Consider the following 57671-nt stretch of genomic DNA (forward strand, 5'->3'; position numbering starts at 1 on the left):
CGGCCCCGGTCATTTTCCCGGGGCCGTTTTTACACCACTTCCTGGGACTTTATCTCGGCTGCACGGATTTTTCGATCCGAAAACCGGAACATTTCCCGTTCCCCCCACTCTCGATGATGTCCGGTGGTTCGAGGAGACGGGCGTCATCCTCGCGAAAGAAGCCGGTTTCTGGCGGATCCGTGTTCCCGGCGGAAAGGAACGCAGTTCCCTTGCGTTCAAAGATGTCGGAACGATCAGCGAAAACCGTTGCTGGGTCAAGGCCCTCGACAATCGGTACGGTTTCATCGACCAGGCGGGGAACGTCGTCGTCCCACCAGCCGATGATGAGGCGTACGGGTTCCACCGCGATCGCGCCGCCGTCCGGAAAGGGCAGAAATGGGGCTTCATCAACTCGCGGGGGGAAGAGATCATTCCGCTCGAGTTCGACTCAGTCACCTCGTTCTCCGAGACCGACGAGGAGGCAACCGAGGCCGTACAGAAAGGCGTCAAAGGCCTTCTGGACCGGATGGGAACCTTTCACACGCTCGAAGCGCCCGTCAGTGCCGGTTCGCTCCGCAAAGAGTTCCCCCACCCGAAGATCCTCGGCAGCCTTTCAAACAGGCCCCATAAGAGAATCGGCGACATCTCCCACCACCTTTTCAGCGCACATCAGGCCGGGATATTCTGGCTGCCTTCATAAATCCACGCCGGGTTGCCGATAAGAAACAGTGAACCTGCACCATACAGAAGGTGCAAGCCGTTCTTCCTGTAAGGAGGCGTTCTCATGAAGCGTGCCCAGCGGGGCGAAATTCGATATTTCGCGTTTCTGACGGCGTTCGTCTGCTCGATGTTCTTCACCGGCTGCGGAAGCAGCAGTGACGGCGGGGGGAATCCCGCCGGCCTTCTTCCCCCCGACACGATCCGGGGCGGCGTCGAGGGCTATGTAAGCAGATCCAGTCTTCCGGCGAACATCAAGGCCCGCGTCGGGGCTTCCCTGACGTGTCCGTTTGCCGACACGACGGTCACGCTTTCGACTTTCGACGGGAAAAGCGGCAACGAAGTGATTCTCGGCCAGAGCCAGACGGACGATCGCGGCTACTACCAGATTTCCTATGCCTTCACCGACCACCCCACCCGAAATCTCATCATCCGCGCGATCAAGGGTGCAGAAACGTGCGAAAGCGTTCTGCCGATGCTGAAGCCCGGCATCATCGTGCGCGCGGAGACCTTGACTCCCGGAAGAAGTTTCGAAGCGCAGCTGGTCCACGAACTCCGGAAGCTCGGCAAATCTCAGGATATCAACATCGGGGAACTGACCTCGATGCTGTCCGGGGAATCTCTTTCGCTTCTCGGGCAAGGAATCACGTCGATCGCAAACGCTCTGGCCGCTCGCGATGAAGCCCGGCGTCTGAAGTTTGGAGACCGGTTCGATGCTCTCGTCATGGCCGCGTTCGAGATCGAGCTGGACGTTGCCGAAGCCGTCGAAAACGGCGAAATGAGCTCCGAAGACGGGCGTGGGGTCTTTATCCGCAGACTCGAAGAACGGGCCCGCCTGCTCGGCTTCACGAGCGAAGAACTGAGCGCCCTCGACGATTACGACGATGCGTTCATCTTCCGGCCGCTGAAGAAGATGATCCCCGGCGCAAGCGACGGGGGCGAGATCGAAGACGGAATTGAGACGGCGCGGCTTCGGGAAAACAAGCGCAACTCCCTTTCCCTGATCGCCGATGCCGTCACGATCCTCGTCGGAGAAAAGTCGCGGACCGAGTTTGCCGGGCTCTACCAGCTGATCGAAAAAATGCGCGAGCAGCTCGACGCGGTTTCGAGCCCCGCCGACATCCGCGCCCTGTTTTCCCCGGATTCAACCCGGATGGTGGAACTGTCGAACCTATTGAACAGTGTCCTCAACTCACTCAGGTTCACCCCCGATCTGATCGCTGAGGTATTCACCATGGAACCTCCGAGCCTCATCGAGTCAGCCGCTGCGAACGGGCTGACGAAGATCGCCTCGCCAGGCAGAGCCGAAAGCATGGATCCAGCCGGTCTCGTCCGCCAACAGGATCGCATCATGACCGACCTGACGGAAGCCGTGCGGCACGTCGCCGAAAAGGCGTCGCTGGCGCTTCCCGACGACAAGCTCAAAGCAATCGCCCTTCTGCTCTGGGCCACCTCTCACGACAAGCTCGACATCAAGGTCCAACTACCAGACACCTCGGGAAATACTGCAGAAGGGGAGTCCGCCCCTGGCGATGCGGGGAGAATGAGTTCAGCGGAAAGGGGGGATTGATTCATTCATGACAGCAACCTTCTTCGCCTTTCCGTTGGTGGTGAGGGCGTAAAAACACGGGTTCTTTCGCCCTACGACAAGCTCAGAGCGAAGGGGAGGTATGAAGTCATCAGAATTCAATAGCGCCTGTCAAAGATTCTCTTTCCGGGGCTGCGACGTCACGATCGCGGCCCCGTTCGTTTTTCGTCACATGTTCGTTGGCGGATATCACGTATCGTGGTACAATGCCGGGCAAACGAACCGGAGAATCCCGGCCGACTGAACATGAAAGGTGAGAAGAAGACCCGATGAAACAAGTTGATGTTCTGTTCACCAACGCCCATATCCTGACCATGGATCAGGAGTTCACGCAGTATGAGAAAGGCGCGATCGCGGTCAACGGCGAGACGATCGTCGCGATCGGGCCCGATGGCGATATCAGGCAGGAGTATTCCGGCAAGGAGACGGTCGACTGCGCCGGCAAGGTGCTGATGCCCGGCCTGATCAACGCCCACACGCACGCGCCGATGACGCTTCTGCGAGGTCTGGCCGACGATCTGCGGCTCGACGTCTGGCTGATGGGATACATGATGCCCGTCGAGCGCGAGTTCGTGACGCCGGAGTTCGTGTATCTCGGCACCAAGATCGCCTGCGCCGAGATGATCCGCAGCGGCACGACCTGTTTCGCCGACATGTATTACTTCGAGGACGAGGTTGCCAAGGCGGCAGCCGAGTCCGGAATGCGCGCCGTGTGCGGCGAGTCGGTTCTCAAGTTCCCGGCGCCCGATGCGCCGTCGTATGACGACGCTCTCAGTTACACCCGTACCTTCATCCAGAAATGGAAGGGGCATCCGCTGATCATACCCGCGATCGCGCCCCACGCGCCGTATACCACGACGCCCGAGCTGCTGAAAGCTTGCGCCGCGATCGCGATGGAATACGACGTTCCTCTGCACACGCATCTTTCGGAAACCTCGCAGGAGGTCGAAGGGCTTCGCACGCAGTATGGCATGCCCGGCATCCCCTACTTCCGCAAGCAAAACCTGCTCGACACCAAGACCATCGCCGCCCACTGCGTCTACATCGACGAGGGCGAGATGCGCGAGATGGCGAAACACCGCGTCAGCGCGATTCACAATCCGTCCTCGAACATGAAGCTGGCTTCCGGCGCGGCGCCGACCAAGCGCATGCTCGAGCTCGGCGTCTCGGTCGGTCTCGGCACCGACGGCCCCGCCTCGAATAACGACCTCGACATGTTCGAGGAGATGCGGCTCGCCAGCTTCCTCGCGAAGCTCTCGACGCTCGATCCAACCGCCCTTCCCGCCCGCAGCGTCGTATTGATGGCAACCCGTCTCGGCGCCCGCGCGCTGCACATCGACTCGATCACGGGCTCGCTCATCCCCGGCAAGCGCGCCGATATTATAACCATTGATATTCATCCGCTCCACAACCAGCCGCGGTTCAAGCGCGACGAGACATGCATCTATTCTCAGATTGTCTACGCGACGAAGTCGACGGACGTCACCGACTCGATGGTGAACGGCAAGTGGCTGATGCGCGACCGCAAGGTGCTGACACTCGACGAATCCGGCCTGGTCAAAGACGCTGCCGCGTATGCCGGCCGCATTGATTCGTTCCTCGCCAAACGCGAGCAGTCGGTGCTGTCGAAGCTGGTCGCGATCGGTGGCGCCATGGAGGAGGAGAGCTTCGAGGTCCAGGTCAAGGTGAAGATCGACGAGACCGCCCCGATCGTCGCCAAGCTCGAGAAGGGCGATATCGAGATCGAGCGCAAGCGTCACTACCGCCAGTTCGACACGTATTTCGACTTCGAGGACACGACCCAGGGCCGCCTGCGATACCGCGAAGACGAGTTCGTCGATGAGAAGGGCCAAGTCACCCAGGTCCGTGCACGGCTCACGCTTCTCGGCCAGGACCGCGAGAACAAGTATCCGTCGGCCGTCCTGCTCTCCCGCAGCCGCTATCTTGCCCCGGCAAACAACTCGCTCCGGTTCTACCGCGAGTATTTCCAGCCGAAGGACGAAACCGAGGTCCAGAAGGACCGGCTGCGGTATCTCGTCCACTTCAAGGAGACCGAGTTCTTCATCAATATCGACACCATGAAGAAACCGGCCATCGGCAACTTCATCGAGATCAAGAGCCGCACCTGGAGCCGTCAGGATGCCGAAAGCAAAGCGAAGATCATCGCCGAGCTCCTCGAGTTCCTCGGCGCAAAAGACCGGCCGACCGTCACGACGGATTACATCGATCTGGCCGTGAAAAAGTAAACGTTTCGTTATATAATAACGCGGGCGGTTCCATCAGGAATCGCCCGCGTTCTTTTGTATCACCATCTCTAGCACAGAATCGAAGAGAACAAGATGACGGGGTTCATCATCAGGGCGATCAGGGCGGATCGCGATCCGCCCCTACGCCGTGGAGGCTGATGTCACAGGGATCGCAAGGGGATGTTACGGCTTTGGTTTTTGGAGGGCGGCGTAGGCGCGGAGGCCGTTGGCGAGGGCGGCGAGGATCTCGTCGGGAGACGGGGGGCAGCCGGGGATGCTGATCGCGACGCTGACGACCTCGCGGGCGCCGTCGAACACGGCGTAACTGCCGGCGAAGACGCCGCCCGTGCAGGCGCAGTTTCCGACGGCGATGACGAGTCGCGGCAGGGGGGCGCAGGTATATGTTTCGTAGACGGCTGCGAGAGAGTTACGGCTGACGGGACCGGTCAGCATGAGGACGTCCGCGTGGCGGGGGGAGGCTACGCAGTCGATGCCGAGGCGCTGCATGTCGTAATGGGGGCCGCCAAGGGCGATCAGCTCGTTGTCGCAGGCGTTGCACGAACCGACGTCGAGATGTCTGAAGTGGAGGGAACCGAGCATGGCCCGGAGCGCCTCGGGATCAGCCGGTTCGGGCGGCAGAGGGAAGTCGATTTTTTCGAGGTGGACCGTCATATCATTTTCCCTCCCGCGTTTCGATCGTGCGCCACTCGTCGGCGGCGCCCGTCGTCCAGGTTTCCGCTCCGTGAAGGAAGGCGATGGCGTTCGGGCGACAGGCTTCGATGCAACGGGCACAGCCGATGCAGCGACCCGCCGATATTTCCAGCGTTCGCCCGCTTCCGCCGGACGCCTCTTCCCCGACGATGCGCAGGGCCGATGCCGGGCATGCCTTGACGCAATCGGCGCAGGCGGTGCAGCGCCCCGCCGTCAGAAAAGGTTTTCCGGTCATGTTCATCCGCGCGGAGGGGAGCGTGTCGGGAGTTCCGACGACGCCGCGTTTCGTCAGCGCAATCCAGAGTTGTTTCAGCATATTCGGGCCTCAGCGATCGACATCGGCATAACAGAGTTCGAAACTCTTGTTGATGAGAGGAAAATCGGGAACGATATTTCCTCGAATAGTTGTCGGTATACATGGCCAGAGGCAATACGACGCGGTCCTCACGGCATATCTGTCGACGAGGCCGTTCTGGCCGAACCGAAGGAGAATCATATTCTCGCCGCGGGCCGATTCGGTTGCGCCGATCGCCCATGCGCCCGCCGCCGGCCGGCTGACGGCCTCGAGAACGGGGCCGGCCGGGAGTGATGTCGCGGCGTTCTTCAACAGCTCGACCGACTGGTCGAGTTCGGCGATACGCTGGCGGAAGCGGGCCATGACGTCGCCTTCGAGGCGCGTTGGAATCTTCCAGGTTCCCAACTCCGCGTATCCGTCATACGGATGATCGAGACGGGTATCGGCAGCGACGTTCGAGGCTCGCGCCGCCGGGCCGACGGCGTGGAGAGACAAGGCGTTCTGCGTCGTCAGGTATCCCGTCGTTTCGAGGCGGTCGAGGAAGATGCTGTGGTCGAGAGCAATCTTGACGGGCTTTTTCAGTTCGTTCCAGAGCCCCTCGAACTCTTCGGCGATCCGTTGCACCGCCGCGTCGTCGAAGTTCTGACGCATTCCGCCCGGCACAAGCACGTTCCGGATGAAGCGATGGCCGCACAGGGCCCGGAGCCGGCGCTGCATCTCCTCCTTCACCCGAAGTCCCTGATTGCCGAGGAAGGCGAAGCCGACACCGCCCGGGATGGCCGCGATGTCGTTCACGTGGTTGTAGATGCGCTCGAGCTCGGCGACCACGAGCCGCAGGGCGCGGGCTCTCGCGGGCACCGTGACGCGAGCGGCGCGTTCAACGGCCTGACAGAAGGACAGGGCGTTGCTGACGGAGCAGGTTCCGCACTGGCGCTCAGCGAGAAGCAGGGCCGAGGAGGTGTCGCGGCCTTCGGCCATCTTCTCGATGCCTCGATGGCAGAAGAACAGCTGTGCATCGAGGGCCAGCATCGTGTCGCCGACGGCCTGGAACCGGAAGTGGCCGGGCTCGATGATGCCGGCATGGATCGGCCCGACCGGCACCTCGTACACCCCCTCGCCTTCCACCTGCGTCACCGGGAAGAGGGCCCGCTCGACGGGATAGGCGCGATCGAGCTTCACGTCCTTTCGGAGGGGCGCCAGGTCGCGGGGCCAACCGCCTTTCCAGACGAAGGGGCGCGGATCGGGGTGTCCGAGCGGAATCAGGCCGAACATGTCCCTGATCTCGCGTTCCGGCCAGTTGGCGTTGGCGAAGAGAGCGGTCAGCGTCGGGAACTCAGGCTTGTCGGCGCTCACGGGGGCGCGAAGCACGAGATACCGCTTTTCGCCCGGCACGTGGAGGACCACGACGAGACGGAAGCGGGGCGACTCGGGCAGGAGGTCGAGGGCGGTCATCATCGCGAGCGACGCCGCGTGGTCGCGTCGGGCGGCGGCGGCCACCTCATGCAGCCGGTCGATTTCTATATCGGCAACGATTGTATCAACCGGCGAATCCTTCGCCGGCGACAGGCGCCAAGCTGTCAGGAATTCTTCGAGACGGTTCATAGTCCACCTCCCGGGATGACGGCCGCGACCGCCCGAATCGTTTCGGCGGCCGGGGAGAGCAGCAGCAGGGGCGTCGCGATGACCATGAGGGCGAGGACGGCCATGGAAAGGTCGCGCCAGATCAGGCCGGATTCCCGCTTCGTCACGACGGTTTCGGGAATTGCGGGTTCCGCCTGGTAGCCGCGGCCCTCTCTGTAATGGTGATGGTGATGATGCGGATCGTCACCATACACGACTCGGATCGTGTGGTACAGCAGGCCGGTGAAGGCGATCGCGAGGAGCAGCAGCAGGCTCATCGCCAGCCAGAGGCGACCGGCCCCGATCGCCGCCCAGACGAGCAGCAGTTCGGTCGCGAAGATCGGCCACGGGGGAAGACCGGCGAGACCGGTCATGGCGAGGGTGAAGCCGGTGGCGGCGGCCGGTCGGCGGCGCAGCATGCCGAGCATCCGGTTCATGTCGTGAGAGTGGGCCGTCCGGACCATCTCGCCGGCGGAAAGGAATGCGAGGGATTTGGCGAGCGAATGGGTGACGGTATGGATCAGGGCGGCGAAGATGGACAGCGGGGTTCCGATGCCGATTCCCAGGGAGATCAGGCCGATGTGCTCGATGCTGGAGTAGGCCAGCATGCGCTTGAGATCGTGCTGGACGAGGAGGAACAGGGCCGCGAAAAGAACCGAGACGAAGCCGAACAGCAGCATTCCCGAGCGGACATCGGCGCCGAGGCCGGCGGCGCTCATGACTCCGGCGGTACGTATGATCGCGTAGACGGAGCAGTTGAGGAGGACGGCCGAGAGCAGGGCGCTGGTCGGCGCAGGCGCCTGGGAGTGGGCATCGGGAAGCCACGAATGAAGGGGCGCGAAGCCCGCCTTGGTGCCGAAGCCGACGAGAATGAGCAGGAACGCGAGTTTCAGAAGGGCCGGCGGAAGCTGGGGGGCGAGGAACGCAAGGCCGACCGGATCGAGCGTCGGGACGGCGCCGGAAATCTCGGCGGCGTAGACCAGCAGGATGAGACCAAGCAGCGAGAAGGAGAGACCGACCGTGCAAAGGATGATGTATTTCCAGGCGGCCTCGAGAGCGGCGCGCTGGTGCTCGAAGCCGATCAGCAGGGCCGAGATCATCGTCGTGCATTCGACGCAGACCCAGATCAGGCCGAGATTGCGTGAACTCAGGCCGAGAATCATGGCAAGCAGGAACAACAGGGTCAGGCCGAGGGAAACCGTCAACGGCACCTCCCCCGCCCTTTTCGGAGAACCGGAGGCATCATGCCCGGCATCCGAGGCGGCGGCTGTCCTGAGCTGCCCTGCGACATTCAGTAGAACGGCGCCGCCGACCAGAACGAGAACGCCGAGGAAAAAGCCGCCGAGGCGATCCAGGTAGAAGATGCCCCAGGCGCTCTGCATCCGGCCGTCGACGAGAACCGACCAGACCAGGCTGCCGCCGACGCCCCAGAGGGTGAGACTCGCGAGCATCGCGATCGCGGTCGAGAAGACGACCGGGGCCGGCAGAAAGGCGACGCCGGAGAAGATGGCCAACGCGGTGATGAGTGTCGACAGCATATGCGCCTCCTCAGCCGTGCAGCGTCGACAGCCGGGCCGTGTCGGTCGTGTCGAACTGTTCCTGGATGCGGTAGACGAGAATGCCCATCGCGAGAATGCCGATCAGCACGTCGAGCATGATGCCGAGTTCGATGACCATCGGCAGGCCTTTGGCGAGCTGGAGGGCGGCCAGGGTGAGCGCGTTCTCGATGAAGAGAATACCCATCATCTGGGTCACGGCCTCGCGCCGGGTCATCATCTGAAAGAGTCCGATCAGCACGAGCGCCAGCACTTCCGTCAGAGCCTCGGGCGATGCCCTGAGGCCGTACAGGGCACGCGATGCGACGACGTGCGAAAGCAGGAGCAAGCCCGCGGCGCTGAACAGGTAAAAGGCCACGCCGACCGTGAGACGCGCTTCCGTTCGCGTGCTGATGCGCTTGAGCACGTGGCGGATCCAGGACGGGATCAAGATGGCCTTCACGAGAAGCGTCGCGTAGGCGATCATCTCGAGATGCCCGTTTCCCGTCATGCGTCCGGCCGTCCAGGTCGCGATCGCGAGTGCGAGGGACTGGATCCGGTAGCAAGCGAGAATATTCCAGAACCGGCGAAACAAGACCGTGAGGAATCCCGAGACGAGGATGATCGTGCCCATCCAGGTGACCACGTTATTATAACATTGCATATTATATTTCCTCAGCTTCCGGTCGCCACGAAGAGAAGCGCCGTGATCGACAGGACCAGGGACAGCCCCATCAGGTCCATCATCTGGAACAGCCGAAGCTTGGCGAGCAGCGTTTCGGTAAGCGCCAGCGCGATTGCGGCCATGGCGAGCTTGGCGAGGAGCCAGCCCACGGCAACGAGGCCGGCCGCGGCATCGATGGCGAAGACAAGGCCGAACGGGGCAAAGACGTTCATCAGCAGCAGCACGAGCGTCACCTGTTTGATCCAGTAGGTCAGGTGAATCAGGGCGAGCTGGGGCCCGGAATATTCAAGCACCATGCCCTCGTGGATCATCGTCAATTCCAGGTGGGTGTCGGGGTTGTCGACCGGGATGCGGCCGAGCTCGGCGACGACGACGACAAAGAACGCAACGCCCGCGAGAAGGCCGGCGGGGGTGAAGATCGGCACGGCGTCGGAGCCCCCGATGAGGTTCTGGAGGTTCAGCGACCGCGCAGGCAGAGCGAGAGTCAGGAGCGCCAGGAGCAGGGCCGGTTCGGCGAGGGCGGAGACGGCCATCTCGCGAGAACTGGACATGCCGCCGAACGAGCCGGAGGCGTCGAGGCCGGCGAGCGCCATCATGAACCTCGGGATGGCGAGCAGGTAGACGAAGAGGAGCAGATCGGACATGTAATTCCACGGCGTCGGGTCGATCCAGGGCACCATGAGCGAGGCGGTCAGCACGGCCGCGAAGGCGACGATGGGGGCGATTCCGAACACCCACGAGGTTTCCCGGCTGATGACGCGTCGTTTTGCAAGCAGTTTTTTCACGTCGCGGAAGGGCTGGAACACGCCCGGGCCCTGGCGGCCCTGGATCGTTCCCTTCAGTCGCTTGATCATTCCCTGGAGGATCGGGGCCAGGAGCAGAAGCCCCGTCAGTTTCACGAACAGGAGCACGAGCGTGTTCATCGGATGCCTCCCATGATCAGCAGGCCGACGATGACGGCGAACAACAGGGCCAGGTAGGCGTTCAGCGAGCCGGCCTGGAGTTTCTGGACGCCGTGCGACAAGGCCAGGATGCCGCGGAGGAGCGGCTTATAGAGATAATCGACGAAGAGGTGCACCGTCTCGAGCCTGTAGGTCATGCGCGAGGGCAGCAACGGCGCGAGCGGGCCGTGATCGCGCAGGTCGCGCCGGAGCTGGAGCAGCCAGGCGAAATTCACCTTTACGGGCTCGGCGAAGGCGGACGCCGTGTAAGCCATCCGGGGCGTGAGGGGGGTGCCGCAATTCCAGGTCTCGACGACCGCGGCGGCCGGGGCGCGACCACGCCGTCCGAGGATCCACCAGGCCATCAGTATACCGGCGGCGAGGCAGGAGAGCACCAGCAGCGGCTGGACGCCCTCATCAGGCCGGCCCGGCCAGGACAGGGCATACGGTCCGTATGGGAGCCCGCGCGAGGCCTCGAACATCGTGGTCAGCGGTTTGATGACGATTTCGGGGAAGACGCCGAAGACGACGCAGGCGACGGCGGGAAGCATCATCCCGGCGATCATACGTTTCATTCCGGGAGCAGCCTGGTGTCCGGCGGCATGGGAGCGGGGTTTTCCGAGGAAGATCGTGCCGAAGGCCTTCACGAAACAGCCGGCGGCGAGAGCGCCGGCGAGGGCGAGCCCGGCCGCCATCAGGGGCAGGACGATCTTGCTCGCAAGGCCGGGCAGTGCAAATCCGCTGAGAACGCTGCGGTAGACGAGCCATTCCCCGGCGAAGCCGTTCAGCGGCGGCAGACAGGAGATCGCCAGGGCACCGACGAAGAACAGCATCGAGGCGGCCGGAATCGTGCGGGCCATTCCACCCAGTTCGTCCATGTTGCCGTCGTGCGACGTCGCCTGGACGGCGCCGGCGGACATGAACAGCAGTCCTTTGAAAAATGCATGGTTGAAGGCATGGAAGAGGCCCGCGGAGAACGCCAGCGCCGCATCCGCCTCGTGGCCCCAGGTTCTCAGGAGAATCCCCATGCCGAGGGCAAGCAGGACGATGCCGACATTTTCGATGCTCGAATAGGCGAGCAGCGTTTTGAGATGGTGCTCGTTGCAGGCGTAGAGCACGCCCAGCAGCATCGACACGAAGCCGATTCCCAGAAGCACCCAGCCCAGTTCGGCGTGCAGAACGACGCCGGAACCGGTCAGAAAACGAAACAGGCCGTAGATACCGGTTTTCACCATCACGCCCGACATGAGGGCCGACACGTGGGAAGGCGCCTGCGGATGCGCGCGGGGAAGCCAGACGTGGAAGGGCATCATGCCGGCTTTCGTGCCGAAGCCGATCAGCAAACAGGCAATGACGACGATGCGCTCCCAGCCGCCGAAACCGGCGAGACCGGAGACCCAGTCCGTGATGGCCCACCCGGAGCCGCTTCTGGCACAGGGCCAAAGCAGGGCGAGCGTGAGGAAAGCGGTTCCGACGTGCGTCATCGCGAGGTAGATGAAGCCGGTCCGTCTGCGGCTCTCGGTGAGCGAGTCGAGCATGACGAGGCCGAACGAGCTGAGCGCCATCAGTTCCCAGAAGAAAAGGAAGGTGGGAATCGTCCCGGCAACGAAGACGCCCGCCATCGAGCCGAGAAAGAGCGCCTGGCAGATCGGCATCCAGTGAAAGTTCCAGCGTTTCTCGAGATGCTCGAGGTAGCCTTCGGAAAATATCGAGGCCGCCACCCCAACCCCGCCGAGCATCGTGAGAAACAGGCCGGAAAGCCTGTCGAGCACGAACGTGCTCGGCCCGAGAACGGCCGGGATATCCCAGGCAAACCGCCATTCGGCGCCGGCCAGTCCGGTGACGCCCAGCGCCAGAATGAAGGCCGAGCCTGTCGCTGCCATACGGCATCCGAAGCGCCGCCAGCCTACCGCCGTGTCATGACCGAACGCGCCGGTCACAAAACTGATGAAAAAGAACAACCACCCAAGAGCAAGCAATGTCATCGCTACAATTCGCCCTTTACTGGCCGACGGCTGTCAGTCCGTCTGTAAATGCGGGATGTTATACGCCCTTCGGGCGTGGACGTCAAGCATTCGCATTCCGAATTTCACGACATACGGCACGGGCCCATGCCAGGCCGCCACCCCGAGCGAAACAACGAGGATAATAATATTGATATATATATCTTACGCCACGTTGCCCGGAGAACCCCTCATCGCATAGTATGAACCCGAGAGGCTCCATGGTGACAAACAGAACAACGCCCCATTCCCATTCCGGCTGGCTGGCCGCCCTGCTTCCGCTTCTCGTCGGCATCATCCCGCTGGTCATCCTCCATGCCGAGGCGGGCGGCCTGACCTCCCTGGCTCGTGAAAACGCCGTGCAGAAATGGCTCGGCACGGTCCGCCCTCTCGCGGAGCGTTACCGGGAGCGAGCCACCCCCGAATTCTGGCTGGAAGAGAGTCTCCGACAGGTGACAGCTCATCTGCACCGCGCCCCGCCATCGGCATCCGTCGCGCGGGTCCTCTCGTCATCCGTTTCATCCCTCCAGCAACGGGGCTTTCCGGGCCTTCAGGCCTGGGCCGCCGAGAAAGATCCGGCGAATCCTTCCGGTCCGTTCGCGCTTCTCGAGGGAGCGAACCTGAGGAGCGATTTCCGCGTTTTCTTTCGCGGCCTCCTCAGGGAACTGGCGCACGAAGCCGACGGAACAGTGCGGGCAGGCGACGAATCCTGGACGTCGCGATTGAAAGCGACGTTCGGGGACGGCGTTCCAACCGAGCTGTTCACGGGCGCATGGCGCGGGCGGGCCTTCTTCATCACCTTCCGGCACAGGTTCGGCCTCGCCGCCTGGGACGTTCTGCGTGGTCCCACCGGGGCAACGACCGGCGCGGTGTTCCTGTTCTGGCCTCTCGACCTGGACTTCGCCCGGCGGGGCGTCGAGTTGGCCATCCGACGCTGGAAAACGATCTCGCCTTCGCCCGCGTTCCTCCCAGCCGCCATCGACCTTCCCGCACCAGGCACCCGGCACAGGCGCCGCATCCTCCTTCCCTCGCTTCTTGCCGACGACCTTCATGCGCGTCAGGGACTGCGAAGCCTCGGTCGCCGCCTGAAGGCGACGCCTATTCCGGCAGCAACCTTCGAAACCCTTCAGACGCCAAAAATCGGCGGAATAGATCTCAAGGCTCTCGACACACCGGTCACCGACGGCCCGGTCTGGCTGTATCCCCTCCCCCTGCCCCCCCTTTCCGGACACGCGGGAATCATCGTCTCTCCAGCTCCCGGAATCCCTCTTCCAGCCGTCGCCCTTATCCGGAATCTCGGCGCAGCCGTTCTCACGGCGGCGTTCCTCTTGCTTGCGGCAATGATCGCCACCGGCCGCTCCCTCCCATCGCTCTCCGTCCGTTCCACTCTCCTTCTCTGGCTCCTCATGCTGGCTGCGATTCCGGCCGCCCTTCTCCTCGCAGCGCAGGAGCGTCTCGCCGCCGATCGGGCATCGAACAGGCGCACCGAACTCCGTTCGACCCTGTATCGTCATCTCGAGCGCATCGATTCCGGCAGTTCCTCCATCACCCAGGGCTTCCTCCAGACCTGCCGCGATATTCTCAAATCCCCCTCCCTCGGCGCCGAACTCGACAAAGCGGTCGACAACGTCGAAGCCGGAGACAGGTTGCTTCACACACTTGCGTCTCGCTGCGCTTCTTCCGGAATGGAACTGACAGGAATTTTCATATTCGGACACGGCGGGTTCAAACTCACCCGGGTATCTCCTTCCGTCAATCCCGACACGGCCGAGCGCCTCGCGTGGTATCACGAGTTTCTGGCCGCTGAAACCCTCGCGAGAATTGCGCCTCAGGTTGCCCGGGAAAGCGCGGCGGCCTCGAAGAAGCGCAAATCCTCCGCCGCGGAGCTGGGCAATCTCGATATCCTCTCCAAAAACGACAACTTTCTCGGGCCGGCGGACACAGCCTACGGGTACCGACTCGGCAACAGGCACACCCTGCGGTATTACGACTTCGTCTTTCACCGCGGGGGCGCGCGCTACATGATCTTCATCATGTGGGCCCAAGATCGCGTCTACCGCACGTATCTGTCTGAGTCGCTCGCACGCCTCCATCGGGAAAATCCTGATCTCGGCGTCTGCGCCTTCCGAAGGCACGGATCGAACCTGAAGCTGGAATCGGCCGCCGCGACACCCGGCCAGATCGGCACTCTCTCCCTCGCCGCCCGGAATCTTCCCGACATGAAGGAATCCCTTTCCGAGACGGTTCTATTCAAGGGAAAGACGATGCCGGAGTATACGCTCGGCATCATGGCCCCCCTCGATCCGATCCTTCGCGAGCAGTCGAGCGATCTGGCCCGTTCGCTGCTGATCTTCTTCTGCATGCTCGCCCTCCTGGTCGGCGTCGGCGTTCTCCTGTCCGGATGGCTGGCGGAGCCCGTGCGCCGGATGTCGGAAACCCTGCGGCGCGTTTCGTCGAACGATCTCGAGGCCCGGGTTCACATCGAGCGTGCCGATGAACTCGGCACCACGGCAGATACCCTCGACACCATGATCGGCTGGCTGAGGGAACGGCGCGCCATGAGCCGGTTCGTCTCTTCCCAGGTTCTCGACGTCGTCTCCAGCGGTGGTAATCTGAGCGGCCGCACCGATGCGGCGCGATCACAGGCCGCCCTTCTCGTCACGGACGTGCGAAGCTTCACCACGCTGAGCGAGTCGCATGCGGCCCCCGAGATCTTCGCAATGCTCAACGCGCATCTTGCTGCGATGACGGCCATCATCCAGAGGCACGGCGGCTCGATCGACCGTTTCATAGGCGATGCCATACAGGCCGTATTTCTTCCCGACGCCGCGGAGAGCAGCCCTGTCGACCGCGCGCTCCTCGCCGGCCACGAAATGATGCTGGCCCATCGGAGTCTTCAGGAGGAGCGCCGCGAGCGCGGAACGTTCACCTACGGTATTGGCGTCGGCATCGACCAGGGAGAGGTGGTCACCGGCGTCCTCGGCGATCCTCATGTCCGGCTTGATTTCACCGTTCTCGGCGAGCCTCTCAAGCGCGCGGCCGACCTGGAGGCCCTTTCGAAATCAGGCCGCCACACCCTCGTCATAGCATCCGACGCCGTTCATCGTGCCGCCGGTGGTGATTTCACATTCGAACCTCTGCCGGTCGGATCCGATGGGCACCAGGAATCCGCGTGGGAACTCGTTGACGTTCGGTCCTCGGGCGGCAGGCGGGGGTCGAACGCCCGACAGGCTGCCGATCCCCTCCCAGCACCTTCCATTCCGGTTCCTGCCGCAGGCGCGCATGCAAATGCTCCGCATGCATCGAAACCGCTCGTTCCCAACGGAGCCGATACCCCTGCAGCCAAACAGGCGTCGGGCGTTTCAGCCGTTTCGATCGCGATCGCCCTCGTTCTCTGGGTCACGCCGCTCCTGTTGATGCTAACGGCATCGCGCGATCTCGACGCCTCTTCCCGCGACGCGATCAGCAACCGCGTGCGCGCCCAGCTCCGCCAGGATCTCCAGCTGGCCGAGCAGACGACCGATTCACACGTCCTGAGCCTTCTGCTGATCCAACAACTCATCGCCCCCGTCATGTCGATCGATTGCGGCACATCCTCTTCGAGACGGTTCATCCAGAGCAGAATTCACCATCTCCGGAGACTGTTTCCAGGGCTCCGGTGCGTTTTCTCCTTCGGCCGTTCAGGGCTTGAAGACTCGCCGGTCGGACTCTCCTACGGCAAGCCCCATATTTTCACCCTCGACGAATGGAATGACGTCTTTCAGATCTTTCGGAGCGAACTCCGGTCCTGCATGTATCCGACGACTCCCGGTCACGACCAGAAATGGATGCGCAAGCGATTTTCCAAGACGAACACGTGGGGGGCGCTGAAGGAAGGGTTCGGTCGTTTTCTCAAAATACCGGTTCGAAGCAGGGACGTCCTGTTCACCTGGTTTCCGCTGTTTGGAAGCGATCCTTCGGGCGAATGCCCCGTTTCCACAGCCGCCGTCGAGGCGAATTTCGGGCGGAAGGATCTCTTCCTTCCGCGCATCAGAGGCGCGCTGTTTCTCACGATCACGCCCGACCGACTGACCGCCGATTCCGGGAAAAAAGCCCTGATCAGGCTTCTTTCGCGTCGCGGATGCGCCGTCGCTCTTCTCCCCGCATCCGATATATCCGGTTCGATATACCATCCGGCGTTCCGTTCGGACAGCGAACTGAGCGGATATCTCGCCGGCCCGTCACGCACATGTACTCGCTGGGAGGTCCAGGAAGGCGAAGTGACGCTCGATCGCCGGTATCGCATCGTCGCGGCCAGGCGAAACATGCCGGCGAGCCACGGCGGCGACAGCCGACTCCCTCTCTACTGGCTCGCAACAGCGATCTGGGTGTTGTTCGGCGCGATCGGCGCGAAACTCTGGCGCGATGCCGCGACCGGCCGCACACTTCCCGGGTTGCCGATGCAGTTGACGGCTGCGTTCGTCTTCGCTCTGCTGCCATTTCTGTTCCTCGGTTTTCTCTCGCTCGAACGCACGTCCGGCGAGCAGGCTCTCAGCCAGACCAACGGCAGCATTTCGACCCTCCGGGAAACTCTCGAGGCAACCGACCGGCATCGGGAATACATTCAGGCCTGGGCCTCGGCTGTCATGAGCCGCCTCGTGACGAGACGCCGGCTTCACGAGGAACTTGCCGCGGCAGAACTGCGCCGCCCGACGTCGGACGACCTGTCGCTGAATCCGATCGTTCGGGCGGAAGCCACTCGGCTCGCCCGCTGGGGGCTGATGGCTTCAACCCCGATGATCACCGGGCTGGACGGTTTTTTTCTCGCATTTTTCGGCGACATCCAGCTCTCGAAGATCGCCTTTCTGACGAATCTGATGCGGTTTTTGAGCGCGAGAATCCTGAATTCGCTGAACACCGGCGCCGAAAGAAGCTCGAAATCCGCACAGGCCGCCGGAAAAGAGCTTCTGATCGGCGTCGGCATGGAGGAAAGCCAGCAACTGCTGATGGCCGCGACACCGCCAGACGGCCTCTGCCGGTTCCTGGTGGCCCCCAACGACATGTCGAACATCGCCCTGTTCACGATGGCCGATACGCTCGTCCGCTTCACGATCCGATCGAACGGCTTCCTGCGCTGGATTTTTCTGGTGAATTTCAAGCCCCATGCGTTCGATACGCAGACTTTGCTGAGCAGCGCACCCTCCCGAAACGGCCCCGCCCCCGTCCGGGTCGGGTTCTCCGACAGGCTCGAGCCGATGCTTTTCTTCGCCCCCCCGTTCTACACGATCGAGCGAAAGAGCGACGGCGAGATCGACGTCAAGAACAACTACGATTCGTTGTCGCCGTCTCTGATGACCATCTCGGCAGCGACGCTCAATGCCGGCGTGTCGGCCACCCTCGTCGTTGGTCGGGCTTCCGAAGAGCGGACGATCATGTCGCATCTTCCCGGGCGTATGGCAGGCAAAATCCTGTTCGCCGAGATCCCGTCGGGAAAAATGAAAGCGGCGGCGGAAATCGAAATGAACAGGCGCCGGGGCGTCCTGTTCGCGATGCTGATCTTTTCCGTTCTGCTTGCACGCCACGTCTCCGCGAGGTTCCTCAAACCGCTCCTCGCGCTGTCGGACGCCGCCGGGCGGATCATGAGCAGAGATTTCACGGTTCGGCTTCCCGTCGATCGCCGAGACGAGTTCGGGGAACTTGCGGCATCGTTCAACTCGATGGCCCAGGGCGTCGAGGAAGGCAGGCTGCTCAGCCGTTTCGTTTCAGAGTCCGTCAGGAGCGTCGCCCGTGACACCGTCAGGGAAGAGGCCGCACGCCGCGGCGAGCAAACCGAGGCCGCCGTCCTGTTCGCCGGCCTGGGGAATTTCAAGAGCGTTCTCGCAGGAACGGACCCTGCCCTTCTCGTTCCGCAGCTCAACCGATATCTCGAAGTCATGTCCCAGGCCATCCGCGACCACGGCGGCGACATCGACAAGTTCATCGGCGAGAAGATTCTCGCGGTGTTTTTTCCCGACCGTCTCGGCGGCCGAGATCGAGCGGCGGAAGCGGCTCTTCGGGCGGCGATCGCATTGCAGGAACGAATGGCGGATCTTCGCGAGGTGTTCGATCTGCCCCTTGGCGTCGGGGTCGTTCACGGGCCTCTGCTCGCCGGCATCATGGGCGCACCCCAGGTCCGCCTCGAATATACCGTGATCGGCGACACGGTCAACCTCGCGTCGCGCCTCAGCGACATCGCCATGCGCCTCGGCCCGGACGGCTTGATCCGGGAGTCACCCTGCGGAGCGACCGGCGGCATCGTTTTTGAAGCCGGACTCGGAAGCCTCCTCCCCGCGGAATCGGGGGATCTCCTGCGCCTCCTGAAACCGCTTCATCTCCCGCCGATCAAGGGAAAAACACGTTCGGTCGACGCGTATCGCGTCGACGTTGCAGACCAGGGTAGCGAGCGAACATGAATCACGGGTGATCCAACAGCCGCTTTGCTGCTCGCCTCACAAGTAATCCCACATTCACTCGCCTGCTCGATACCGTTCGTGCCGAGCCTGTCGAAGGACGAATGTTCCCGCCCTTCGACAAGCTCAGGGCGAACGGGGGTATCATCTCGAAGCGGATTCAATATATATTGCACGTGATACTCGTCGCCCAATATATGAGACGCGTAGTAGCGACGAGCCACTGAGCCTCGAAGTTCTATAACATTACCGATACGTCCATAGGAACGGCTCGCGTTCCCTCCGACGCGGCGTTGCGCATCGACACGGCCGTGCGATGCGCGTGACTACCGACGGAAGGCCGGGAGGAGGATTCGCGCCTGGACCCCCTCGCCGGGGTTCGACACGAGGGTGATGTGGCCGCCGTGGCGTTTGAGGATCGCCCTGCAGACGGGCAAGCCGAGGCCCGTTCCGCGGGTATGCCCGGAGATATACGGTTCGAACACGACGCCGAGCATCTGGGCCGGAATGCCGGGGCCGTTGTCGGCGAAGACGATCTCGACCCAGTCCCCTCCCCGTTCGACCGGTTCGCGCTCCCACTCTGGGCCGGGCCTGCCGGTCACGGTTGCCGTGACGGAGATCCGGCAGCCGTTCGGAGCGGCGTAGGCCGAATTTCTCACGAGGTGCTTCAGGAGGATCTCGAATTGATAGATATCGATAGCAATATCAGGAACTTCAGAGCCGATGCGGAACTCGAAGGCGATATCGCCCTCGTTCTCCGCCACTCTGGGGAGCGTTTCCGCCAGGTATCGCCCAACCGGAACCTGCTGTCTGGTTGGCTGATCGCGTCGCGCGAGCAAAGCGAGCTGCGCGGTCAGTTCACCGGCCCGTTCGGCCGCCTTCTGGGTCGACTCGAGGTATCTGGCCGCGTGTTCCGGATCCGCAAGGGATGACGCAGCGAGCGACAACCCGCCATATATACTAGTTAGAATATTATTAATATGATGGGCCACGCCGCCGGCGAACAGGCCCATGCGGTCGACGTGGCACTGTTCCTTGTCCAGCAGGGCGGCCTCGAGCTCGCGAATCCTCTTTTCGAGGCTCTCCATGCGCGCGTTGGCATCCTCGATCATCGATGGTTTCCATGCTCTTTTCTATAGGATGAAAAACCCTCTGCACGCAGACCATGATACCTCACGTCCGCCCCGTTTGTCAGGTCGAATCGGCACAAGAGTTTACAGAATCGCCGCGGCGGTGGTATGTAGAAAGAAATACGGCATGTCAGGAGATGATCAGATGATCCGTTCCATCACACCCGTCTTTCTCGCCCTCCTTCTCTGCCTCTGTATTCCGTTCGCAGCAACGGCCCAGCTCAGTTACGAAGGGTCGTCCTCGATCGGCGACACGCTCCTGCCTGAGCTCGCCAAGGCGTTCCAGGCAAAGAGCGGCATCTCCTTCGACAAGATCACGTCCAACAGTTCCGCCCAGGGCTACCAGGCCGTTTCGGAAGGCAAAGCATCGGTCGGCGGCCTTTCCCGCCTGCTGACTGCCGAAGAAATGAAGACCGAGCCCGGCAACCGCGTCATCGGATACGACGCCGTCGTCGTCTACGTTCACAAGGACATGCCCGTGACCTCGCTCACCTCCGAGCAACTCGGGAACATCTTCTCCGGCAAGGCGAAGAACTGGAAGGAGGTCGGCGGCACCGACGCCCCCATCATCACGGTTCTGAAAGAAAACGCCACCGAGGGTGGAACGGCGCGCCAGTTCTGCGAACTAATCCTCGGCGGTCACCCTCCCGCAACCGCCGCCGTCATTCTCCCCGGGATCACCGAGTGCGTATCATACGTAGCATCGAATCCGAACACCATCACCTTCGCCTCCCTCGCCTTCGACGACAAGACGGCGCGATTCGTCGCGATCGACGGCGTCCTTCCCTCGCGCGACTCCCTCAACAAGGGCGAGTATCCACTCGCCAGACCCTACGTTCTGATTTACTCGAACAAGCCCGAAGACCCGAACGTAACAAAGTTCCTGGACTTCGCACTGACGAAGGAAGGCCAGGAAATCGTCAAGAAATACGTCGTCCCCGTGATGGGGTTCGAGTGATACGACAGGTTCGCCGAAGAAGGGCCCCTGCGGAATTCCGCGGGGGTTTTTCTTTGCCGCCGGTGCACCGATTCTGAGCACGCCGTTCGCCGGCGGTGTTCAAGAAATCCACACGTCGGATCCGCTTTTTACGCGCATTTCCGCTTCCGAAGCCATTCTTTCCGGTCTGGCATGCCGGTTGCTAATCGTGCAGTCACTGATGGGCTCTGCTCAAATCACGCACTCGAAAGGCTACCGCATGCGCAAGACGAAGATTCTCGTTACCCTCGGCCCCTCGGCCGAATCCGAGCAGGTTCTCGAACAGTTGATTCACGCGGGAATGAATGTCGCGCGACTCAATTTCTCCCACGGCGATCATGCCGAGCACGGTCGGCGCATCGATGCGCTGAAGAAGGTTCGGACACGGCTTGACGCACCCGTCGCCATGCTGCTCGACACGAAGGGGCCGGAAATCCGCACGGGGGATCTCGAGGAAGACGCGATCACGCTCGTCCAGGACCGCACTCTGACCCTCACGACCCGGCCCGTCAAGGGAAACGACACCCTTCTCTCGGTTTCCCATGCTACGCTGCCGCAGGAAGTCCTTCCCGGCTCGACGATCCTGCTCGACGACGGGCTGATCCAGCTCGAAGTCATCGATGTCCAAAGCGACACCGAGATTCTCTGCCGCGTCGTCACCGGCGGCAGAATGCGCGGCCGCCGCGGCGTCAACGTGCCCGGCAGGCATCTCGATCTCCCGAACCCCACCCCGCGCGACATCACCGACCTGAAATTCGCCGCCGAACAGGGTTTCGACTTCATCGCCGTCTCGTTCACCCAGAACGCCGCCACCATCGACGCCGTCAGGCAGGTCCTGCGCGAGGCGGGAGCGCCCGACATCAAGATCATCGCCAAGATCGAAAACCACGCCGGCCTGGAAAATTTCCGCGAGATCCTCGCCGCAGCCGACGGCATCATGGTCGCGCGCGGCGATCTCGGCGTCGAGCTCCATCCCGAAGAAGTTCCGATCGCTCAGAAAGAGATCATCCGGCAGTGCTACATGGCCGGCAAACCGGTCATCACCGCGACCCAGATGCTCCACACGATGACCGAGTCCCCTCGCCCCACCCGTGCCGAGGTTTCGGACATCGCCAACGCCATCTACGACTTCACTTCCGCCCTGATGCTCTCCGGGGAAACCTCCGTCGGACGCTATCCCGTCACCTGCGTCGAGACGATGGCGCGAATCGCCGAACGCGCCGAGGCCGCCATCGCATATCGACAGATATATTTTTCATACACTTCACGCCATGAGAGCATGGCGGACACGACCGGAGCAGTGACCACCGCCGCCGTGACGACCGCCTACAACGTCGGAGCGAAAGCCATCATCACCGTCAGTGAAACGGGCCGGACGGCCCAGGAACTTTCCCGGCTCCGATGTGACATTCCGATCATCGCCGTCGTCGCCGACGAGCAGGTCCACCGGCAGCTGTCGATCAACTGGGGCGTTCGTTCGGTGCTCGGCACACGGTTCCGGACGCTCGAGGAACTCCACGTCGAGTCGATCCGCCTCGCCGCCTCCACCGGCCTCGTCGGCAACGGCGACCAGGTCGTTCTCGTCGCGGGCATCCCCGTCGGAAAAGCCGGCGCGACAAACATGATCAAGGTGGAGACCGTGGGCGTTTCGGACGACCGCCGCGTCACCCGCACACCATACGCCCACGCGGGCTCGTTTTCAGGCGCTCCCGCGCAGATCGGGGGAACGGCTCCCCTCGCCGGCACCGATTCGAGCATTCCTTCCCTGCTTTCCGGTCACGGCTCGGTCGCCGGCGAACATCCCCATCAGACGACGCACCTCCGGCCGGGTCAGAAAGAAGCCTCGTTCGCCGGAACCGGCACGGCCCTCCTCCCGCCTACCGGCCGCCCCGGTCTCCGCCGCCTCGACGGAGACCTCGTCCTCGACGCGATGTGGAAGGAAACCTGGCCCCTGATGTCCCCCCAGCACTGGTAACCTTCGTTTTCCAACGGGGCCGGGGCTCGAATTCGAGTCCCGGCCTTGTTTTTATGCGTATCCCCGGCCCCTGTGGTATGATGCCGCCACATGTCCGACATGGAATGCATGCATCTCATCACGCCCCGGAGGTATTCTCCGGCGTCACTGTTCGCGTTCTGGGCGTCCGTCTTTTTTCTTCCCGGCCTCCTCATCGTCGGGCTCATCCAGACCGTCGTGCGCGATCACGAACAGCAGTTGCGGCATGTCGCTCGCGGCCGACTCATCCAGCAACTCCGGCTGTTCGAGCGCGAATTGGACCCCTCGTTCTATATCGAGTCGGTCGCCACGAGAATCCTCGCGAATCTCGGCGCACGCTCGAGGCAGGGACGGGAAACGGACGTTTCGAGCCGGTTGGCCTCTTTCCAGGCCGCCTGGCGGGCGGAAACCGGCGCTCTTCCGCTCATGACCGTTTTCGGGGGAGAGGATCTCTCGACCGTCACCGTGGCCCAGTCCGATTCCCGCATTCGTCCGCCGTTGCGCATCGTGTCCGCCTGGTTCCGAGGCCTGGCCGGCATGGAGCAAAGAAAGCGCGTGCGCGAAGGCGGGACGGCCGGTGCGGCCGGCGTTCCCTTCAAAACCGCATCGAAGCTGATGAACGAGATATTCGGTCTCAGAACAGCGATCGAAGCCCCCGCTGGCAAGGCGATCGCCCTGTTTTCCACCAGGAATTTCGGTGAAACCGTGTATTTTCTCCTTCTCCTCGAAACGGTCTCGAACCGGCCCGATTCGCCTGTTTCCGGCGGGTGCATCCTGCTCATCCGGGAGAGGGACATCTCGAAACGTCGGCTGTTCCGCCACGTGGCAACTCTGAATACCGAACCCGGCGTCATACGGCGGGCCGTTTCCCGCCCGCGCCGGATCTCCAGCCTCACCGCCTCCTGGAAACCCGCCGGCAGGGGGCTCGCCGCCGAGTGCGCCGCCCCGCTGAGCCTGTATGATTCCCATCGGCGTCTCGATCCTGTGAACATGCTGTTTCTCAGAGCCGAGATGCGCGCGGACAAGCTTGTGTCGCCACTGCGCGCCTACGAGAAAGCGACCAGGGCCCTGGTCATGCTTGCCTGGCTGAGCGGCGCGCTCGTCCTGCTTCGACTCGGATTCGTCGGGAATCTCGGCCTCATGCCGCTGCGCGTCAAGCTCGTCATTCTGTTGTCGATCGCCGTCGGCCTTCCTCTCGTCCTGTTCCTCCTGACGGCGACCGCTTACAACCGGTTCTCCGAGATCCTTACGCGCCAGGAACGGATGAACAGGCTCCGTCAGAAGCTCGCACAAATCGAATCGAGCGTCCATTCGTTCGGGGTTAGCAGCAGCGGCGCGTCATCGAGATCCGGAACCGTCTGTCCGCTGTTCTCGGCGATGACGAACAGTCGATCCGCAAGGTGATTCAGGAACTTGCCGCCCTGCGCCTGTATGACTCCGCCTATTTCGTCGATTCCCGCGGCCGGATCATCAATGTTCCCCTTTCCGACCATGATCGACAGGCCGGCGCACTCATGACGCAAAGAAAAATCCAGTTTTTCCATCCTTCCATCGTCGGCGTTCTGAAGGCCCGCGGCATGCTGAGCGCTTCGGTGTCAGAGAAACTTTCAGCCACGATCACTCCGATATCTGGCGGAATCGCGCTTTTGCAGGGACTTTCCTCGACCCACATGAACGATTTCATCGTGCAGGAAGGCAAGAGTCTTGACGTCGAGATGCCCGTCATCGGGTCCCGACATTTCCAGATGTTCTTTCCGTTCAAAGCTGACGCCAACGGAGTTGTCACTGAAGATGCGGCTCTCATGCTGATCGGGCGCCCCGAACTCGCTCCCGCCGCCGCCTTTGATGCGCTTTTCAAGACATCGTCTTCGAATTTCCGCGAGATGGACGGCGAATATGAAACGCGCATCGCCGTCTTTCGTCTCGACACGACGGTAACTGGCCGCCTGCTCGATACCGGTGTCTGGCCGAACACGGCGTATGCCGACGAGGCCATGCGGGATCTCGCCCGGCGTTCGCTGGAAAACAGGTGGACAGGCGTGCTTTCCCGGCCCGACGAATCGATCGAAGCCGCCCGGCTCTTTTCGAGATACCCGTATATCGCCGTCGGGATCGCGGAGGCGCGCGGAAACCTGCAGCAAAGCCGGTTGTCGCTCACGTTCTGGCTGCTGGCCGCCTACACCCTCGCGCTGCTGGTTCTCGCCGGGCATTTCCTCGGCCGCCTTTTCGCAAGCCCTCTCGACGGGTTGATCGCCGCGATTCACCGGCTCCGACAGGGCGAGTTCGGCCTTGCGGTCGAAATCAGGTCGGCAGACGAGTTCGAGGTGATCGGAAACGAGCTCTCCCGCATGAGTCGTGGCGTTCGGGAGCGAAACCGGCTCCGTCGGTTCGTCTCCGGCCTCGCGGCCGACGCTGCCGCGAGCGGTCGCGAGGCGGGGACCCGCATCGAACTGACGATCCTCTTCGCGCACATCCGCAACTTCACCGCCGTCTCTGACGCGCTCGGGGCGTCCGGTACCGTTGCGCTCCTGAATGGCTATTTCACGGCCATGGAAGCCGCCGTCGTCTCTCACGCCGGAACGATCGACAAGTTCATCGGAGACGCCGTGATGGCCGTTTTCCATCCCGACCGCACCGGCGCGGCACATCCTGCATCGGCCTGCAGGGCGGCATCGACGATGCTGAAGGCCCTGCGCGACTTCAACATCGCCCGCTCCGCCGCCGGGGAGCGAGAAATCGGGATCGGCATCGGCATAGCGACCGGAACGGTCATTTCCGGCCGCGTCGGCTCGGCGATACGACGGCAGGATTTCACGGTCATCGGCGACACCGTCAATCTCGCCGCACGGCTGAGTTCTCTCGCCTGTTCCGATGGATTCGGCGCTGTCCTGCTGAGCGGCTCGACCGCGTCGTCTCTGGAACCGGACTTCAGAACGCGTGCCGCAGGCGAGGTGAGAGTGAAGGGCAAACTCGAACCCGTGACGGTGCGCGAACTCGCGGCGACGGAGGAAGGGTGATGGAGCATGCCCGGAAGATAGAAATAGCACCCAGAATATCCCGGATCGCGCTTGCATGCCTCTGGCTGGTCGTTTTCCTGTTGCCCTCGATGCTTCTCCTGGGCGGTCTCCATGCGCTGATATCCCGTGACGAACAACTCCAGAGGGCCATGATCGAACAATTCCTCATGGAGGAAATGAAGCAGTATGAAAAAGACCTCATGCCTCAACGTTTTTTCGAGCACTGCTTCTCGCATGCCGCCTCAACGTTCGATGCCGTCACGTCCTCCGCCAATCCGATCCGCTCCATGAAACGGTGGGGGGCGTCCCTTTCCGCCGATCTCGGCTCTCCGTTCCATCTTTTCGCCATCGGTGATTATTCCGGAAGATATTTTTTCCTCGAGGCCCCCCGACTCGCTCTGGAGGCATGGCCCCGGCAACGATGCCGGCAGGCGCTACATGAACTTTTCAGCCTGCATTTCGTGAAAATGAGCGGCAGTTCCTACAACAAGTCCGATTACCGCAACGCGGCCACGTTTCTCGAGGAGATATATGGACCGAACGGGACCCTGATCCTGTATGAGAACAGTTCGGGCAATCCGCAAGCCATCTTCAGCCGGAACGATCCCGAAACGCCGATCTGGTATTCCCGTTTCATCGCGATCCGCCCCGGGACGAGCGTTCCTTCCTGGCACGCGCTGGTCACCGTCCGCGAGGATCGCATGAATTTGAAAAAAAGACTCGCATTCGCCGCTTCCGGGGTCATAAACGAGGGGTTCAGACGCACCCTGGCGCTGGTGGGCGGTTCGCAGTCCCCGCGCTTCATCGTCAGCGCCGGAACTCTCTGGTTCGTCGATGTCCTGCCGAGCGAGTTCGAAAAACGGATTCTTCGGTCGAGAACGAAGGCTGCAGGCGGACGGCTTCCGATGGCGGCGGTCGGCGTGCCGCTTTCCGCCTTCGCACATCCACTCCGCCCGCTCCTTCCTCTTATCCGCACGGCCGTCATCCTTCTTCTGGCCCTCTCCGGCCTTTCCATCATCACGCTTGCCAGGGGATCCCGGCGCCTCGGCATCGGGATCCGCGGTAAAATAGTATTCGCCATAGGAGTTGGCATCTGGATCCCGCTTTTCGGCACGATCCTTTCCCTCCTTTCGTATCAACGACTTCACGAACGGTCCTACGCCAACGACACGCTCGACGAGTTCGAACGGTATCTCGAGGCGACCGAGATGAAAATTTCCGACGTCGACACCCTCCTGGGACTCGACATCCTCGATGCCCGGAGACGCCTCGAGGGAACTCCGGAAACGTTCAATTTCGACCGCATCAAACGCCTGATCAGGTTTCACGGCAGTCTTCCCTTCAGAACCAACATGCTCACGATTGCGGCGGACGGCGCCGAAGCCCTGCCGGACCAGGAAACCATTGGTTCGGCGGCGATCTCCGGTGAGTCGCAGGAGTACGTTCTGAAGATTTTTCGGGGATTCGCCATCGATCTCATGTTCGGTCTCGGAAGCGTGCAGACGTTCCAGCCGGACCCCAAAAAGCAGCAGAAACTGAGAACCATGTCGGACGTAACCCAGGGGCTCGGCGATGCGCTCGTCGACCCGCATTTCTTCAACCGGCTGATGACGCACCCGGGAAAACTTCTCCTCCTCCCGTTCTCGCAGATTTTCGAACGAACCGGGGCGTTTCTGTTGTATCCCGGCGGAGACCGGAGCCAGCCGCCGTATGCCCTCACGGCGATGACGTGCCTCTTCAACAGGCGGTATCAAGAGTTTCTGAAGCTCGCGGCGCCTGTCGACGCGTTGCTGATGCCCCCGACCAGCGGCTACGCGGTGAAACAGGCGCTGTACAAATTCGACTCGAAAAAGAGTCTTGCTTTGGACAAGAATGATTTTCCGCCGGTCTCCAGCCTCGATCCCGACCTTCAGCGCATCGCTCTCCAATGCGCGAACGAGCAGACCGACCTTCGGTATGATCGTTCCAGGCATGCCCGGCCACGGCTCATCGTCGCCAGGAATCTCCGAGATGTGCCGTTCGTCGGCGCCATCATCGCCGAACCCGTTTCAGGCCGTCAGAGCCTGCAACTGGCGTTCGCCGTCATCGGAATCGCGTTTCTGTTGTTCGCCGGCGCCTCGTTCGGAACGGCCGCGATGCTGTGGCGCCCGCTCAAAGCGTGTCTGACAGCCATCCGCCGAACCGCGTCCGGCCGCTATGACTGGCAGCTCGACGTTCGCACCGGGGACGAGCTTGAAACGTTCGCGGATGCGCTGAACGACATGGTTGCGGGAATCAGGGAGCGCGAGCGGATGAGCAGGTTCGTATCCGACGATGCGATGGCAATCGCCGCATCGGACGACGATTCCATGATGCATCCCGGCGGCGAGTATCGGGACGTGACGGTGATGACGTCCGACATCCGCGACTTCACCACCCTCTCCGAAGCTCATCCTCCCGAGGAGATCGTTGCGATGCTCAATGCCTACTTCACCCGCATGGAGGCCTGCATCATCGCGAACGGGGGCACCATCGACAAGTTCGTCGGCGACGCACTCACGGCCGTGTTCCGCGATGACTCACCTGCGGGCGGCCAGGCCATCAGAGCATGTTCCGCGGCTCTGGAGATGCGGCGCGAGCTTGCCGCGTTGAACCGGGAGCGTGAGTCTTCCGGCCTGTTCACGATCAGGACTGGTATCGGCATCGCAAGCGGGCGCGTCATCGCGGGTCGGGTCGGCTCGAGTTCCGGACGTCTCGACGCGACGTTCATCGGGGAGGCCGTGCTGCTGGCCTCGTTCGTCGAAACTCGGTCGAAACTGGCCTTCAGAAGCGGCATCGTGGTGGCGCCGTCGACGGTCCGGCTTCTGCGCGGCCGCGGCCGGCTCGAGTTTCTCGAACGCGTCACGCCCGAGGGAAAGAGCCGGGCTTTTACACTGTATGAGCTGACCGACCTGCGCGACTCAGCCGATGAAGGCGATGCATGACCGTCCCGGCTTCGCCGAGTCGGCGCAGATGCGCGCCGGTCAGCGGCGGCGCTTCGGCCGGCGTTCCCCGGCATCCGGCGGGCAGATGAGGGTGATCTCGTTCCGGTCGTGGAACAGGTGTTTCACCCGGAGCCGGTCGAGAGCGAACCGCTTTCCGAGCCTTTCTATAGCATCAAGAATAGAAGAAGGGTCTTTCCCGCGGAACTTGACGTTCACGACGAAACCGCGGCACAGGCCGGCTTCAAGCCAGCGTTCGACGAGGCCGAGCGTCGCCATCGGCCGCACGATCATGTCGCACAGCAGCCAGTCGACGGGTTTTTCCGGCATGTATTCGTAGCCGTTGTCCCGACGGTGCTCGCAGTTCGCATCGGCCGCGATCCGCCGGTCGAGATCCGCCGCGTCGACGGCCGTGACGCGCGCGCCCCGCCGGAGGGCCGACCAGGTCCAGCCGCCCGGCGCCGCGCCGATGTCGACGCAGGTCTGGCCACGCTTCGGCGCAGTTCCGGCCTCGAGCCAGGCCTCCTCGAGTTTGTAATAGGAGCGGCAGGGTGCGACGGGGTCGTGCCCGATGAGAACGTCGGGAGAAGGCCACGGCGCCGGCGCCATGATGCCGGCGGCATCGCGCCCCAGTTGCGCGACGCTGAGCCAGAGCTCGTCCTTTTTCGTCAAAAGGCCCGTCACGACGATCCCGCGGCCGGCCTCCGCGATCTCCTGCCAAGGCCGTCGCCGCTCGGTAGCGCGTTTCCGGTAGGTTCGCATCCGCTCGTCGAACAGGTCCGAGACGAGGGACGCCCGCGCATGAATATCGGCGTACGTTTCGGATTCGCACGTCCACGCGTCCGGGGTCGAGAAGCCGGCGGTCCAGTTCATCGAGACGGAATCGAGCAGCGCATCCGCCCCCTCTCCCGCGAGCCTGGCGAGGTCACGAGCGCCGTCGGCCGTGATCCGAACGAGGTCCGGGAGACGGTTCCGCGCGAAGACCGTGTCGCACCGCATCAGGGCCGGGATGCGCCTGGCCGTCACGAGACCGGGGGCGGCGGCGGAGGCTTCGGCTCCCGGCGCGACGGCCGTCAGTTCGTCGATGAGGGGCTGTTCCCAGCCGATCGCGCAGACGAACCCGATGCGGGGTTCAGAGGCCATACTTCTCGATCTTGGCGCGTAGTGTATTTCTCGTTATACCAAGGTAATTCGCCGTCTGGACCTGGTTGGCCTTGAACATGTTCAGGGCCTGCAGGAGGAGTTCGCGTTCGACGGCGTCCATCAGGCGCTCGTGGGCGCACCCCGCGATGTTCTCGCGGAGGGACTGGGCGACGAAATTCCGGATGTGCTGCTCGACCGTCTCCTCGTGCGCCTGGCCGCCGATGACGACTCCCGGCGCCTGGGCGGGAGCCTGCTCATGACCTGCCGGAATCGGCTGAATTCCCTGGGTGTGCAGCGGAGGCGCGGCGGACGGAGCGGGCGGCTGTGGTCTCGCGCTTCCCTGACGCACCTCTATGGGAAGGTGCTCGGGAAGAATGACCTGGTCGCGACCGAGGGTATATGACTGTTCGATCGCGTTTCGCAGTTCCCGGACGTTGCCGGGCCAGGAATACGCCGTCAGGATCGACAGGGCCTCGTCGGAGATGCTTTTCGGGACGCCCTTTCTCTGGGCCGCGAGCTGGGTGCAGAAATAACTCGCAAGCAGGGGAATGTCCTCGGCTCTGGTCCTGAGGGGCGGGAGGTGGATCTCGATCACCTTGATGCGGTGGTAGAGATCTTCGCGAAACCGGCCGTCATGGATCGCCTTGCGAAGATCCTTGTTCGTCGCGGCGATGATGCGCACGTCGACCTTGATGCGCTTGTTGCCGCCGACCCGCACGATCTGCCGCTCCTCGAGCACGCGCAGGAGCTGGGCCTGCATCTCGAGGCTCATGTCGCCGATCTCGTCGAGGAACAGGGTTCCGCCCTGTGCGAGTTCGAATACGCCCGGTTTCGATGTGTTCGCGCCGGTGAACGCGCCCTTCTCGTAGCCGAACAATTCGGCTTCCATGAGGCTCTCTGTGATCGCCGTGCAGTTGATCGCCCAGAACGGCTTGGAGGCGCGGTTCGAATTGTAATGCACCGCCTGGGCCACGAGTTCCTTTCCCGAACCGGACTCGCCGGTCACGAGAACGGTGACGTCTTCGGCCGACACCTTTCCGATCAGCTTGTAGACTTCCTGCATCGGAGAACTGTTTCCCTTGAGACCGCCCGTCATGTCACCGGAGGTCTCGGGCAGGTCGGCGGCCTTGACGGTGCGCGCGTTCAGGCCTCTTCCGATCAGCAGCAGACATTCGTCGATATTGAACGGTTTGCTGAGAAAATCGTAGGCGCCGAGCTTCATCGCCGAGACCGTCGTCTCCATATCCGTATACGCGGTCATGACGATGACCTGCGCGTCGGGATAGGATTCTCGGATTTTTTTGAGTACCTGCAGGCCGTCCATCTCGGGCATACGAATGTCGAGCAGAGTGAGGTCGGGACGGACGCTTTCGAAGATCGCGAGGCCCTTCGCGCCGGTTTCGGCAAGGAAGACGTCGTATCCGGCCTTTTTCAGGGCCTTCTCGAATGCCCACCTGACGCTGTGTTCGTCGTCAACCACAAGGATCTTTGCAGAAAGGGTCATACCTCCAACTCCTCTTGAAGGCGAGGCATCGGTTCGCAGGCTTCCTCGTCCTCGTCGGTGTTCTTTCGGTGTCCGTGACGTCCCGCCGGGCTTGCCATGGGGTCGATGAATCTGTCACCGTGCAGGATGATGACGCGGCAGCCCGGGTTGATCCGCTTCACCGCCTCGGCGACGCAATCGCGGATCTCGTCGTGCGAGTACCGCAGGGAGACGTGAAACAGCATCAGCGTGCCGGCACGGGCGTCTTTCGCCGTCTGGAGGACATCGCTCAGCGCCGAGTGCTGCTGGAAATTCCGCTCGTCGTCGTCAAGCCGGAGATACGTGCATTCGTGGCAGAGGAACAGCGTATCCCTGATCGAATCGGGATTGATCGGCCGCGAGTCGCCGCCGTAGGTGAAGATGATCTGTTCGAAGCTTTCGGCGACGGCCTCCTTGCCGAGACGAAGAATGGCGGCGTTGATCTCGTTCTGGGGCATTCCGACGTATTCGGCTTTCAACCGGCGGCGCATCTCGACGATGTTGAAGCCGAGGCTCAACTGTTTATGCGAATGCTGCGTCCGAAACGTGCGCATGAAGGTCTTCCCGCGGCCGTCCTCGAACTCGATGCGCTCTCCCGCCTCGACTGGCCGCCAGACCAGGTCGAAGGAGAGTTCGTGCTGGGTGCTGGCGAGATACTGACGGATGACCTCGATCAGGGTGTTGTTCTTGGGATAGAAGATCTCGAGGGTCGCCGTCTGGTCGCCGGCGCCAAGATTCCGGATGTTCACGAGATTTATCAGACCTGCTATATGATCGGCATGACCGTGCGACAGGAAAATCTTTCGAATGCCGAACACGCGATTCAACAGGGCCGTCGCGATCCCCTCCCCCGCATCGAACAGGACGTTGAAGCGTCGGTGATACAGCCAGGTCGAGAACAGGGCCCGTGAAAACCCGCGCAACTGGTCCTGGAGGGGGAATGCTGGTTTGTGCATGTCGATCAGAGTTCCTTGAAGGCCATGGGATTCTTCACTTTCGACAGAGCGATGTCGTAGGCGATGCGGCCCTGCTGGTAGAGGGTCTTGAGGCTTCTGTCCATCGAGACCATGCCGAATTCGGCGCCCGTCTGGATGAATGTGTCGAGCTGGGGGATCTTGTTCTCACGGATGATGCGCCGGACGGCCGGGGTCGCGATCAACAGCTCGTAGGCGAGGACGCGGCCGTTCTTGTCGACGGTCGGGAGCAGCTGCTGCGAGATGATGCCCTGGAGGGAGTTCGCGAGCTGGATCCGGATCTGCTCGTGCTGGAACGGCGGGAACACGTCTACGATACGGTCGATCGTCTGCTGGGCGTCGCTGGTATGGAGCGTCGCGATGACGAGGTGGCCGGTTTCGGCGGCGGTGATCGCCGTCGAGATCGTCTCGAGGTCGCGCATCTCGCCGATGCCGATGATGTCGGGGTCCTGGCGGAGGATGTGCCTCAGCGCCATGGCGAACGACTTCGTGTCGCTATGCACCTCACGCTGGAGGACGATCGACTTTTTATGGCGGTGAATATATTCGATCGGGTCCTCGATCGTGATGATGCGGCAGCGGCGTTCCCGGTTGATCTGGTCGAGCAGGGAGTTGAACGTCGTCGTCTTGCCGACGCCGGTCGGCCCGGTGACGAGAACGAGACCGTTCGGTTTCCGCGAAAGCTCAAGCGCTGCGTCGGAGAGGCCCAGCTCCTGGAGAGATTTTATCTGGGGTTGTATAATTCGAAGGGATGCTTCGGTGTTGCCGCGCTCGCGGAACACGTTGACGCGGAAACGGCCGATTCCCGGGATATCGAGGGAAAAATCCAGCTCCCACTCCTGCTCGAACTTCTCGATCTGCTCGTCGTTGAGGATCGACGTGACGAGTTCCCTGCACGTTTCGGAAGAGAGATTGTCGAAGGGGAGGGTGACAATTTCGCCATGAACGCGTGCCGCGGGCGGAAGCCCCACCGACAGGTGGAGATCGGACGCTTCCTTTTCCTGACAAAGCCGCAGCAGCCCCTGCATCGTGGTGGAACCGATCATCGAGTTCTCCCGGCGTTCACAAATTCGTCCCGGCATCGTCGTGCCGTAAAGCCGCATGTTACCACGAAGGGAACCCGATCCGCCACAGACAACCGCACGCCGGGGGCGGGGTTATTTCGTGCGGGTGGTGTTCTGGGTGGTGACGGGGGCCGAGTAGTATTCCGAGGTGAACTGTTTCTTCTCGACCCGAGCGTTGAGAAGCTGCTGGAGTTCCTTCGCGACCTCATCGCAGGCCTTGCCGAACCCCTCCAGGCGCATTTCGACCTGGCCGTCGGGCTTGATGACGATGGAAATCTCTTCTTTCTTCATGGGTTTCGGAACCATCCTTTCGTCCATTGGCGCAGCCATATTCCGAGCCGGTCCAGGGGGCTGACGTTGTTCACGCGGCCGTGAAATTCGCTATAGGTGCGGTTCAGGGGGCGCAACCGCACCGCGTGTTCGATCGACTCCCGGGATTCGCCCACAAACCCGAGCTCGAGCTGGAGCTTCGCGAGGGCGTACCAGACGTCGGCCAGGTCGGCATGCTCGGCGAGGACTTTTCGGAACAGCGGCAGCGCCTTGTCGGCAAGCGGGGTCACGGCGTACGCCTGGGCGGTCTTCAGGGTGATGAGCCAGTCGCTGCCGCGTTCGGATTCGCGCGCCTTCATCATGCAGAATTCGGCATTGCCGGAGCCGGCCAGGGCCAGAATTTCGCCTCTCGCGACCCAGACGAACCAGCCCTGGCGGTCGTTCTTCATCGCCCCGTCGGAGAACGCGATCGCTTCCTGGAGCCTGCCCTGCCGGGCCAGCGCGAGCGCCCGGGCGGACTGGACGTCGGCGTTCTTGGGGAACATCTTCTGGGCCTTGATCGCCCAGGTGAGCGCCTCGGGGTTTTCCCCCAGGTCGAGAAGACACCGCAACTGGCCGGCCCAGGCGTCTTCTATATTCGGATCTATACTGAGGGCCTTCGAGTAGAGGCGGAGGGCTTTCTCGTATTCGAGCAGGCGGTACGCATCATCGGCGAGTTTCAATACCTGCCGCGCGTCGGTCATATCGACGCCGGCAACCTCGTCGGCATCGGGCCCTTTCTTGCCGGGACCGGTTTCCGGCCCTTTCGGCTCGTCGAATTCGAGCCATCTGAAGCGACTCACCTGCCAGCTCCTCCGTTCAGGGTCACTTCCAGCGCCGCACGGTGAGGCGGATCGTGTTGTCTTGCTCGACGTTTTCCTGGACGAGCGAGTAGCCCTTTTTCTTCAGTTCGGCGCTGAGCTTCTGGTAGGCATACTGCTGGGCGACACGGTTGATCAGGTCGCGGCCAAGGGCTTGGAGTTCGGCATCGGTCTTGCCCTTTCCCTCGACCCGCATGCTGCAGTTACCCCTGCCGTCCTTGGCGAACGTCACCCGGAACCCGTTTCCCTCGAGCGGGAGGATGTCCCCCTCGTCGACAGTGTTCGCGAGGGCGTGCGAATTGGGAACTTGCACCTCCACGCTCTCATCAACGGGCGCGCCCTGGTGCTGCCTGTCGGCGAGAAGCGACACGGCTTTGAGGCCGACCGCAGCCCCAGCGACGGCGACCGCCGCCGCGAAGATCGGCCCGCCGGCCAGCGCCGGCACCATGAATACGACTGCTGACATGATCCGCCTCCCTCACCCGATCTCGAGCGCTCGGTGCGTGCCGGCTTTCCGCTCGCTGATCGCGGAGAGGGACGCGGAACGAGCCCGCTCGGACGCCCACCTGCGGAGATCGTCGATCTCCTCGCGCATCGTCTTCGAAAGCGGATACGTTTCGGAGACGGCCTTGAGAATGCACTCCGTATCGAGTTCGCGGCCCTGGTGGAACGCCTCGTAGATCGCCGAGGAGATCGCCTCTTCGATTTCCGACCCGGAAAAGCCGTCGGTGCTGCGGGCGAGTTCCTTGAGATCGAACGCGTTCGGGTCGCGCTTTTTCTTCTTGAGATGAATGGTGAAGATCGCCTCCCGTTCTTCGGGCTGGGGCAGGTCGACGAAGAAGATGTCATCGAAGCGGCCTTTACGAAACAACTCCGGCGGGAGGTCGCGGATGCGATTCGACGTGGCGATGACGAAGACGGGCGACGTTTTTTCCTGGAGCCAAGTGATGAAGGTGCCGAACACGCGGCTGGTGACGCCGCTGTCGGTAGAACCCGACGACTGGACGCCGGAAAAAGCCTTTTCGATTTCGTCGATCCAGAGGATGGCGGGCGCGACGGACTCGGCGGTGCGTATGGCGCGACGGACGTTCTCTTCGCTGGAGCCGACGAGTCCCGAGAAGATGCGCCCCATGTCGAGCCGCAGCAGCGGCACGTTCCAGAGGCTGCTCACAGCCTTGGCCACGAGGCTCTTTCCGCAGCCCTGGACACCCAAGAGCAGGATTCCCTTCGGAGGGGTGCAGCCGAAGGCGCGGGCACGCTCAGTGAAGGCTTCAGAGCGCTTCTGAAGCCAGCTTTTCAGGTTTTCAAGCCCGCCGACGTTTCCGAACTCGGTCGTGGCGGCATAGTATTCGAGAATGCCGCTTTTGCGGATGATCTGCTCTTTTTCCTGGAGGATGGCGGAAAGGTCTCCCGCTTCGAGTTTGCGGCGGGTGATCAGCGTCTTCGACAGGACATTCTCGACTTCGCGCAGCGTCAGGCCCGAACAGGCCTTGATGAGTTTCTCGCGATCGCCGGGGGTGAGGTCGATACGCACGCGGGGGTTATCCTTCACGAGATCGATCATCTCTTCGAGTTTTCTGTTGATCTCGTCGGCCGTCGGGTATCCGAACTCGATGACGGTGATCTCCTTTTCGAGCTCGCAGGGGACGGACAGCGTCGGCGACACGAAGAACATCGTTCTCGGACTGTCGCGAAGGAAGGCGGCCAGTTCCCTGACACGGCGCCTGATGATCGTGTCGTCGAGATACCCGTGGAAATCCTTGAAGACGAAAAAGGCGTTTTCGAGATTTTCCATGACCGCATCGAGCGCCGCCATCGGGTCGCGCGTCATCTCGGAGACTTTCTTTTTCGACTGAAGGTCTGTCCCGGTGGGGAGGAGGCCCCGCGTGCTCGACCAGCTATAACACGCCTTGTTTTGAGACTTCGACAGCTTCGCGAGGAGCGATTCGACGCGATCCTCCTCGTGGGTCACCAGGTATATGATGGGATATTTTGCGCGCACGAGAACATCGAGTTCCCGGAACATCTCTTGGTTCGCGCCTTCGGCCGGTTCGGCCTGAGTCGGCTTCGGGGCCGTCGGAGCCGGGGGAGCCTGCGGCGGCTTCGGGGAAGGAGCAACGGGTTGTCGGCCGAGGGGTTCTGCCATCGGTTCTCCTCTCGTCATCGGTCTGGTGACGGCCCATTCTAGCAACCGGCGGCAGCGATGTCAAAGGGCTTCCCTGTTGTGAGCGGTTCCGGGATGTGCTAGACTCTGGCCGTTACATCCAAGTTCGTTCATGAGCCTCTGGAGGGAGACATTCCCATGGATGATTCATCAGTCATCAAGATCGCCGACCGGCGCGCCGCCCACACGGAAGACGCGGAAGAACCCAAACCGGCTCCCGTACAGGCTTCGCCGAAAAAGGAAGAATCCGCCGGATCAAAGCGCGACGCGTCAGGGGCGCAGCCGGTGCGTCCCCCTGCGTCCGAGACCCCGTCCGACGTCGAAGATCAGCCTCCCTTCGACGAGCAAGCCGAGGGATATCCGGCTGAGGGCGAGGAAGAGATGGAAGAGCCGCCCCGTCCGTCAGGTCCCGGGCAGACCCGACGTCGCCCCGGTGGCATGCGCGGACCGTCGCTCACCTCGATGCACGTCGTCGAGACTGCGGGGTTCATGATGGAAATACTGCTTCAGAAGGCGTTCATCACGATGGGCCTGATCCCCAATCCCGAAACGGGGCGGAGGGAACGGGATCTCGGGCAGACGCGCATCGCCATCGACCTGCTGTCGGCCACCGCCGAGCAGATGCGAGGGCGATGGGGCATGCCCGGCGTGGAGCAGGATATCGAAGCCCAGTTGACGAGCCTGCGGCTGCAGTATGCCCGCATGGCCCCGCCCGACGCCGGGAAGGCCTGACCCCGGGCCCGCCGCGTCGCATATCATACAGGACGGAGGGTTGTTGGAGGGCATGAATCAGAAATCGCATCTTCAGAAAGCCGTTGAAGAAAAGCTTGCAAAATATATCAATAAGTTTACCAGATACGCCGCTTTTTCCCATCTCTCTCAGGAGCGGCGCGAGATCCTGACAGGGACGCTACTCTATCTCATCGAAGAGCAGGACCTCGTTCCCGACGACGTTCCCCACATCGGGTATCTCGACGACCTGATGGTGTTCGTGACGGCCGCATCGTCGTTCATCGACGGCGAGAAGGGTCAGGACATCCCGGGCGTCATCACCCGCGAGGAGGTCGAGGCGGACGACGCCTTCGTGAAACAGCACGAAGGACTTCTCTACGGCACGCACAAGACGTCCCTGAAAGCCCTTCAGAAGATGGGAAGCGGCAAATCTTCGGATCTGCCCGCGCTCTGCACGCGGATCAAGGAAAAATACGCCACTCTGGGGAGGATGGAATCATGAACAGTCGTTCCCGCATTTTCCGTTTCTGCACGGCCCTGCTCCTGTTCGTCGCGTTTGCCGCCATGACGGCGCAGGCCGGCGACCGCACGCCCGTATTCACCGCCGTGAAGCAGATCGTCGAAAAACCTGAAACCTTCAAGGACACGTTCGTCTCGCTGAAGGCGACGTTCCTCGGCTGGAAAGCCGACAAGGGGCAGGATATCGGCGCCCCGCCCGTCACCCGTTCCGACTGGATCGTCCGCGGCGACGACGGCACCTGCATTTACTGCACCGGCCGCATGCCCGACCAACTCCGCCCGGAAGATCCTTCCGCCCGCGGCCGTTGCATCTCGGTTCTCGGCCAGGTCCATCTCGATGCGAACGGGCGTCCCTTCGTCGCCGTGACGGAAGCAGCCCCGCTCGCGGAAGAACCGGAACAAATGATGGCCGTTTCCCAGATCCTGTTCGATCCGCTGGGAATCAAGGGACGCGCCGTAGGCCTCCTCGGCGTCCTGGCGAAAGGATTCGACCAGAAGGGGCGGCGCTTCTACCTTCTCGCCGACCCGACCGGCGCCATTATGCTCGACCGGCTTCCCAAGCTGTATCCGAAGGGAACCATCCTTCAACTGAAGGGCGTTGTCAACCAGGATGAAAACGGCCTGCCCCTTCTCACCAACGTCGAGATCATCTCGGCGAAGCCCTGACCTTCACGCATTGCCCAGACGCACCCCGGCCGGAACTTCGGCCGGGGTGTTTTTTGTATATCGGACGCCCATCCTGTAATCTGGAACGAATCGTCCGCGGCGGTTTCCCCGGTCGCACCGAACTGCCGGCAGAGACGCGAGACAATATCCGTGAGAGGCCGCCAGTGGGCATTTCCCGAATCGAGGCGTATCTGCGCCAGTATGGCGTGATTACCGATGAAATCACCTGCGTTTCTCCGGTTTCATGGCGGCGAAATCGTCGGCCCCCATGCGGTTCTCTGCGTCAGCGACACCGGCATCGGGATGGACAGGGAAACCCAGCAGAAGATCTACGATCCGTTTTTTCACCACGAAGGGCCCCGGGAAAGGCACGGGACTCGGCCTTGCGACCGTGTACGGCATCGTCAAATGACACAGCGAATATATCCATGTCTACAGCGAGCCGGGCCACGGGACGACGTTCCGGCTCTACTTTCCCCTCACCGATCTTCCGTTCGAAACCTTGCGGACTCAATCCGAGCATGGTTCAAAGAATGGCGACAAAACTGTTCTCGTGGTCAAGGACCAGGACATCGTCCGAACGATGGTCTGCGAAATTCTCGTGCAAGGAGGCTACGACGTCTTGGCTACATCGAGCGGGGAGGAGGCGCTTCGGTTGTTTTCCGATGCGAAACTCGGGATCAAACTTCTTCTGACCGATGTGATCATGACGGGAATGAACGGGCCCGAGCTGTATCGGCGGTTGTCCGGGAAGGACTCGGGGATGAAAGGGCTGTTCATGTCGGGCTACTCGAGCGAGATCCTGAGCCACGAAGGGGTGCTTCGCGGCGGATGTCACATCATTCAGAAACCGCTCGCGCCACGGGACCTGCTTCGCCGGCTTCGCGAGGTTCTCGACCGGGAAACCGGAGCCGGCTCGCCCTCACTGGCCTGAAGAGGGCGACAGGGGACGCTGAGACTCGTCGGAGGGATTCCTGCCGCGGACAAGAAGATACAGCTTCTTGAAGGCCCACATGAACAGGCCGTAGGATGCGAAGCCCCAGGAGTAGAGAAACAGGGTCAGGGCGGGCATCGTGACCAGCGCGACGACGAAGGCGACGACCAGCATCTGCCGGATGGCAGACGTCTTCTTCGACTTTTTCATCGCGGGGTATTCGACGGTGCTCACCATGAGGAAGCCCGTCAGAATTGGCACGAAGGGAATCGCGATGTCGGGAATGCGGAAGAAGGGGAAAAACTGCATTTCGAAGATCGTCAGCGTACAGAGAATACCCGCCCCGGCCGGAATCGGGAGGCCGGTGAAGACGTCGCGGTCGCTGGGCGGCGTGATGTTGAATCTGGCGAGGCGAAGCGCGCCGCAGAGAACGAACACCGACGTCGACAGCAGGCCAACGATAAGATAGTCGGCGAGATACCTGCTGAAGACGAGGAACGCCGGCGCGACGCCGAAGCTCACGAGGTCGGCGAGCGAGTCGAGTTCGGCGCCGAAGCGCGAGGTGACCGAGGTGAGCCTGGCGATGCGCCCGTCGAGGATGTCGCAGATGAGGGCAAGAATGATCAGCCACCCTGCGAGGAGATACTCTTCACGGGAGGTGAAAATGACCGACAGATATCCGCAGAACAGGTTCAGAGAAGTGAACACGCTCGGCAGAATCGAGAGATGCCGCATGGCGCGGCTCTGCTGATGAGCCGTTTCATTGCCCTGCGCAGCGAAAACCGCCACTGGTTCCCGGACGGGTTCGGAAGCGGCGGAGTTCTTCTCAGGAACGGCGGGCGATGACAGTTTCGCCTCCCTTGACCTTGTCGCCGACCTTCACGACCACAACGGCGCCAGGCGGCATGAGAATTTCGGTGCGGGAGCCGAACCGGATGAGTCCGAACCTCTCGCCGCGCGCGACCTGGTCGCCCGGATTCACCCAGCAGAGGATGCGGCGGGCGATGATTCCGGCAATCTGCCGAACGAGGACGCGGTAGCCTCCGTCATCGATCCCGATCGCGTTCTGCTCGTTGTCGAGGGACGCCTTGTCACAGTTCGCCGGGAGGAATTTTCCCGGGTTGTAATGGCGATAGGCAACCCGCCCGTCGATCGGAGAGCGATTGATATGCACATTGAATATCGACAGAAATATACTTACCCGTTTGGCAGGTCCGTCGATGAACGGCGCGTTCGGAACGTCATCGATACCGACGACCGTTCCGTCGGCGGCCGAGACGATCAGGCCTTCCCCCTGGGGAATTTCACGTTCGGGATCGCGGAAGAAGTAGATCGTGAACGCGGCGAGCACCCCGAAGACCGTCCCGAGAAACCGGGAACAGCGCGATGTCACCAGGGCGAGGAGGGTCAGCGCACCGCTGAAGAAAAATCCCTCAGGGTGAATGGGACATCGCATGCAGCATGCTCCTGAAAGCAGAAATAGTCGATCTGTCTCACCGAGCGGCATCGCCGCTCACCTGTGCATTATAGAAGCGCCCTCCGGGCCTGTCAAGCACGAGGGAAACTTGCTCCTCACCAGTCCGGGGTATCCGATTTCGGCTTGTCTGGCTTTCCGCGCCGGCCTTCCATGAATTCGCGCATTCTGTCGGGGTCCATGAAGAAGGGGTCATCGAAGATATCGTCACGGTCGCGGCTCGAGGGATCGCGCCGATATCTGCGCTGGATTTCCTTTTCACGTTCCTCCATCTGGCGGAGGAGCCGTTCGACCATGTAGGCGTTGAGCTTCTGGTTTTTCAGGGCCCGCGCGCGCTGTGATGCGTCGGGAATCTCCTTTGCAGGCCGTTTCTCTGAGTCGAGTTTCACGTCGCGCTGTTTCGCCTCCTGCTCGCTCCAGGAGGTTGATTCAGAGGCGGTTGCGTCTTCCGGTTTCAGACTGTCGCTTGCATTCGCCCGTTGTTGCTTGAGCTCGTCCTCGGCCTTCGGCGTTCCGCTCGCCATATCATCCCCAGGACGTTCCGAAGATTGCTGCCGCGTATCAGAGGCATTCGCACCAGGCTGGCCTGCCTGCTGTTTCCGCTGCTCCGAGCCGCCTTGCCCGCGTTCCGTTCCCTGCTGCTCGTTGGCCTCCTCTTTTCCAGCCTGCTGGCCTCCCTGTTGCTCCTTCTGAGTTTGTTGCTGTTGTCCTTGTTGCTGCTGACCTTGTTTTTGCTGACCTTGTTGCTGCTGTCCTTGTTGCTGCTGTCCCTGATTTTGGCTGTCTTGGGAGTTCTGTTGAGCCTGCTGAGCCGCTTGCTGTTCGGCAAGGCGCTTTTGCGCCTGTTCGAGGTTGTATCGCGTTTCAGGATCTTCACGCCGTGCAAGAGCCGACTGATAGGCATCGACCGCCTGGAAATAAGCACCCGCCTGGAAACGGGCGTTTCCGAGGTTATGCAGGGCGTCCGCAACAAGTTCCGGCGGGGAGGACGGACTCGAGGCAACGCGTTCGAATTCTGCGGCGGCTTCATCGAAACGCCGCGCGTGATAGGCGACGATCCCGAGATCGTAGGCGATCCTGGGCTCCGCGGGGGCGTCGAACCGGGCGCGCTGGAACGCCGCGGCGGCCTCTTCGAGACGGCCGGAGCGAAGTGCCGAAAGCCCCTCATCCACGTCTCGGCTTCCCCGGCACTCGGCGACTCCGGGGATGACGAGGTCCACAACAATAAGAGCAATATATATTATATCATGATATTTTTTATATATCATAGCCGTTTCAGCCAATGATCTTTTTCTCGCTCGTAGGGAATACGTTCGGAAACCATCCATTCGACCAGCAGCAGCAGGAAGGCCAGCAGAACCGGCCATTGGAACAGTTCGCGGGTCACGATCTGCGTTCCCTGATGCATGGCGGTTCTCGGGAGAGCTTCGAGAGCTTCCGCGACCTTTTTCGCGCTGGCGACGTCCTTCGCCCGAAAATAGGCTCCGCGGGCGTCATTCGCGATCCTGCGAAGCATCGCGTCGTCGAGCTTCGTCACGACCCGCTCGCCTTTGAAGGTTTTGTAGACGACGCGGCCCCACATGTCGCGCCCCTCGGGGAGGTAACTGCCTTCGAGGCTTCCGATGCCGACCGTGTAGATCGGCACGCCCCGTTTGACGGCGTCGGCAACGGCTTTCGTCACCCGCGCCTGGTCCCGGTCTTCGCCGTCGGAGACCAGGACGATCACGCGCGTCCGCGAAGCGACGTAGTCGAACCGGTCGAGCGACGTCTCGATCGCGGCGGCCAGGTTCGTGCCCTGGATCGTCAGCATCGCCGGGTCGACGCGTTCGAGGAACGTCAGGAACGCTCCCTTGTCGGGGGTCAGCGGGCACTGGACCATCGTGTCGCCGGCGAACGCGACCAGGCCGACGCGATCGTTGCGCAGGGCCCCGAGCAGGCGCTCGATGAGGGCTCGTGCGACGTCGAGCCGCGAGTTCCCGTCGATATCCGGCGCCTTCATGGAGGTCGAAACGTCCAGCGCGACGATCACGTCCATCCCGCGGCCCGTCACCTGTTCTTCCACGTTGCCGCCCGTCGGTCGGGCGAGACCGACCCCGATGAGGGCGAACGCCAAGAGCATCATCAGCCACTTGTTCACGGGGCGGCGCGTCGGCTGGTGCGCCGCCATTCTCGAGATCATCAGGTTCGTGGCGAACCGCTCGCGTCGCGCCTGAAGGTCGGTGATGACGCGGCGGGCGAGCAGGGCGGCCCAGATCAGGCCGGCAAGCGTCAGAAGCAGGTTCGTCGGTTCTTTGAACATTCAGAACACCCTCGCGAAGACTCTGCCGCGCAGGAACAGCTCGATGGCGAGCAGCGCGAACGCCGGCAGCAGGAACCATTCGGCGCGTTCGGCATACTGGACGGTGCGGCCGACATCGATCTTGCCCTTCTCGAGTTTCGATATCGTCTCGTATATCGATTCGAGCGTCGTATTGTCGGTCGCCCGGAAGTATTTTCCCTGCGTCACGTAGGCGATATCCTTGAGCAGTTGTTCGTCGATCTTCGGAATCATCAGCGAGCCGTCGGGGTTCCGCGCATACTGGCGGCCCATCGGCGTATCGACGGGAACCGGCGCTCCCTCGACGCTGCCGACGCCGATCGTGTAGACACGGATTCCGCGTTCGGCAGCGACCTTCGCGGCTTCGAGGGGATCGACGACGCCGGAATTGTTTTCGCCGTCTGTCAGCAGAATCACGACCTGGTCGCGTTTCTCGCCGGGCGTTTTCTTGAACTTGTAGACGGCGTTGATCAGCGCGTCTCCGATCGCCGTGCCGTCCGCCCTGATCATTCTCAGGTCCGAACGGCGCAGCAGTTCGGTAACGACGCCGTAATCCATCGTCAGCGGACACTGCGTGAGGGCGAGACCGGCGAACACGACGAGGCCGAGCCGATGATCACGGATGCCGTTGATGAACCGCTCGGTGATCGACTGGGCGGCTTTCAGCCGGTTCGGCTTGAAATCCTCGGCCGCCATACTGCCGGAAACGTCGAGAGCGAGCATGATGTCGATTCCCTGCCGGTTCACCGTCTCGTGCTCAATGCCCCACTGCGGCCGCATGAGCCCGAGAACGAGCAGCACCAGCAGGGCGAAGCGCACCAAGTCGGGAAGCCAGATGAGCCGCACGCGCAGGGAGGGCTCGGCTCCGACGAGCCGATGCGCGAGGGGAAACCGCAAACCGCCGCGCTTGAGAGGCCCGACGACGAGCAGTTTGTACCCGATCGCGAGGCCGATGAGGGCCGCAAGCAGGATGAACTCGGGGTCGAGCCATCTCATCGCCGCCAGTCCTCCCTCGCGACGAGCGCATGGAACCGGCTCCACAACTCGTCGAGCGTCAGGGCCCCGAGACTGCCGCGCGCGTATTTCACCTCGTCGCAGTGCGAAAGCAGGCTCAGCGTTTCCTGGTAAAGCGGGACAGGAACATGATATTCGGGAAACGCCCGCATCAGCTCATCCGTCGTGGCGGCAGCGCCTGTTCCGATGGAATACCGGCCGTGCAGGAACGTCTTGAGTATTCCGGCAAGCGATTCGCAGATGTCCTTGCTCCGGCCTTCGTGCCAGACGGGCGACGACTTGAGCCGCGCCAGCGCGTCGAGCGCTTCCCGGCGATGATCGACCACTCGCTCTTCCGCTTGGGCGTGTTCCCGCGCCTCGCTCCTCCGGCGCCACCATGCCGCAATCCTGAACAGGAGCCATACGAAAAACCAGAACAGGAAGACGTCTACAAGAAGGGACCACCAGTCGAACGGGATCGCCGCCGGGGGCTTGAGGCCGTAAATGACCTCGCCGGGCGGCAACGGAGACAAAGACGCCGACGCCGAGGCGACTCCGGCTAGGAGCGCATCGGGACGGCATCTTCGAATCTTCATCGGAACGGCCTCGCCGTCATTTTTCCGCCCGGCCCGCGGAAACGGCGGCGGAAGCCGGCTGGAACGCGGTCTGGATCGCTTCGTCGATTACGCGCACGTCTTCCTGCCGGGCAAGATCGGCAATGAGTTCCGCGATTCTGGAGCTTTTCTTCTGCTCGAGCAGTTCGAGCCGGGCCTGCTGGCGGGCGAGCTCGGGGGGCGTCCTGCCGCCGGGATCGACCCCGTGAATGAGGTAGACGACCCACGCCCCTCCGAGTTCTACCGGGCCGAGCAGGCCGGTCGGCGGATCAGTTTCCCACCGGATCGCTTTGAGGGCCGGGGGGAGTTCCTGAGGCGTGCCGGAAAGGTGGTCTCCGACCGTTTGCGGGGTGGACGCCGGCTGACCGGCAACGTATGCCCGCGCGGACGCCTCGTCGGGGAAGGCATACACGCTGTAGGTGACGCGCATCGGCCCCTGATACCGCTCTTTGTTTTTCTCGAGATGCAGGCTCACCGCCTGCTCGTCCACCTGGACATCCTTCAGCGCGTGGTCTTCGAGATATCGCATGATCGCGAGGTTGTCCTCGAACCGCCTGACCTGCTCGTGGAAGAGGGGCTGGCGATCGATGCCGGCACGGGCCGCCGCCCGCCGCAGAAGTCGCTCGCTCATCAACTCCTGAACGGCGTTGTCGACGGCCTCTTTCGGTGCGCCCTTCACGGGGAGTTTCGCGCGGAGGAGTCGTTGTTCGACCTCGGCGAGGGATATCACCGATTCGTTTCCGAACCTGACGGCGGTCGTGGATGTTGCGTATACCTGCGTCGGGTTGAGGCCATTTTCGAGCATCAGCCGGCGCTGGACATCGTAGACCCGCCCAAGGCGTTCGAGGCAGCGGCGGATCGGGGCCTCGACGGCGCCGGCCTGCGCGGGATCGGCGGTTTTGATGAAAACGAGTTCGGCCAGGGCCTTTTCGTAATCACCGAGCTTGTCCATGCAGATATCGGCGACGGAACGCCGCAGGGCGAGGGCGCGTGCCGTTGCCGGTTCGGCGGCCAACGCCGTCTCCATCACGGTCACGGCCTCGCGGACGAGCCCGTGGGCCAGCAACTCGGCCGCATACGCTCTTCCCGACTCGAAGCGGCTTCTCACCGTTCCCGAGCGCCCCTCGACATGCCAGTACAGATACAGTCCGAGTGCCAGACCCCCGACGAGCAGGAGCAGTATCGCATTTATCCTCGTTCGCAGGCCAATCGCCCCGTTCATGTGGTGCCTCCGGAGTATTCTATAGTATTAGATTTTATCCGCCCGAAGCGGCGCGTTTTTCACGTTCGGCGAACAGCCTGCAGATCGGCCGGATGACGGATTCGCCCGCACTCAGCCGGATAACGTCGATCCCGAGCCGTTTCGCGCGCGCAATCAGGGCGGCCCGGTCGCGCCGGGCCTCATTCATGCATCTCTCGACCGAAACCGGATCGGACGTATCCCAGATCGTCTCCTCGCCGGTTTCGGGGTCTTCCAGTTCGATCAGGCCGACGTCGGGCATCGTCGTTTCCCGGGGGTCCTCGACGAGGACGAGGATCAGGTCGTGACGTGCGGCGGTGATCCGGAGTTCGCGCTCCATCGCGGGAAGACTGATGCCGTCGGTGACGAGGAACACGATCGAGCGGCGGCGCAGGGAGTGATTCAGAAAGGCCAGCGCCGGCCTGGCGTCGGACGCCTTTTCCTCGGGCAGCGTATACATCAGGTCGCGGATCAGCCTCAGGACGTGCGTCCGCCCCTTCGCCGGCGGCACGAACTTCTCGACGCGGCTGGTGAAAAGGCAGATGCCGACGCGGTCGTTATTGCGATCGGCCGCCATCGCCATCGCGGCGGCGAATTCGACGGCGGTCTCACGTTTCTCGCGCGAGCCGGTGCCGAACGACATCGAGGCCGAGAGATCGAGGGCGACCGCCATCTGCAGCTCGCGTTCCTCGATGTGCTCCCGGACGTGAAGTTCGCCCGTGCGGGCCGTGACCCGCCAGTCGATCGACCGGTATTCGTCACCGCGTGAGTATTCGCGAATGCCCGCGAACTCGATGCCCCGGCCTTTGAATACCGACCGATATCCGCCGGCGTAGACCGAATCGACGAGATGACGCGTCCGTATCTCGATATGGCGGATTTCGGCCAGCAACTCGCGGGGAAGCATTCAATCCCTCTCTTTCAGGGAACCGGCACGCCGTCCGACAGTCGCCGGACGATCTCCTCGGAATCGATCTCGTCGGCTTCCGCCTCGTAGGTCGGGATGATGCGGTGACGAAGAATATCGGGCAGAATGGCCTTCACGTCGTCGGGTTTCACGTACGGCCTGCCGGCGATCAGCGCGATCGCCCGTGCGGCCCTCGCGAGATAGATCGAGGCGCGCGGCGAGGCCCCGTAGCGGATATACCCCTTCAGTTCGAGACGGTATTCCTGCGGTCTGCGTGTCGCATCGACGAGGCGGAGGATGTATTCGACGATCTTCTCGTCGACGTAGACTTTTTTCGCCATCTCGCGCAGCCCGGCCACGCTCTTCGCGTCGAGCACCGGCTTGATGACGTCGAGCGTGTGCGCCTCTTCGGCGAGGCCCATGCGCTGGACGACAAGGCGTTCCTCCTCGAACCCGGGGTAGCCGACGTTCACCTTGAACAGAAAGCGGTCGACCTGCGCTTCGGACAGGGCGTAGGTTCCCTCGGTTTCGATCGGGTTCTGGGTCGCGAGCACCAGGAACGGTTCGGGCAGTTTGAACGTCTCATGTTCGATCGTCACCTGACGCTCCTCCATGCCTTCGAGAAGCGCGCTCTGGACCTTGGCCGGCGCGCGGTTGATCTCGTCGGCGAGGACGAACTGGGCGAAGATCGGCCCCTTGTGCGTGAAGAACGCCGTCTTCTGGGGGTCGTAGATGCGCGTTCCGATCAGGTCGGCCGGCAGCAGGTCAGGCGTGAACTGGATGCGCGAGAAGTCGACGGTGATCGTGCGGGCGAGCGCCTTGATGGCGAGGGTCTTGGCAAGGCCCGGCACGCCTTCGAGAAGGATGTGCCCGTTGGTGATGAGGGCGGCGATAAGCCTGTCGAGCAGGTGCTTCTGCCCGACGAGAACCTTGCCGACCTCGGATCGCACCTGGGCGACGATCTTGCCGGCCTCCTCGATGCCGGACTTCAGGGCGGGGTCGATTCCAGCGTTCATCGGTGGGTCTCCTGTCTGTGGATGAGGGAACGCACGATCGTGCGCGCGTCGTCATGGAGTGCGCTGAAGGGGCGCGAGGGGAGCATCCGCGCATAGGTCACGCCTTCCCACTCGTCGACGACCGGCTTCATGCGCGACGAGACGGCGGGCGGGAAATGCTCTTCGGCGGTCCGCCGGAGCTCGTCGGGCGTCTGCTCCGGCTTCATTCTCGGATTCGCCGCAACGAGGGCCTTGTGGAAAATATCAAAGTATACTCTATAGAATTCGAGCGTCGGTTCCTTGTATTCGATCTTGAGGCGCTCGACCTCCCGCTCGAAATCAACCTTCTCCGCGGAAGGAGTGGCGACGGAAACGATCTTCGCGTCCTCGACGGCCCCGGTCTCCGACGTATTTGGAGCACCCTCGTCGGTCGCAGGGGAAACGCGCGTTCGCGACGATGCCGCGCGGCCGCTCATGTACCAGGAAAGCAGAATCGGCAGACAGATCACGGCGGCCGTGATGAGAAGAAGCATCGAAAACGCCTTGAACAGGCTCATTCCGCCGCCGTTCGCGACGCGCGAGGCGTCGTCTTCCTCCGGTGCGGCCGGCTGCGTGCTTCCCTGCCCCGCCGCGCTCTCGTCTTCAGGGGGAAGCACCTTCACCTTGATCGCCTTCGAACTCACGCTTCGGCCGTCGGGCAATTTGAACCCCATGGCGGGGATCGTGAACTCGCCTGGGCCGCGCGGCACAAGTTCCAGCGACGTCTGTACCTGGACCTGGCCGACGCCGTTGATGAAACTCATGTTCTGAGCCGTTCGTCTGCCGGCAATGTCGAAGTCGGGTATCGAATCGACGTTGGGTGTGATGATCTGACGGCCACCTCCACCGCCGAGCGCCTGCGACAGGGTGAGCGTCAGTGTCAGGGACTCGCCGAACCTGACGGTCGTCCGGTCGACCTCCGCGTCGAGAGAGGCGTCCAGTGCGACGCCCGGGACGACTGCGAGAAGAGACACCAGCATCACGAGCAAGGCAACGTGCCGCAGGTGCGAATCCCGCAGTCGCATTCCGGCCTCATGGATCAGGTGACAGGTCTTCGGCATCGTGGAACCCACCTCGCATATCGTTTTTCGACCTCTTAGACCTGCGTATCATACCCAAAGTTCCAGGAAAATTCGGATATTTTTTCGGCGAGCGCGGTGAATACGATCGTCACCAATCACCCCGGCCTGTGATACAATTCGAGCCATGACACAGGGAACAACGCTCACGCATGTTTTCGGCGCGGCTGTGGCCGTCTGCCGCGTCTGCCGCAACTCCTGCGGATACTGCGCTTTCCGGAACGTCGAATGCGGCCTGGTTTCTCTCGAACAGCTCTCCGCCGAATTCGCCGGGTTCGCCAAGGGAGGCGCCGTGCAGGTTTCTCTCATGTCCGGCGAATCGCCGCATGAGTATCCCTCGATCCAGTTCGCCCTCAAGCGGGAATCCTGCATTTCGTACGCCGAGTATCTCCGGAAAGCGTGCTCGCTTGCCGTGGAGGCGGGACTTCTTCCGGTCGTCGAAGCCGGCGCCCTCGCCCCGTTCGACATCCAGACGGTTTCCGAAGCGGCCGCCTCGATCCGGTTTTCCCTCACCGCCGCGGGCCTGCACGGGAAAGGCGAAGCGCATGCCGAGGCCCGAAGCCGCGGCCCGGATCACGCGAAAGGGCTGATCGAGCAGGCGCACCGGTGGCAGCTTCCCTACCATCTCGATTTTCTGATCGGCATCGGCGAAACCGAAGCCGATCGTCACGAGTTCATCAAGACCATCGGCGCCTTCTGCGGAGCGGATCCGTGGCTGCAAGACGTCCGCCTGGTCCCGTTCCAGCCCGTCCCGGGAACCCCGATGAGCAGCAGGCCGCCTCTCGGGTTCGACCAGACCGCCGCGGCCATGTGCGTTCTTCGCGAGGCGTTTCCCGTTCATTGTCGCGCGATCGCGCCCCACCTCTTCTCGCGGTTTGCCGAGCTCGCCGGGCACGGGCTGAACGATCTCGGACCGCTTCCCTTCCTGAACGGCGATCCGGTCATGCCGGGCTTTCCCGTTCCCGCGTTTGAGACGCTGAAAAACAGGCTGGCCGAGCATAACATTCTGCTCAGCGAGCGGCTCCCCCTGACGACGCCCGCGGCCGAGAACAGGGGTTCCATGTCAGCGGTTCTGGCCACCGTGCGAAACAGGATCGTGAACCGCAACCAGGCGAAAATCAAGCTGATCGACGACAAGCACTGCTTCGTCTGCGGCCCCAGGAACCCTCAAGGGCTCCAGATCACCCTTCAGAAGAACGACCCCGGCACCTGCTCCACGGTCTGGACGTCGGGCCCGGCGCACCAGGGCTACGCCGGGATCGTTCACGGGGGCATTCTCACGACGCTGCTCGACGAAATGATGGGTCACGCGATCATCTCCACCGGCGTACTCGCCGTAACGGCGGAAATGCGTATCAAGTTTCTGCGCCCCGCACCGATCGGCTTCCCGCTGACCGTCGTCGGAAACCGTACGGACGGTCGCGGTCGAGTGCATCTTGCGAAAGGCGTCGTGATGATGGCGGACGGCACGGTTCTGGCCGAGGCCGAAGGACGGTTCGTTGAGTGCTGAAGCAATCTTTCGACCTTTTCTCCGTTTCATGGTAAAAATATCAATCGCAATCCCTGCAAGGAGCGTATCGACATGAAAGCGCACAAGGAAAAACTCAGAGTCATTCTGTACACCTCCCATCACATGGTTCGCGGTGAGGTGCATCTGTATGAGAACAGTCGCCTGTCAGACATTCTCAATGCCGACACGGCGACCAAGGACTTTCTCCCCATCACCAATGCGAAGCTAACCGATCTTCGCACCGGCAGCGTCGTCGAAGTGGCGTTTCTCTCGGTCAACCGGCGCCAGGTTGAGATGGTGCTCGAGGATGACGAGGCGATCGCGGTTTTCAAGGCCCGCGACATGATCTCCAAGCGCCGGTACGCCGATGCCCTCCAATTTGCCCAGCGCGCGGTCAAGGCGGTTCCGCGCGATGCCGAGGCCCAGTATCTGCTCGGCCTCTGTCTCGCGAAAACCGGCGATCCGCGAAGCGCGAAGGCGGCGTTCGAAGCCTGCCTCAAGCTCGATCCGAATCCCGAACTTTCCCAGAACGCCCGGGAAATGCTGAATTCGCTGTGAGCTGACGCCATGCATCGCCACGAGCCCCGGGAGCTTCGTCGTTCCTCCCCGAATCACCCGTTTTCATTCCGCGGATATGCGCTGATCCTGCTTTTGGCAGGATTCCTGACGGCGCCGTTTTCCGCATCCGCCGCTCCTGTCAGGCTCGTCATTCTCCACACCGGCGACATCCACGGCCACATGTCGCCTCAGCCTGACCCGACGACGGCGAGCGAACCCAAGCCTCTCGTCGGCGGGTACGCGGCGCTCGCGACCGTCGTCGACCAGGAACGCCTTGCCGCGCTGAAATCCGGTGGTATAGCATTATATATGGATGGCGGCGATTCGTTCCAGGGCACCCCCGTCGTCGACGAGACCAAGGGAATGTGCATGATCGCCGCGAAGAACCTCCTCAGAACCTTCGCCGTCACGATCGGAAACCACGATTTCGATTACGGGGTCGCGGGGCTCGCTTCAGCGGCGGCGGCGGCTCGATACCCCATGCTCGCCTGCAACGTGTTCGACACGAAAACCGGTCGGCTTCTTCCCTTCCTGAAGCCCTACGTCAGGCTTTCCCTCAAGGGAATCGACGTCGCTTTCATCGGCCTTCTCTCCCCGGACACCGCGCGCATTTCCCTCGCGGAAAACGTCGAAGGGGTCGATTTTCGCGATCCGGTACCGATTCTCTCCGAACTCATTCCGCGACTTCGAAGGCAGGGGGTCGATTTCGTCGTTCTTCTCTCGCATGTAGGACTGGAAGACGACAAGAAGCTCGCAGACGCCGTTCCGGGCATCGACCTCATTCTCGGAAGTCACAGTCACACCCCGATGACCGAGCCCTTCTTCAGTGAGCAACGGCTTGTCCCGATCATCCACAACGCCTTCGACAACCGCGTCGTCGGGAAAGTCACGCTTGACCTGGAGCCGTGGCGAACGGTCATCCAGTATGAGCCGATTTCGATGTATATCGCATCCTATCCTGAAAATTCGGCGATGAAGCGTCTCGTCGCCGGGTATCAGGATGAAATCGATGCAAAGATGAGCGCCTTCGTGGGCACGTCTTCCGTCGACCTGATACGCGGAATCATCGGCGGGGACTCTCCCGAAGGGTCTTTTATATCAGACGCTATACGTCAGATCGCCGGCGCCGATTTCGCCTTCACCAATATCGGCGGAGTGCGCTACCCGGTCTGGAAGGGCCCCGTGACGAAGAATGATCTGTTCCTGCTGCAACCGTTCCTGAACTATGTCGATGTCATCACCATGACCGGCGAGCAGATCGTCGAGTTGATGGAAAAATCACTCTCTGCGGGATTTTCACCGGTTACCGATGCGGACAACCAGTTCGCAATGGAGAATTTCAAACTGCGCGCGAGCGGCATGATACGGGAATTTCAGGGGGAATACGGGTATCTGATTCCTTCGAATCTCAAAGTCACTTTCGATCCACATCGCCCCCCGATGAAACGCATCGTCGAGATCACCGACGACAGCGGCGGAAAGCTCGACCCGAAGCGCCGTTACAAGGTCGCGTTGAACTCGTATATGAGCACGGGCGGCGATGGATACACGTATCTGAAGTCGATGAAACGCACCACCACGGGCATTCTTGTCCGGGACGCCATCGAGCGGTATATCGAATCCTCTGGTGGAATCAGCGTCCTCCCGCCCGTGCGCATGAACAACACGGCGCTCACCGTCGAGCCGATTCAATAATCCAATGGCAAAAGCCTGGTTCAAGGACCGCCTGAACGATCCGTGGCTCCGAAAGGCCCGCCAGGAGCAGTTCCGCTCGCGCGCGGCCTACAAGCTCGAGGAAATCCACCGCAAATACAAACTGCTGAAGCCCGGCATGAAGATTCTCGATCTCGGAGCTGCGCCCGGCAGCTGGACGCAGATGGCCCTTCACTGTCTGAACGGGAAAGGGCTCGTCGTCGCCATCGACCTCCTCCCGATCGACCCGATCGAGGGCGCCATCATTCTCCAGGGCGATATACGTGCCGAAGAGTCGCAAAAGAAGATCGCCGATGCCGCCAAAGGCAAGTTCGACGTCATTCTGAGCGATATGGCGCCAGACACGACCGGCATCCACCATGCCGACACATCGAACTCCGCCGCCCTGGTGACGCTTGCTCTCGATCTCTGCGCCAAGTGGCTCAAGCCCGGCGGCAGCTTCGTGGCCAAGGTATTCGAAGGCTCCGAATACAAGGATCTTCATTCCGAGGCAAAAAAAAAGTTCGAGTTCCTCAAATCCGTCAACCCCGAAGCCTCCCTCACGAGAAGCCGCGAAGTCTACCTCGTCGGAACCGGCTTCAAAGGCAATGCTCCGACGTAATCGGACATCTGGCATGCCGATCGTCGTGAGATCGGCGGGGTCTGCCGCAGAAACGCCGGTCGGAATAATCTTGGCCGGCAGATTTGAGTTTTCCCGCTGACAGCGGTCATACCATTTCCGATCCGTTTTCGACGATTCATCACGAACTGTTGTCCGGCATGATGCAGGCTGTCATTGGCGGCATATCTCCCGTTCCATTTTGGTTCGCAGGGGAATATAATCTTGTATGATCGATACCCGGCAAGCACTTTTGCGCAGGAAACGAGTCTTGAAGAATAGAATTCTAATATATATAGTTTTATTATTTATATTTCCTGGTATGGCGGCATCGCAGAACGCTTGGCCCGTCCGCGGCCCCGTACGGATTGGGGCCCAGTTTCATGATTTTCAGAACTACGGGAAGGTGCCGTATCTGCATGGGGGCCTCGACGTGCGCGCCCCCGCGGGGACGGTCGTCTACACGCCGGTGTCCGGGAGGGTGACGATTTCGAGTTACCGGATCGAGGCGTCACGCGTCCCTCTCAGATTCGCCTACATACGAAGCCCGTTCACCCCGTCGAGCGATCTCTCGTCAAAATATATCGAAGTGAGTATTGTCACAAAAGACGGGACGAACTGGTGTTTCCGGCACCTCGATCCGGGGTCGATTCCCTACCATCTTCTCTCGAAAGCCCAGAGCGGGGCGGACGTCGTCGCCGGCGATTCGATCGGCAATGTCGTCCCTTGGACGGAACCGGTTCTGCCGGTGACGGAAAAATACGACCATATCCACCTGGAAGTGATCGCTTCGGACGGCTCGTATCTCAATCCGGTTCCTCTGCTGGAGCCCGTGCCGGACACCCAGGCTCCGACGATCCACGGCATCTGGGCGGTTCCGAACGAGGAAACCGTAGCCTTCGCCGGCGCCAACGGCAACCTCGAGGTATTCGGCGATATCGATTTCGTCCTGGCCGTCACTGATTCTCTGCCGGGCGGCGGATATCTCTATTCCCCCTATCGTGTGCGGGCGTCGATCCGCAGGCTCGAGGCCCCGGCAGGCATCGTCATCCCTTTTTCCGACGTGTTCAAGTTCGACAGGCTCCCGATCCGGGGCGACAGAACTCAACTTGGCACCGTCATCTACAAGGAGCGTCTGAAAACGCCAATGGGCGTATTAGAATCGAACGGAGCCGGAGGTCCCCGATTCTTCCTCATGAACCTGACGAACGGCAATCCAGCGCTCGGTTACAAACCGGAATACGCGCTTCGCACCTCGGATCTCGCCGACGGCCGCTACGCCCTCGATGTCGAAGCCTCTGACATCGCCGGCAACACCGCATCCGCCACCCTCGGATTCACCGTCAGGAACAGACGCTGAGACGTTCTCCAGCCCGGTTCTCAGATCGCGATCTCGATCGTGAACACCGTGCCGCCGAGGGACAGCTTGTCGCCTGACCGGACTCCGGATACGGCTTTTACGGGAATGCCGTTGATTTCCGTAACGTTCGACGTCGTCTGCGGCACCGCGGCGAACCCGTCCCCATCACGCCTGATAAGGAGATGCCGGCGGCTCACCTCCGCCGCGGTCATCGAAATATTGCACTCTTTCGCACGGCCGATCAGCACCTCCACGCCGCGCCCCTCGAATATCCTTCCGTTCTCATCCGTGAGTTTCACGATGATGGAGGCCGACGCAGGCACCGCTTCGCTCTGCCGCAAAAATCCGCTTCTGGAAATCGTCTTGTCCGAGGAGCCGGCCTTCTCGAGCGGTTGCGGCGCGCCCGGCATGCCAACCGTCGCATCGACAGCCTGGATGTTCCCCGAGACGCCGCTCCGGGCAACCGTCTTTTTCGATGTGTCGAAGGCTTCGGCCGGCTCTTCTTGCCTCACATCGACAACAGGCATCTCGGCGGTTTCGCCGGGTTCTTCCGCCGCCGGCTTCGGTGGTTCATCAGCCCGCTGAACGACCTCAGAAGAACCGGGAGGAGTTTTGGGTCCCCCCGCCGGTATCGCAACCGGTTCCTTCGGAACGTCGTTCGGTTCGGGTTTCGGCACGGAAACCGGCATTTCGAGCGTTCGCTCGGCTCGAGGCCCCTGATTCTGCCGATCGGCGGGCCCGGGAGAAGCCGTCACAACGGGCATCGCCTGCGTCGAATCGGCGGCAGGGGGCACGTCCTGAGGAGGCGTCGCCGATAGATCGGAAAAAAACTGCTCGCGAGCCTTCTGGAGTTCCTCGAAATTCAGAAACAGTGATCGCGTCGACATGAGACCAGGATTCTTCTTCTGGTAACGCCAGACGGCCCATGCGACGATCAGCAGAAGAATGCCGCCGACCAGGACGTGCAGGTGATACTGCTTCTCTTCCGCTTTCGCGACGAACGCAACATGGAGTGTTGCTCCTCCCGTCGCGGCCTGTGCCAGTTTGAAATCCGCAACCGACGCATTCGGGAACGGGAGAAATTTGACCCGATATTTCCCTCCCTTCCCGTTATCCGATGCGATTTCAAGCATCGAGTCGCCCGACAGCTGAACTTCCGGCGTCGGGGCAACGAGCCCCATGAACTGCACCGCCGCGGGATCGAACGTCAACCGCCAGGCGGGGCCGCTTCCGGGGGGGACAGCGACATCGACGACGAAGAGCGCGCCGGGATCCGACTCGTCGGGCCCGGACAAGGTCTGCGCCACGACGCACGGACTCGCCGCCGCAAAACAAATTATAACTAACAGTATATTCAACACTCGCCTTGTCATCGAAGCGTACATCTCCCGGTTCGTCGTTTTTGCGTCAGAGATTCAGCGGGCCGCCTGCTACATTCCAGGCTGCCATCCCGGGAACCATTCGATCAGTTCCTGAACGCTCGCCTTGTGGCTGCGCCTGCCGCCGAATATACTCTTGATGAAGTTCCGCTTTCCGCGTTTTTTTGCCTTGGATTCCAGGGCTTTCGCCATAAGTTCCGGCCGATCCCAGGTGCCGCTGACCGTCAGGTCGAGATACGGCAGACCGGTTGCTTTGTCCTGGAGCACGCGGGTCATGGAGCCCATTTTCCGACCGAGTTTCGTGCGACGGAGGGGCTGCGGGTTGAAGACGATCTTGCCGGCGAGTTGGAGCTTATACGGATCGAAGGCGCTGTCGCTGATCTCGAGGCGCATCTCGGGTCCGGCGAAGAGCGCATCGGCAACACGCACCCGGCCTCGCTCCATCGTGTCGCCCTCACTGCTGACGTAAAGATTCAGCCTGCTCTCGGTGAACTCGGGCTTTTCGAGAAATTCCAGGCCAATATGCGAGACCATTTCGGGATCGAGCGGCATCTGTTCGATGACGAGGCCCTTCAGGCGCAACTGAAACACTGCGTCGCGAGCACCGCCGGCCGTCTGCTCGGCCGTGAACTCGCCGCCCAGAATCCCCTTCAGGCCGAAGCCGCTTCCGCCCGCGATCCCGCCGCCGAGCGTTCCAAAATCGACGCCATCGATGCTTCCGGCGAGCTTGAAATTCGCCGTTTTCCCGGGCATCAGCCTGCCGGAGGCGGACGACAGGCGCACACGCCCCTTCATCACGCCAAGATCGCACTTCGAAGCGACCGCGATTCCCGTGCCGAGATCGTAGTTCAGCGCCACGGCACCGGGGCCGATCGGAACGGTCCAGGATCGCCCCTCGCTCGTGTAGCGGATGTCCACGGATTCTGTCTTCACGTCGACGTCGAATTTCGGCGCATCGAGCGTGCCTCCGAGATTGACCGTGCCGCTGAACGCTCCCTCTTTCGGGAAGGACACCGTCGACAGCTTCAGGCCGGACAGCATGGCCAGCAGGTCGGACGGATATGCCCTCTCGACGACGCCCTCCATCGTCAGTTTCGCGCTCTTCTGGGGATCGACCACCTGGCCTTTCGAAATCGAGATGAGGGAACGGCCGAACGCGGCCTTCACGTTGCGCCACTCGACGACCGGCTCCGGACGTCCCTTCCTTCGCGTCAGGAGAATCG

At 62.1% G+C, this 57671-nt stretch carries 45 protein-coding genes and 1 pseudogene (1 of these 46 running past the window's edge); 18 read left to right on the forward strand and 28 right to left on the reverse strand.

The window, feature by feature from the left end; translation table 11 throughout:
- The 3 genes from PLU72_05930 to PLU72_05940 form a co-directional block, all read left to right on the forward strand.
- Positions 1-679: WG repeat-containing protein (locus PLU72_05930; protein ID HOT27707.1), on the forward strand; the 679-nt coding region annotated here is incomplete at its 5' end.
- 84 nt (positions 680-763) lie between these two features.
- On the forward strand, positions 764-2266 hold the full coding sequence (locus tag PLU72_05935) for a hypothetical protein (protein HOT27708.1): 1503 nt from the start codon (positions 764-766) through the stop codon (positions 2264-2266).
- 287 nt (positions 2267-2553) lie between these two features.
- Positions 2554-4530 (forward strand): amidohydrolase family protein, encoded by a 1977-nt coding sequence (locus PLU72_05940; protein ID HOT27709.1) that lies wholly within the window; start codon positions 2554-2556, stop codon positions 4528-4530.
- 183 nt (positions 4531-4713) lie between these two features.
- Here the strand turns inward: PLU72_05940 and PLU72_05945 are convergent, their stop codons facing one another.
- Genes PLU72_05945 through PLU72_05975 form a run of 7 tightly spaced genes read right to left on the reverse strand, consistent with a single transcriptional unit; the run spans position 4714 to position 12200 of the window.
- A complete protein-coding gene (locus PLU72_05945; protein HOT27710.1) occupies positions 4714-5202 on the reverse strand; it encodes a hypothetical protein in 489 nt (162 codons plus the stop codon).
- A 1-nt stretch (position 5203) separates the two neighbouring features.
- Positions 5204-5557 carry a 4Fe-4S dicluster domain-containing protein gene (locus tag PLU72_05950; protein HOT27711.1) on the reverse strand — a complete coding sequence of 118 codons (354 nt, stop codon included), beginning with the start codon at positions 5555-5557 and terminating at the stop codon, positions 5204-5206.
- A 9-nt stretch (positions 5558-5566) separates the two neighbouring features.
- The gene (locus PLU72_05955; GenBank protein HOT27712.1) at positions 5567-7138 is read right to left on the reverse strand and encodes an NADH-quinone oxidoreductase subunit C; all 1572 of its coding nucleotides are present in this window, start codon (positions 7136-7138) and stop codon (positions 5567-5569) included.
- Positions 7135-8694, reverse strand: coding sequence for a proton-conducting transporter membrane subunit (locus tag PLU72_05960; protein HOT27713.1), 1560 nt, complete (start codon positions 8692-8694; stop codon positions 7135-7137). The genes PLU72_05955 and PLU72_05960 overlap by 4 nt, the downstream gene beginning before the upstream one ends.
- A 10-nt stretch (positions 8695-8704) precedes the next feature.
- Positions 8705-9355, reverse strand: a complete 651-nt coding sequence (locus PLU72_05965) for a hypothetical protein (protein HOT27714.1) — start codon at positions 9353-9355, stop codon at positions 8705-8707.
- Positions 9356-9366: 11 nt separating this feature from the next.
- Positions 9367-10299 carry an NADH-quinone oxidoreductase subunit H gene (locus tag PLU72_05970; protein HOT27715.1) on the reverse strand — a complete coding sequence of 311 codons (933 nt, stop codon included), beginning with the start codon at positions 10297-10299 and terminating at the stop codon, positions 9367-9369.
- Positions 10296-12200, reverse strand: a complete 1905-nt coding sequence (locus PLU72_05975; protein ID HOT27716.1) for a proton-conducting transporter membrane subunit — start codon at positions 12198-12200, stop codon at positions 10296-10298. The genes PLU72_05970 and PLU72_05975 overlap by 4 nt, the downstream gene beginning before the upstream one ends.
- A gap of 341 nt (positions 12201-12541) precedes the next feature.
- On the opposite strand from PLU72_05975, the gene PLU72_05980 reads away from it, so the two are divergent.
- Positions 12542-18751, forward strand: coding sequence for an adenylate/guanylate cyclase domain-containing protein (locus PLU72_05980; protein ID HOT27717.1), 6210 nt, complete (start codon positions 12542-12544; stop codon positions 18749-18751).
- 323 nt (positions 18752-19074) lie between these two features.
- On the opposite strand, the gene PLU72_05985 is transcribed toward PLU72_05980, so the two are convergent.
- Complete coding sequence (locus PLU72_05985) at positions 19075-19860, reverse strand: HAMP domain-containing sensor histidine kinase (protein HOT27718.1); 786 nt, start codon at positions 19858-19860, stop codon at positions 19075-19077.
- 163 nt (positions 19861-20023) lie between these two features.
- Between PLU72_05985 and PLU72_05990 the strand changes: the two genes are divergently transcribed.
- The 5 genes and pseudogenes from PLU72_05990 (at position 20024) to PLU72_06010 (ending at position 28827) form a co-directional block, all read left to right on the forward strand.
- Entirely contained in the window at positions 20024-20836 is an 813-nt protein-coding gene (locus tag PLU72_05990) for a phosphate ABC transporter substrate-binding protein (GenBank protein ID HOT27719.1), read from the forward strand.
- A 238-nt stretch (positions 20837-21074) separates the two neighbouring features.
- Positions 21075-22487, forward strand: a pseudogene (gene pyk, locus PLU72_05995) (pyruvate kinase).
- A 432-nt stretch (positions 22488-22919) separates the two neighbouring features.
- A complete protein-coding gene (locus PLU72_06000; protein HOT27720.1) occupies positions 22920-24251 on the forward strand; it encodes a hypothetical protein in 1332 nt (443 codons plus the stop codon).
- Positions 24248-25864 carry an adenylate/guanylate cyclase domain-containing protein gene (locus PLU72_06005; protein ID HOT27721.1) on the forward strand — a complete coding sequence of 539 codons (1617 nt, stop codon included), beginning with the start codon at positions 24248-24250 and terminating at the stop codon, positions 25862-25864. Before PLU72_06000 ends, PLU72_06005 begins: the two co-directional genes overlap by 4 nt.
- Positions 25864-28827, forward strand: a complete 2964-nt coding sequence (locus PLU72_06010; GenBank protein HOT27722.1) for an adenylate/guanylate cyclase domain-containing protein — start codon at positions 25864-25866, stop codon at positions 28825-28827. The genes PLU72_06005 and PLU72_06010 overlap by 1 nt, the downstream gene beginning before the upstream one ends.
- 39 nt (positions 28828-28866) lie before the next feature.
- On the opposite strand, the gene PLU72_06015 is transcribed toward PLU72_06010, so the two are convergent.
- The 8 genes from PLU72_06015 to PLU72_06050 all read right to left on the reverse strand — a co-directional run bounded on the left by PLU72_06015 (position 28867) and on the right by PLU72_06050 (position 36803).
- Positions 28867-29967 (reverse strand): SAM-dependent methyltransferase, encoded by a 1101-nt coding sequence (locus PLU72_06015; GenBank protein HOT27723.1) that lies wholly within the window; start codon positions 29965-29967, stop codon positions 28867-28869.
- Positions 29957-31471 carry a sigma-54 dependent transcriptional regulator gene (locus PLU72_06020; GenBank protein HOT27724.1) on the reverse strand — a complete coding sequence of 505 codons (1515 nt, stop codon included), beginning with the start codon at positions 31469-31471 and terminating at the stop codon, positions 29957-29959. Before PLU72_06020 ends, PLU72_06015 begins: the two co-directional genes overlap by 11 nt.
- The gene (locus tag PLU72_06025) at positions 31468-32445 is read right to left on the reverse strand and encodes an MBL fold metallo-hydrolase (GenBank protein ID HOT27725.1); all 978 of its coding nucleotides are present in this window, start codon (positions 32443-32445) and stop codon (positions 31468-31470) included. Before PLU72_06025 ends, PLU72_06020 begins: the two co-directional genes overlap by 4 nt.
- Positions 32446-32450: 5 nt before the next feature.
- Complete coding sequence (locus tag PLU72_06030) at positions 32451-33509, reverse strand: type IV pilus twitching motility protein PilT (protein ID HOT27726.1); 1059 nt, start codon at positions 33507-33509, stop codon at positions 32451-32453.
- Between the two features lie 111 nt (positions 33510-33620).
- Positions 33621-33818, reverse strand: coding sequence for a DUF2997 domain-containing protein (locus tag PLU72_06035; protein HOT27727.1), 198 nt, complete (start codon positions 33816-33818; stop codon positions 33621-33623).
- A complete protein-coding gene (locus tag PLU72_06040) occupies positions 33815-34639 on the reverse strand; it encodes a tetratricopeptide repeat protein (protein HOT27728.1) in 825 nt (274 codons plus the stop codon). The genes PLU72_06035 and PLU72_06040 overlap by 4 nt, the downstream gene beginning before the upstream one ends.
- Before the next feature lie 22 nt (positions 34640-34661).
- Positions 34662-35123, reverse strand: coding sequence for a DUF1257 domain-containing protein (locus PLU72_06045; GenBank protein HOT27729.1), 462 nt, complete (start codon positions 35121-35123; stop codon positions 34662-34664).
- Positions 35124-35135: 12 nt separating this feature from the next.
- Positions 35136-36803, reverse strand: a complete 1668-nt coding sequence (locus tag PLU72_06050; protein HOT27730.1) for an AAA family ATPase — start codon at positions 36801-36803, stop codon at positions 35136-35138.
- Positions 36804-36959: 156 nt separating this feature from the next.
- Here PLU72_06050 and PLU72_06055 point away from each other — a divergent pair, with 156 nt between their 5' ends.
- The 4 genes from PLU72_06055 to PLU72_06070 all read left to right on the forward strand — a co-directional run bounded on the left by PLU72_06055 (position 36960) and on the right by PLU72_06070 (position 39672).
- Positions 36960-37553: a DUF1844 domain-containing protein gene (locus PLU72_06055; GenBank protein ID HOT27731.1), complete on the forward strand. Its 594-nt coding sequence runs from the start codon at positions 36960-36962 to the stop codon at positions 37551-37553.
- 52 nt (positions 37554-37605) lie between these two features.
- Positions 37606-38055, forward strand: coding sequence for a YkvA family protein (locus tag PLU72_06060; protein ID HOT27732.1), 450 nt, complete (start codon positions 37606-37608; stop codon positions 38053-38055).
- Positions 38052-38738: a hypothetical protein gene (locus PLU72_06065; protein ID HOT27733.1), complete on the forward strand. Its 687-nt coding sequence runs from the start codon at positions 38052-38054 to the stop codon at positions 38736-38738. The genes PLU72_06060 and PLU72_06065 overlap by 4 nt, the downstream gene beginning before the upstream one ends.
- A gap of 553 nt (positions 38739-39291) precedes the next feature.
- On the forward strand, positions 39292-39672 hold the full coding sequence (locus PLU72_06070; protein ID HOT27734.1) for a response regulator: 381 nt from the start codon (positions 39292-39294) through the stop codon (positions 39670-39672).
- On the opposite strand, the gene pssA is transcribed toward PLU72_06070, so the two are convergent.
- From pssA to PLU72_06120, 10 genes are all read right to left on the reverse strand, one after another.
- Entirely contained in the window at positions 39661-40461 is an 801-nt protein-coding gene (pssA, locus tag PLU72_06075; protein HOT27735.1) for a CDP-diacylglycerol--serine O-phosphatidyltransferase, read from the reverse strand. The two genes, PLU72_06070 and pssA, sit on opposite strands and share 12 nt — an antisense overlap.
- Positions 40462-40498: 37 nt before the next feature.
- Positions 40499-41128, reverse strand: coding sequence for a phosphatidylserine decarboxylase family protein (locus tag PLU72_06080; GenBank protein ID HOT27736.1), 630 nt, complete (start codon positions 41126-41128; stop codon positions 40499-40501).
- Positions 41129-41244: 116 nt separating this feature from the next.
- Positions 41245-42318, reverse strand: coding sequence for a tetratricopeptide repeat protein (locus tag PLU72_06085; protein HOT27737.1), 1074 nt, complete (start codon positions 42316-42318; stop codon positions 41245-41247).
- A gap of 92 nt (positions 42319-42410) precedes the next feature.
- On the reverse strand, positions 42411-43445 hold the full coding sequence (locus PLU72_06090; protein ID HOT27738.1) for a VWA domain-containing protein: 1035 nt from the start codon (positions 43443-43445) through the stop codon (positions 42411-42413).
- Positions 43446-44459 (reverse strand): VWA domain-containing protein, encoded by a 1014-nt coding sequence (locus PLU72_06095; protein ID HOT27739.1) that lies wholly within the window; start codon positions 44457-44459, stop codon positions 43446-43448.
- Positions 44456-45052 (reverse strand): hypothetical protein, encoded by a 597-nt coding sequence (locus PLU72_06100; protein ID HOT27740.1) that lies wholly within the window; start codon positions 45050-45052, stop codon positions 44456-44458. Before PLU72_06100 ends, PLU72_06095 begins: the two co-directional genes overlap by 4 nt.
- Positions 45053-45068: 16 nt before the next feature.
- Positions 45069-46292, reverse strand: coding sequence for a hypothetical protein (locus PLU72_06105; GenBank protein HOT27741.1), 1224 nt, complete (start codon positions 46290-46292; stop codon positions 45069-45071).
- Positions 46293-46326: 34 nt separating this feature from the next.
- Positions 46327-47217, reverse strand: coding sequence for a DUF58 domain-containing protein (locus PLU72_06110; protein ID HOT27742.1), 891 nt, complete (start codon positions 47215-47217; stop codon positions 46327-46329).
- A gap of 14 nt (positions 47218-47231) precedes the next feature.
- A complete protein-coding gene (locus PLU72_06115; GenBank protein ID HOT27743.1) occupies positions 47232-48233 on the reverse strand; it encodes a MoxR family ATPase in 1002 nt (333 codons plus the stop codon).
- Positions 48230-49312, reverse strand: coding sequence for a BatD family protein (locus PLU72_06120; protein HOT27744.1), 1083 nt, complete (start codon positions 49310-49312; stop codon positions 48230-48232). The genes PLU72_06115 and PLU72_06120 overlap by 4 nt, the downstream gene beginning before the upstream one ends.
- Before the next feature lie 145 nt (positions 49313-49457).
- Between PLU72_06120 and PLU72_06125 the strand changes: the two genes are divergently transcribed.
- The 5 genes from PLU72_06125 to PLU72_06145 all read left to right on the forward strand — a co-directional run bounded on the left by PLU72_06125 (position 49458) and on the right by PLU72_06145 (position 55069).
- The gene (locus PLU72_06125) at positions 49458-50840 is read left to right on the forward strand and encodes a hotdog domain-containing protein (GenBank protein HOT27745.1); all 1383 of its coding nucleotides are present in this window, start codon (positions 49458-49460) and stop codon (positions 50838-50840) included.
- Positions 50841-50912: 72 nt separating this feature from the next.
- Positions 50913-51398 carry a tetratricopeptide repeat protein gene (locus tag PLU72_06130; GenBank protein ID HOT27746.1) on the forward strand — a complete coding sequence of 162 codons (486 nt, stop codon included), beginning with the start codon at positions 50913-50915 and terminating at the stop codon, positions 51396-51398.
- Positions 51399-51407: 9 nt separating this feature from the next.
- A complete protein-coding gene (locus PLU72_06135; GenBank protein ID HOT27747.1) occupies positions 51408-53093 on the forward strand; it encodes a bifunctional UDP-sugar hydrolase/5'-nucleotidase in 1686 nt (561 codons plus the stop codon).
- A 4-nt stretch (positions 53094-53097) separates the two neighbouring features.
- Entirely contained in the window at positions 53098-53712 is a 615-nt protein-coding gene (locus tag PLU72_06140) for an RlmE family RNA methyltransferase (protein ID HOT27748.1), read from the forward strand.
- A 268-nt stretch (positions 53713-53980) separates the two neighbouring features.
- The gene (locus PLU72_06145; protein ID HOT27749.1) at positions 53981-55069 is read left to right on the forward strand and encodes a hypothetical protein; all 1089 of its coding nucleotides are present in this window, start codon (positions 53981-53983) and stop codon (positions 55067-55069) included.
- A gap of 20 nt (positions 55070-55089) precedes the next feature.
- Here the strand turns inward: PLU72_06145 and PLU72_06150 are convergent, their stop codons facing one another.
- Entirely contained in the window at positions 55090-56376 is a 1287-nt protein-coding gene (locus PLU72_06150; GenBank protein ID HOT27750.1) for an FHA domain-containing protein, read from the reverse strand.
- Positions 56377-56499: 123 nt separating this feature from the next.
- On the reverse strand, positions 56500-57671 hold the 3' portion of the coding sequence (locus tag PLU72_06155) for a hypothetical protein (protein ID HOT27751.1). 3343 nt of this gene lie beyond the right edge of the window; 1172 of the gene's 4515 nt are visible here — the last part of the coding sequence; the start codon falls outside the window, past its right edge; it ends in the stop codon at positions 56500-56502.

This window comes from Candidatus Ozemobacteraceae bacterium (genome assembly GCA_035373905.1).
Classification (GTDB): Bacteria; Muiribacteriota; Ozemobacteria; order Ozemobacterales; family Ozemobacteraceae; genus MWAR01.

Excerpts from the sequence above, each read along its gene's own strand:
- PLU72_05935 (HOT27708.1), top strand. The coding sequence starts at position 764 with ATGAAGCGTGCCCAGCGGGGCGAAATTCGATATTTCGCGTTTCTGACG.
- PLU72_05940 (HOT27709.1), top strand. The coding sequence starts at position 2,554 with ATGAAACAAGTTGATGTTCTGTTCACCAACGCCCATATCCTGACCATG.
- PLU72_05945 (HOT27710.1), bottom strand. The coding sequence starts at position 5,202 with ATGACGGTCCACCTCGAAAAAATCGACTTCCCTCTGCCGCCCGAACCG.
- PLU72_05950 (HOT27711.1), bottom strand. The coding sequence starts at position 5,557 with ATGCTGAAACAACTCTGGATTGCGCTGACGAAACGCGGCGTCGTCGGA.
- PLU72_05955 (HOT27712.1), bottom strand. The coding sequence starts at position 7,138 with ATGAACCGTCTCGAAGAATTCCTGACAGCTTGGCGCCTGTCGCCGGCG.
- PLU72_05960 (HOT27713.1), bottom strand. The coding sequence starts at position 8,694 with ATGCTGTCGACACTCATCACCGCGTTGGCCATCTTCTCCGGCGTCGCC.
- PLU72_05965 (HOT27714.1), bottom strand. The coding sequence starts at position 9,355 with ATGCAATGTTATAATAACGTGGTCACCTGGATGGGCACGATCATCCTC.
- PLU72_05970 (HOT27715.1), bottom strand. The coding sequence starts at position 10,299 with ATGAACACGCTCGTGCTCCTGTTCGTGAAACTGACGGGGCTTCTGCTC.
- PLU72_05975 (HOT27716.1), bottom strand. The coding sequence starts at position 12,200 with ATGGCAGCGACAGGCTCGGCCTTCATTCTGGCGCTGGGCGTCACCGGA.
- PLU72_05980 (HOT27717.1), top strand. The coding sequence starts at position 12,542 with ATGGTGACAAACAGAACAACGCCCCATTCCCATTCCGGCTGGCTGGCC.
- PLU72_05985 (HOT27718.1), bottom strand. The coding sequence starts at position 19,860 with ATGATCGAGGATGCCAACGCGCGCATGGAGAGCCTCGAAAAGAGGATT.
- PLU72_05990 (HOT27719.1), top strand. The coding sequence starts at position 20,024 with ATGATCCGTTCCATCACACCCGTCTTTCTCGCCCTCCTTCTCTGCCTC.
- PLU72_06000 (HOT27720.1), top strand. The coding sequence starts at position 22,920 with ATGTCCGACATGGAATGCATGCATCTCATCACGCCCCGGAGGTATTCT.
- PLU72_06010 (HOT27722.1), top strand. The coding sequence starts at position 25,864 with ATGGAGCATGCCCGGAAGATAGAAATAGCACCCAGAATATCCCGGATC.
- PLU72_06015 (HOT27723.1), bottom strand. The coding sequence starts at position 29,967 with ATGGCCTCTGAACCCCGCATCGGGTTCGTCTGCGCGATCGGCTGGGAA.
- PLU72_06020 (HOT27724.1), bottom strand. The coding sequence starts at position 31,471 with ATGACCCTTTCTGCAAAGATCCTTGTGGTTGACGACGAACACAGCGTC.
- PLU72_06025 (HOT27725.1), bottom strand. The coding sequence starts at position 32,445 with ATGCACAAACCAGCATTCCCCCTCCAGGACCAGTTGCGCGGGTTTTCA.
- PLU72_06030 (HOT27726.1), bottom strand. The coding sequence starts at position 33,509 with ATGATCGGTTCCACCACGATGCAGGGGCTGCTGCGGCTTTGTCAGGAA.
- PLU72_06035 (HOT27727.1), bottom strand. The coding sequence starts at position 33,818 with ATGAAGAAAGAAGAGATTTCCATCGTCATCAAGCCCGACGGCCAGGTC.
- PLU72_06045 (HOT27729.1), bottom strand. The coding sequence starts at position 35,123 with ATGTCAGCAGTCGTATTCATGGTGCCGGCGCTGGCCGGCGGGCCGATC.
- PLU72_06050 (HOT27730.1), bottom strand. The coding sequence starts at position 36,803 with ATGGCAGAACCCCTCGGCCGACAACCCGTTGCTCCTTCCCCGAAGCCG.
- PLU72_06055 (HOT27731.1), top strand. The coding sequence starts at position 36,960 with ATGGATGATTCATCAGTCATCAAGATCGCCGACCGGCGCGCCGCCCAC.
- PLU72_06060 (HOT27732.1), top strand. The coding sequence starts at position 37,606 with ATGAATCAGAAATCGCATCTTCAGAAAGCCGTTGAAGAAAAGCTTGCA.
- PLU72_06065 (HOT27733.1), top strand. The coding sequence starts at position 38,052 with ATGAACAGTCGTTCCCGCATTTTCCGTTTCTGCACGGCCCTGCTCCTG.
- PLU72_06080 (HOT27736.1), bottom strand. The coding sequence starts at position 41,128 with ATGCGATGTCCCATTCACCCTGAGGGATTTTTCTTCAGCGGTGCGCTG.
- PLU72_06090 (HOT27738.1), bottom strand. The coding sequence starts at position 43,445 with ATGTTCAAAGAACCGACGAACCTGCTTCTGACGCTTGCCGGCCTGATC.
- PLU72_06095 (HOT27739.1), bottom strand. The coding sequence starts at position 44,459 with ATGAGATGGCTCGACCCCGAGTTCATCCTGCTTGCGGCCCTCATCGGC.
- PLU72_06100 (HOT27740.1), bottom strand. The coding sequence starts at position 45,052 with ATGAAGATTCGAAGATGCCGTCCCGATGCGCTCCTAGCCGGAGTCGCC.
- PLU72_06105 (HOT27741.1), bottom strand. The coding sequence starts at position 46,292 with ATGAACGGGGCGATTGGCCTGCGAACGAGGATAAATGCGATACTGCTC.
- PLU72_06110 (HOT27742.1), bottom strand. The coding sequence starts at position 47,217 with ATGCTTCCCCGCGAGTTGCTGGCCGAAATCCGCCATATCGAGATACGG.
- PLU72_06115 (HOT27743.1), bottom strand. The coding sequence starts at position 48,233 with ATGAACGCTGGAATCGACCCCGCCCTGAAGTCCGGCATCGAGGAGGCC.
- PLU72_06120 (HOT27744.1), bottom strand. The coding sequence starts at position 49,312 with ATGCCGAAGACCTGTCACCTGATCCATGAGGCCGGAATGCGACTGCGG.
- PLU72_06125 (HOT27745.1), top strand. The coding sequence starts at position 49,458 with ATGACACAGGGAACAACGCTCACGCATGTTTTCGGCGCGGCTGTGGCC.
- PLU72_06130 (HOT27746.1), top strand. The coding sequence starts at position 50,913 with ATGAAAGCGCACAAGGAAAAACTCAGAGTCATTCTGTACACCTCCCAT.
- PLU72_06135 (HOT27747.1), top strand. The coding sequence starts at position 51,408 with ATGCATCGCCACGAGCCCCGGGAGCTTCGTCGTTCCTCCCCGAATCAC.
- PLU72_06140 (HOT27748.1), top strand. The coding sequence starts at position 53,098 with ATGGCAAAAGCCTGGTTCAAGGACCGCCTGAACGATCCGTGGCTCCGA.